55 protein-coding genes and 1 tRNA gene (2 of these 56 running past the window's edge) are annotated in these 56250 nt (G+C 64.7%); 32 read left to right on the top strand and 24 right to left on the bottom strand.

Annotated features, from left to right (window positions below):
* From AB3X96_RS29450 to lpxC, 5 genes are all read left to right on the top strand, one after another.
* A protein-coding gene (locus tag AB3X96_RS29450; protein ID WP_368592459.1) for a cell division protein FtsQ/DivIB crosses the window boundary here: on the top strand, positions 1-622 show its 3' portion. The gene continues 131 nt to the left of window position 1, outside the view; the window shows 622 of its 753 coding nt (coding positions 132-753); the start codon falls outside the window, past its left edge; it ends in the stop codon at positions 620-622.
* A gap of 27 nt (positions 623-649) precedes the next feature.
* A complete protein-coding gene (gene ftsA / locus AB3X96_RS29445; RefSeq protein WP_008921172.1) occupies positions 650-1882 on the top strand; it encodes a cell division protein FtsA in 1233 nt (410 codons plus the stop codon).
* Positions 1883-1998: 116 nt separating this feature from the next.
* Positions 1999-3201, top strand: a complete 1203-nt coding sequence (ftsZ, locus tag AB3X96_RS29440) for a cell division protein FtsZ (protein ID WP_013090606.1) — start codon at positions 1999-2001, stop codon at positions 3199-3201.
* 264 nt (positions 3202-3465) lie between these two features.
* The gene (locus tag AB3X96_RS29435; protein WP_013090605.1) at positions 3466-3969 is read left to right on the top strand and encodes a peroxiredoxin; all 504 of its coding nucleotides are present in this window, start codon (positions 3466-3468) and stop codon (positions 3967-3969) included.
* Between the two features lie 287 nt (positions 3970-4256).
* On the top strand, positions 4257-5174 hold the full coding sequence (gene lpxC / locus AB3X96_RS29430; protein WP_368592458.1) for a UDP-3-O-acyl-N-acetylglucosamine deacetylase: 918 nt from the start codon (positions 4257-4259) through the stop codon (positions 5172-5174).
* A gap of 63 nt (positions 5175-5237) precedes the next feature.
* Here lpxC and AB3X96_RS29425 read toward each other — a convergent pair whose 3' ends face one another.
* On the bottom strand, positions 5238-5720 hold the full coding sequence (locus tag AB3X96_RS29425; RefSeq protein WP_176104989.1) for a DciA family protein: 483 nt from the start codon (positions 5718-5720) through the stop codon (positions 5238-5240).
* A 284-nt stretch (positions 5721-6004) separates the two neighbouring features.
* Here AB3X96_RS29425 and secA point away from each other — a divergent pair, with 284 nt between their 5' ends.
* The 4 genes from secA (at position 6005) to AB3X96_RS29405 (ending at position 11567) form a co-directional block, all read left to right on the top strand.
* Positions 6005-8821 (top strand): preprotein translocase subunit SecA, encoded by a 2817-nt coding sequence (secA, locus tag AB3X96_RS29420; RefSeq protein WP_368592457.1) that lies wholly within the window; start codon positions 6005-6007, stop codon positions 8819-8821.
* A 154-nt stretch (positions 8822-8975) separates the two neighbouring features.
* Positions 8976-10217, top strand: a complete 1242-nt coding sequence (argJ, locus tag AB3X96_RS29415) for a bifunctional glutamate N-acetyltransferase/amino-acid acetyltransferase ArgJ (protein WP_368592456.1) — start codon at positions 8976-8978, stop codon at positions 10215-10217.
* Between the two features lie 37 nt (positions 10218-10254).
* Positions 10255-11124: an ATP-binding protein gene (locus AB3X96_RS29410; protein WP_368592455.1), complete on the top strand. Its 870-nt coding sequence runs from the start codon at positions 10255-10257 to the stop codon at positions 11122-11124.
* Positions 11121-11567, top strand: coding sequence for an NUDIX domain-containing protein (locus AB3X96_RS29405; RefSeq protein WP_368592454.1), 447 nt, complete (start codon positions 11121-11123; stop codon positions 11565-11567). Before AB3X96_RS29410 ends, AB3X96_RS29405 begins: the two co-directional genes overlap by 4 nt.
* A gap of 90 nt (positions 11568-11657) precedes the next feature.
* Here the strand turns inward: AB3X96_RS29405 and yacG are convergent, their stop codons facing one another.
* The 7 genes from yacG to AB3X96_RS29370 all read right to left on the bottom strand — a co-directional run bounded on the left by yacG (position 11658) and on the right by AB3X96_RS29370 (position 18516).
* On the bottom strand, positions 11658-11861 hold the full coding sequence (yacG, locus tag AB3X96_RS29400) for a DNA gyrase inhibitor YacG (protein WP_008921181.1): 204 nt from the start codon (positions 11859-11861) through the stop codon (positions 11658-11660).
* Between the two features lie 122 nt (positions 11862-11983).
* Positions 11984-12739: a cell division protein ZapD gene (gene zapD, locus AB3X96_RS29395; RefSeq protein ID WP_008921182.1), complete on the bottom strand. Its 756-nt coding sequence runs from the start codon at positions 12737-12739 to the stop codon at positions 11984-11986.
* 258 nt (positions 12740-12997) lie between these two features.
* Positions 12998-13612 (bottom strand): dephospho-CoA kinase, encoded by a 615-nt coding sequence (coaE, locus tag AB3X96_RS29390; RefSeq protein ID WP_184226497.1) that lies wholly within the window; start codon positions 13610-13612, stop codon positions 12998-13000.
* A 3-nt stretch (positions 13613-13615) separates the two neighbouring features.
* Entirely contained in the window at positions 13616-14557 is a 942-nt protein-coding gene (locus AB3X96_RS29385; RefSeq protein WP_368592472.1) for an A24 family peptidase, read from the bottom strand.
* Between the two features lie 21 nt (positions 14558-14578).
* Entirely contained in the window at positions 14579-15817 is a 1239-nt protein-coding gene (locus AB3X96_RS29380) for a type II secretion system F family protein (protein ID WP_368592453.1), read from the bottom strand.
* A complete protein-coding gene (locus AB3X96_RS29375) occupies positions 15814-17070 on the bottom strand; it encodes a GspE/PulE family protein (RefSeq protein WP_368592452.1) in 1257 nt (418 codons plus the stop codon). Before AB3X96_RS29375 ends, AB3X96_RS29380 begins: the two co-directional genes overlap by 4 nt.
* 147 nt (positions 17071-17217) lie before the next feature.
* Positions 17218-18516 carry an HlyC/CorC family transporter gene (locus AB3X96_RS29370; protein WP_176104997.1) on the bottom strand — a complete coding sequence of 433 codons (1299 nt, stop codon included), beginning with the start codon at positions 18514-18516 and terminating at the stop codon, positions 17218-17220.
* 62 nt (positions 18517-18578) lie between these two features.
* Between AB3X96_RS29370 and AB3X96_RS29365 the strand changes: the two genes are divergently transcribed.
* On the top strand, positions 18579-18734 hold the full coding sequence (locus AB3X96_RS29365) for a hypothetical protein (protein WP_368592451.1): 156 nt from the start codon (positions 18579-18581) through the stop codon (positions 18732-18734).
* A 24-nt stretch (positions 18735-18758) separates the two neighbouring features.
* Here the strand turns inward: AB3X96_RS29365 and AB3X96_RS29360 are convergent.
* A tRNA-Pro gene (locus tag AB3X96_RS29360) sits at positions 18759-18835 on the bottom strand.
* 49 nt (positions 18836-18884) lie between these two features.
* Positions 18885-19877: a polyprenyl synthetase family protein gene (locus AB3X96_RS29355; RefSeq protein ID WP_026229109.1), complete on the bottom strand. Its 993-nt coding sequence runs from the start codon at positions 19875-19877 to the stop codon at positions 18885-18887.
* Positions 19878-20152: 275 nt separating this feature from the next.
* On the opposite strand from AB3X96_RS29355, the gene rplU reads away from it, so the two are divergent.
* From rplU to proB, 4 genes are all read left to right on the top strand, one after another.
* Entirely contained in the window at positions 20153-20464 is a 312-nt protein-coding gene (gene rplU / locus AB3X96_RS29350) for a 50S ribosomal protein L21 (RefSeq protein WP_007180329.1), read from the top strand.
* 25 nt (positions 20465-20489) lie between these two features.
* Positions 20490-20750, top strand: a complete 261-nt coding sequence (gene rpmA, locus AB3X96_RS29345; protein ID WP_008923994.1) for a 50S ribosomal protein L27 — start codon at positions 20490-20492, stop codon at positions 20748-20750.
* Positions 20751-20985: 235 nt separating this feature from the next.
* A complete protein-coding gene (gene cgtA / locus AB3X96_RS29340; protein ID WP_176104998.1) occupies positions 20986-22107 on the top strand; it encodes an Obg family GTPase CgtA in 1122 nt (373 codons plus the stop codon).
* 69 nt (positions 22108-22176) lie between these two features.
* Positions 22177-23295 carry a glutamate 5-kinase gene (proB, locus tag AB3X96_RS29335; protein ID WP_368592450.1) on the top strand — a complete coding sequence of 373 codons (1119 nt, stop codon included), beginning with the start codon at positions 22177-22179 and terminating at the stop codon, positions 23293-23295.
* 120 nt (positions 23296-23415) lie between these two features.
* On the opposite strand, the gene AB3X96_RS29330 is transcribed toward proB, so the two are convergent.
* Both AB3X96_RS29330 and AB3X96_RS29325 read right to left on the bottom strand, forming a co-directional pair.
* Entirely contained in the window at positions 23416-23973 is a 558-nt protein-coding gene (locus AB3X96_RS29330; RefSeq protein WP_176105000.1) for a CNP1-like family protein, read from the bottom strand.
* 77 nt (positions 23974-24050) lie between these two features.
* Positions 24051-24800, bottom strand: coding sequence for an RNA pyrophosphohydrolase (locus tag AB3X96_RS29325; protein WP_176121900.1), 750 nt, complete (start codon positions 24798-24800; stop codon positions 24051-24053).
* A 300-nt stretch (positions 24801-25100) separates the two neighbouring features.
* Here AB3X96_RS29325 and AB3X96_RS29320 point away from each other — a divergent pair, with 300 nt between their 5' ends.
* Positions 25101-26837, top strand: a complete 1737-nt coding sequence (locus AB3X96_RS29320) for a proline--tRNA ligase (protein WP_176105002.1) — start codon at positions 25101-25103, stop codon at positions 26835-26837.
* 12 nt (positions 26838-26849) lie between these two features.
* Entirely contained in the window at positions 26850-27449 is a 600-nt protein-coding gene (locus AB3X96_RS29315) for a MarC family protein (protein ID WP_176105003.1), read from the top strand.
* Positions 27450-27543: 94 nt separating this feature from the next.
* Here AB3X96_RS29315 and AB3X96_RS29310 read toward each other — a convergent pair whose 3' ends face one another.
* Together AB3X96_RS29310 and ffh are read right to left on the bottom strand one after the other, a co-directional pair.
* Complete coding sequence (locus AB3X96_RS29310; RefSeq protein ID WP_018437636.1) at positions 27544-28095, bottom strand: hypoxanthine-guanine phosphoribosyltransferase; 552 nt, start codon at positions 28093-28095, stop codon at positions 27544-27546.
* 158 nt (positions 28096-28253) lie between these two features.
* Positions 28254-29621: a signal recognition particle protein gene (gene ffh, locus AB3X96_RS29305; RefSeq protein ID WP_176105005.1), complete on the bottom strand. Its 1368-nt coding sequence runs from the start codon at positions 29619-29621 to the stop codon at positions 28254-28256.
* An 81-nt stretch (positions 29622-29702) separates the two neighbouring features.
* Here ffh and AB3X96_RS29300 point away from each other — a divergent pair, with 81 nt between their 5' ends.
* From AB3X96_RS29300 to AB3X96_RS29270, 7 genes are all read left to right on the top strand, one after another.
* A complete protein-coding gene (locus AB3X96_RS29300) occupies positions 29703-30626 on the top strand; it encodes an inner membrane protein YpjD (RefSeq protein ID WP_176121895.1) in 924 nt (307 codons plus the stop codon).
* An 8-nt stretch (positions 30627-30634) separates the two neighbouring features.
* On the top strand, positions 30635-30937 hold the full coding sequence (locus tag AB3X96_RS29295) for a PP0621 family protein (protein ID WP_176121894.1): 303 nt from the start codon (positions 30635-30637) through the stop codon (positions 30935-30937).
* Positions 30934-31530: a 1,6-anhydro-N-acetylmuramyl-L-alanine amidase AmpD gene (ampD, locus tag AB3X96_RS29290; protein ID WP_176105008.1), complete on the top strand. Its 597-nt coding sequence runs from the start codon at positions 30934-30936 to the stop codon at positions 31528-31530. The genes AB3X96_RS29295 and ampD overlap by 4 nt, the downstream gene beginning before the upstream one ends.
* Before the next feature lie 533 nt (positions 31531-32063).
* Positions 32064-35075, top strand: a complete 3012-nt coding sequence (locus AB3X96_RS29285; RefSeq protein ID WP_368592449.1) for a ribonucleoside-diphosphate reductase subunit alpha — start codon at positions 32064-32066, stop codon at positions 35073-35075.
* A gap of 585 nt (positions 35076-35660) precedes the next feature.
* Positions 35661-36884 carry a ribonucleotide-diphosphate reductase subunit beta gene (locus tag AB3X96_RS29280; protein ID WP_368592448.1) on the top strand — a complete coding sequence of 408 codons (1224 nt, stop codon included), beginning with the start codon at positions 35661-35663 and terminating at the stop codon, positions 36882-36884.
* Positions 36885-36971: 87 nt separating this feature from the next.
* A complete protein-coding gene (locus AB3X96_RS29275) occupies positions 36972-37289 on the top strand; it encodes a hypothetical protein (RefSeq protein ID WP_176380933.1) in 318 nt (105 codons plus the stop codon).
* 29 nt (positions 37290-37318) lie between these two features.
* Positions 37319-37948, top strand: a complete 630-nt coding sequence (locus AB3X96_RS29270) for a histone H1-like DNA-binding protein (protein WP_176121887.1) — start codon at positions 37319-37321, stop codon at positions 37946-37948.
* Between the two features lie 233 nt (positions 37949-38181).
* Here the strand turns inward: AB3X96_RS29270 and AB3X96_RS29265 are convergent, their stop codons facing one another.
* From AB3X96_RS29265 to AB3X96_RS29220, 10 genes are all read right to left on the bottom strand, one after another.
* Positions 38182-38658, bottom strand: a complete 477-nt coding sequence (locus AB3X96_RS29265) for a glycine zipper 2TM domain-containing protein (protein WP_176105013.1) — start codon at positions 38656-38658, stop codon at positions 38182-38184.
* A 25-nt stretch (positions 38659-38683) separates the two neighbouring features.
* On the bottom strand, positions 38684-39622 hold the full coding sequence (locus AB3X96_RS29260) for a carbohydrate kinase family protein (RefSeq protein ID WP_368592447.1): 939 nt from the start codon (positions 39620-39622) through the stop codon (positions 38684-38686).
* Between the two features lie 100 nt (positions 39623-39722).
* The gene (tpx, locus tag AB3X96_RS29255) at positions 39723-40223 is read right to left on the bottom strand and encodes a thiol peroxidase (protein WP_176121884.1); all 501 of its coding nucleotides are present in this window, start codon (positions 40221-40223) and stop codon (positions 39723-39725) included.
* A gap of 72 nt (positions 40224-40295) precedes the next feature.
* Positions 40296-41693: a zinc-ribbon and DUF3426 domain-containing protein gene (locus AB3X96_RS29250; RefSeq protein ID WP_368592446.1), complete on the bottom strand. Its 1398-nt coding sequence runs from the start codon at positions 41691-41693 to the stop codon at positions 40296-40298.
* A 47-nt stretch (positions 41694-41740) separates the two neighbouring features.
* Positions 41741-42643: a 50S ribosomal protein L11 methyltransferase gene (gene prmA / locus AB3X96_RS29245; protein WP_368592445.1), complete on the bottom strand. Its 903-nt coding sequence runs from the start codon at positions 42641-42643 to the stop codon at positions 41741-41743.
* 3 nt (positions 42644-42646) lie between these two features.
* The gene (gene accC / locus AB3X96_RS29240; RefSeq protein ID WP_013090569.1) at positions 42647-44011 is read right to left on the bottom strand and encodes an acetyl-CoA carboxylase biotin carboxylase subunit; all 1365 of its coding nucleotides are present in this window, start codon (positions 44009-44011) and stop codon (positions 42647-42649) included.
* A gap of 116 nt (positions 44012-44127) precedes the next feature.
* Positions 44128-44595: an acetyl-CoA carboxylase biotin carboxyl carrier protein gene (accB, locus tag AB3X96_RS29235; RefSeq protein WP_176121879.1), complete on the bottom strand. Its 468-nt coding sequence runs from the start codon at positions 44593-44595 to the stop codon at positions 44128-44130.
* Between the two features lie 78 nt (positions 44596-44673).
* Positions 44674-45129, bottom strand: coding sequence for a type II 3-dehydroquinate dehydratase (gene aroQ / locus AB3X96_RS29230; RefSeq protein ID WP_368592444.1), 456 nt, complete (start codon positions 45127-45129; stop codon positions 44674-44676).
* 208 nt (positions 45130-45337) lie between these two features.
* Entirely contained in the window at positions 45338-45898 is a 561-nt protein-coding gene (locus AB3X96_RS29225; RefSeq protein WP_176105020.1) for a TlpA disulfide reductase family protein, read from the bottom strand.
* A 19-nt stretch (positions 45899-45917) separates the two neighbouring features.
* Positions 45918-46568: a UDP-N-acetylmuramate--alanine ligase gene (locus tag AB3X96_RS29220; protein WP_176365579.1), complete on the bottom strand. Its 651-nt coding sequence runs from the start codon at positions 46566-46568 to the stop codon at positions 45918-45920.
* A 187-nt stretch (positions 46569-46755) separates the two neighbouring features.
* Between AB3X96_RS29220 and mpl the strand changes: the two genes are divergently transcribed.
* The 9 genes from mpl to AB3X96_RS29175 all read left to right on the top strand — a co-directional run.
* A complete protein-coding gene (gene mpl / locus AB3X96_RS29215) occupies positions 46756-48150 on the top strand; it encodes a UDP-N-acetylmuramate:L-alanyl-gamma-D-glutamyl-meso-diaminopimelate ligase (protein WP_176105023.1) in 1395 nt (464 codons plus the stop codon).
* Positions 48147-48761 carry a YqiA/YcfP family alpha/beta fold hydrolase gene (locus tag AB3X96_RS29210; protein ID WP_368592443.1) on the top strand — a complete coding sequence of 205 codons (615 nt, stop codon included), beginning with the start codon at positions 48147-48149 and terminating at the stop codon, positions 48759-48761. Before mpl ends, AB3X96_RS29210 begins: the two co-directional genes overlap by 4 nt.
* 215 nt (positions 48762-48976) lie before the next feature.
* Positions 48977-51121 (top strand): ribonuclease catalytic domain-containing protein, encoded by a 2145-nt coding sequence (locus AB3X96_RS29205; RefSeq protein ID WP_368592442.1) that lies wholly within the window; start codon positions 48977-48979, stop codon positions 51119-51121.
* Positions 51118-51981, top strand: coding sequence for a shikimate dehydrogenase (gene aroE / locus AB3X96_RS29200; protein WP_368592441.1), 864 nt, complete (start codon positions 51118-51120; stop codon positions 51979-51981). The genes AB3X96_RS29205 and aroE overlap by 4 nt, the downstream gene beginning before the upstream one ends.
* A gap of 25 nt (positions 51982-52006) precedes the next feature.
* A complete protein-coding gene (gene mtgA / locus AB3X96_RS29195) occupies positions 52007-52741 on the top strand; it encodes a monofunctional biosynthetic peptidoglycan transglycosylase (RefSeq protein ID WP_368592440.1) in 735 nt (244 codons plus the stop codon).
* A 363-nt stretch (positions 52742-53104) separates the two neighbouring features.
* On the top strand, positions 53105-54121 hold the full coding sequence (locus tag AB3X96_RS29190) for an IclR family transcriptional regulator (RefSeq protein ID WP_368592439.1): 1017 nt from the start codon (positions 53105-53107) through the stop codon (positions 54119-54121).
* Entirely contained in the window at positions 54118-55233 is a 1116-nt protein-coding gene (locus AB3X96_RS29185; RefSeq protein WP_368592438.1) for a 2-dehydro-3-deoxygalactonokinase, read from the top strand. Before AB3X96_RS29190 ends, AB3X96_RS29185 begins: the two co-directional genes overlap by 4 nt.
* Positions 55234-55278: 45 nt before the next feature.
* A complete protein-coding gene (locus AB3X96_RS29180) occupies positions 55279-55959 on the top strand; it encodes a 2-dehydro-3-deoxy-6-phosphogalactonate aldolase (protein WP_368592437.1) in 681 nt (226 codons plus the stop codon).
* A protein-coding gene (locus AB3X96_RS29175; protein ID WP_368592436.1) for an SDR family oxidoreductase crosses the window boundary here: on the top strand, positions 55956-56250 show its 5' portion. It continues 488 nt past the right edge of the window; the window shows 295 of its 783 coding nt (coding positions 1-295); the start codon lies at positions 55956-55958; its stop codon lies off the right edge, out of view. Before AB3X96_RS29180 ends, AB3X96_RS29175 begins: the two co-directional genes overlap by 4 nt.

The following is a 56250-nucleotide window of genomic DNA, read 5'->3' as shown; positions in this document are numbered from 1 at the left end:
CGACGGCGACACCGAGCACATCAATTCGCCGACGGTGCGCGCCGGCGTGGTGGGGCGCCTGAAGGGCAACTACTTCACGGTCGATCTCGACGCCGCGCGGCAGGCGTTCGAACAGATGCCGTGGGTGCGTCACGCGAGCGTGCGGCGCGTGTGGCCGAATGCACTGGCTGTCACGCTCGAGGAGTACAAGCCGCTAGGGACGTGGGGCAGCGATCAGCTGGTGAGCGCGGACGGCGAGCTGTTCACCGCGAACCAGGGCGAGCTCGACGAAGAACTGCCCGCGTTCGACGGCCCGGACGGTACGGCGAAGGAAGTCGTCGCGCGGTATCACGACTTTCAGAAGTGGTTCGCGGCGATCAACGCGACGCCCGAGGAAGTGACGCTGTCGCCGCGCTATGCGTGGACGGTGAAGCTGTCGAACGGCACGCGGGTGGAGCTGGGCCGCGAACGCAATCAGGACACGCTGGCCGATCGCAGCAAACGCCTGACCGCGGCATGGGGCGCGGTGACGCAACGTTGGGGAAAGGATATCGAGAATGCGGACTTGCGCTATCCGAACGGTTTCGCGATTCGTGCCGCTGGCATGCGCTTCATCAGCGAACCCGACAAGGGCAAGAAGTAAACGGACATCACACGCACTGAGCACGCTATGAGTAAAGACTATAAGGATCTGCTGGTCGCCCTCGACATCGGGACGTCGAAGGTAGTGGCCATCGTCGCCGAGTTGAAGGGCGAGGGTCACTACGAGGTGATCGGTCTCGGCCAGAGCGAATCGAAGGGGCTCAAGAAGGGCGTGGTGGTGAATATCGAAGCCACCGTGCAGTCGATTCAGCGCGCGCTCGAGGAAGCCGAGCTGATGGCCGACTGCAAGATCACGAACGTGTTCACCGGGATCGCCGGCAGCCATATCCGCAGCTTCAATTCGAGCGGCATGGTCGCGATCAAGGAGAAGGAAGTCACGCAGGCCGACGTCGCGCGCGTGATCGAAACGGCCAAGGCAATCAACATCCCGACCGATCAGCAGGTGCTGCATATCCTCACGCAGGAATTCATCATCGACGGTCAGGAAGATGTGCGCGAGCCGATCGGCATGAGCGGCATCCGCCTCGAAGTGAAGGTGCATATCGTCACCGGCGCGGTCAGCGCGGCGCAGAACATCGTCAAGTGCGTACGCCGCTGCGGCCTCGAAGTGAACGACCTGATCCTGCAGCCGCTCGCGTCGTCGCTCGCGGTGCTGACGGAAGACGAGAAGGAACTGGGCGTGGTGCTGGTCGACATCGGCGGCGGCACGACGGACATCGCGATCTTCAGCGAAGGCGCGATTCGCCACACCGCCGTGATTCCAATCGCCGGCGACCAGATCACCAGCGACATCGCGATGGCGCTGCGCACGCCGACGCCGGACGCCGAAGACATCAAGGTCGATTACGGCATCGCCAAGCAGGCGCTCGCCGATCCGGACGAGATGATCGAAGTGCCGGGTCTCGGCGAGCGCGGTCCGCGCACGCTGTCGCGCCAGGCGCTGGCGGCCGTGATCGAGCCGCGCGTCGAAGAACTGTTTTCGCTCGTGCAGCAGGTGGTGCGCGAGTCGGGTTACGAAGAACTGCTGAGCTCCGGCGTCGTGCTGACGGGCGGCGCGTCGATGATGATCGGCATGGTCGAGCTCGGTGAGGACATTTTCCTGAAGCCGGTGCGCATTGGCGTGCCGGAGTACGCGGGCGGTCTCGCCGACGTCGTGCGCAATCCGCGCTATTCGACGGCGATGGGCCTGCTCGTCGAAGGGCGCTCGCAGCGTATGCGCGGGCGCAAGGTTGCGGTGCAGTCGGGGTCGATGGGACAGGTGTTCTCGCGCATGAAGGACTGGTTCCTCGGCAACTTCTGACCAGGGGTTTCGAGAAATTCGCGCTGGTGCCGGCGGCCGGTGCGCGACAGGAGGTTGCCCGATCTCCTGCCGGATAACGCCGAGTGGCAGTAACTTTTTATCTTGACGGAGGCAACATGGAATTCCAGATGCTGGAAACCGAAACGAGCGGCACCATCATCAAGGTCGTCGGAGTCGGTGGCGCTGGCGGCAATGCCGTTCAGCACATGATCAACAAAGGCGTGCAAGGCGTCGACTTCATCGTGATGAACACGGACGCGCAGGCTCTGTCGCGCTCGCGCGCCACCGCGGTGATCCAGCTCGGCAACACGGGGCTGGGCGCAGGAGCCAAGCCGGAAATGGGCCGCGCCGCCGCTGAAGAAGCACGCGAGCGTATCGCCGACGCACTGCGCGGCGCGCACATGGTGTTCATCACCGCCGGCATGGGTGGCGGCACGGGCACGGGCGCGGCACCGGTCGTGGCGCAGATCGCAAAGGAAATGGGTATTCTGACCGTTGGCGTCGTCAGCAAGCCGTTCGAATTCGAAGGCGGCAAGCGCATGCGCGTGGCGGAGGCCGGTTCGCAACAACTGGAGGATCACGTCGACTCGCTGATCGTCGTGCTGAACGACAAGCTGTTCGAGGTGATGGGCGACGACGCCGAGATGGACAAGTGCTTCCAGTGCGCTGACGACGTTCTGAACAACGCGGTCGCGGGTATTGCGGAAATCATCAACGTCGACGGTCTCGTGAACGTCGACTTCGAAGACGTGAAGACCGTGATGGGCGAGCAAGGCAAGGCGATGATGGGCACGGCGACGGTGGCCGGTGTCGATCGCGCGCGTCTCGCGGCCGAGCAGGCCGTCGCGAGCCCGCTGCTGGAAGGCGTCGATCTGTCGGGCGCGCGTGGCGTGCTGGTCAACATCACCTCGAGCCGTTCGCTGCGTCTGTCGGAAACGCGCGAAGTGATGAACACGATCAAGAGCTATGCCGCGGAAGATGCAACCGTGATCTTCGGCGCGGTGTACGACGATGCGATGGGCGACGCGTTGCGCGTGACGGTCGTGGCAACGGGTCTCGGCCGTGCGGCGAAGAAGCAGCAATCGGCACCGATGACGCTGCTGCGCACCGGCACCGACAACCAGCCGGTCGGCGCGATGGCGCACGCAGCGTATGCACCGGCGGCAGGCCATGCCAGCACGGCCGACTACGGCGCGCTCGACACGCCGGCGGTGTGGCGCACGTCGCGCGACACGGCGGCCTCGCACGTGCAGGCGCTGCAGGAAAAGGGCGTCGATACGTACGACATTCCGGCATTCCTGCGCAAGCAGGCGGACTGAGCGCACGGGCAGGCTTCGTTGCCGCGCTGCGAGTCTCATCGCAGGTGCAGCGCTGGCGGCCGAATGCACGAGCGTGGCGGGTGAACGGCAAGCAGGTCGCGTATCGTCTGGTTCGCGGCGGGGGCAACTGCCCTCTGCGGATTCGCGAAGCGGACGGAGTGACTGTCGCCGCACGGTGTGGCTTATAGTTGAAAGGGCCGAACCGATATTCACTGCGACACGATGACGTGCGAGCGTGCTTCGCATCGATGCAAAGGACTGAGCATGATCAAGGAAGGTGAAAAGCTGCCCGACGCGACGCTCTTCGAGTATGTCGAAGACGACCGGGCGGGCTGCACGATCGGACCGAACAGTTTCGACGTGCGCGAGCAGACGGCGGGCAAACGCGTGGTGATCTTCGGATTGCCCGGCGCGTTCACGCCGACCTGTTCGGCCAAACATGTACCGGGCTATGTCGAGCATGCCGAGCAGTTGCGCGCTGCCGGCATCGACGAAATCTGGTGCGTGTCCGTCAACGACGCGTTCGTGATGGGCGCGTGGGGACGCGATCAGCACACCTCGGGCAAGGTGCGCATGATGGCGGACGGTAGTGCGGCTTTTACACGGGCGCTTGGTCTGGAGCAGGATCTGTCGGCGCGCGGCATGGGGATTCGTTCCCTGCGCTACGCGATGGTGGTCGACGACGGCGTGGTCAAGACGCTGAACGTCGAGGCTGCCGGCAAATTCGAAGTCAGCGATGCAGCGAGTATTCTCGCCACGTTGAGCTAGTTGCTGACGTCGCACCTTCGCCGCGGCCCGCGTGCTCATGTCGCGTGGCGCGACGGCAACGGTGATTACGACGCTTTTGTGACAGGCCGTTACGCGGGCCGATGACCGGAAACGCCTCCGTTCCGGGGCATCGGCCCGTCACGCTTTCCGTCGCTAAGCCCAATGGGTAATGCAGCGAAACAGATTGTCACGTTCCCCGCAAAGACGCTGGTCTGGGGATTGGAGTATAATTGCGGCTATGGAATAAAAAATCCTGATTAGGATTTCCAATCGAACAGAAGACCACCATGTTGAAGCAGCGCACAATTAAATCGATCGTCAAGACTGTCGGCATCGGGTTGCACTCCGGCCGTAAAGTCAATCTGACGCTCCGTCCGGCGGGGCCGGACACTGGCATCGTGTTTTCGCGCGTGGATTTGCCCACGCCGGTTGACATTCCTGCGTCGGCGATGGCGATTGGCGATACGCGTCTGGCTTCCGTGTTGCAGAAAGACGGCGCGCGCGTGTCGACCATCGAGCATCTGATGTCCGCCTGCGCCGGTCTTGGCATCGACAACCTTTACGTCGACGTCACCGCCGAAGAAATCCCGATCATGGACGGCAGCGCGGGTTCGTTCGTGTTCCTGATCCAGTCGGCGGGTATCGAAGAGCAGAACGCGCCGAAGAAATTCATCAAGGTCACGAAGCCGGTCGAAATCCGCGACGGCGACAAGTTCGCGCGCCTCGATCCGTATTTCGGCTTCAAGCTCAAGTTCACGATCGACTTCCGTCACCCCGCCGTCGACAAAACCGGTCAGGCGCTGGAAGTGGATTTCGCCAACACGTCGTACGTGCGCGAAATTGCGCGCGCCCGCACATTCGGCTTCGCGCATGAAGTGGAAATGATGCGTGAGCTCGGCCTCGCGCGCGGCGGCAGCATGGACAACGCGATCGTGCTCGACGAGTACCGCATTCTGAACAACGACGGTCTGCGTTACGACGACGAGTTCGTCAAGCACAAGATGCTCGACGCGATCGGCGACCTGTACGTGGTCGGTCACCCGCTGCTCGCGTCGTACACCGCGTACAAGTCGGGCCACGGCCTGAACAACGCGCTGCTGCGTGAGCTGCTCGCGCACGAAGACTCGTACGAAATCGTTACTTTCGACGACACGCAAAAGGCCCCGCGCGGCTTCGCGTACGAAACGCAGACGGCGTTCGCATAAAGCCAGCGTGACAGGTAGGCAAATGAAAAACGGCCCTTCGGGGCCGTTTTTTTCGTTCAGCGTTCAGCGATTGCGCCGATGCCGCGCGGCCATGCGCGCAAGCGCTTCCTGCAACGGCGACGGCTCGAGCGATTCGCTCAACGCCTGCAGCGCGGCGGCGCCGGCCGGCGTCATGCGCGCCTGCTTGACGGGCGGCGGTTCTTTCAGCGGCTGCGGCCGCACGCGAATTTTCAGCGACTGCACGGGCCAGCCACGCTGCTGCAGATCCACCAGCAGCCGCGGCTCCAGATGCCGCAGACGCGCCGCAAGCGCGTTGTGCGCGGCGAATAGCGCCAGCACGCCTTCCTTGATGAAGCCGGGCTCGACACTCGTCGCCAGATAATCGGGCAAAAGCTCGCGCAGGTCCTTCTCGAGCGCGGCGATCTGCTCGACGCCCGCGCGCAGCGCCGCGAACGCGTCCGTGCGGCCGAGAACCTCGGCGAGCGGTTGCGGGCGGCGCAGATCGAACTGCTTCGGCGGCCTTGAAAAGGACGAAAAACGGCTCATGTTTGGCATTGACACGTGAGCTCGCCCCATGCGCGCTCACGCCGCGATTGTACCGCGCGGGCAGCTTGCGATGCCGGTCCGCGCCGCGCCGAAGGTTGCCCGGCGGGGCCGGCCAGAGCCAGCGCCGCCACGGCTCCGACACGAGCGCAGCCGGAGGCGCGTGCTAAAATGCCCGATTCGAATTCACTCTTGGACTAAGCCGCCGAGGACTTTCCGACCCAGGCGCGGTGTGCATGTAGCGCACACCGCGAGCCAGCCGAAGCCGCGACGCAGACACCGATCCGATGACCACCGGTTTTCTACAGAAGATTTTTGGCAGCCGTAATCAGCGGCTTGTCAAGCAATATCAAAAGACCGTCGCGGCGATCAATGCGCTCGAGCCGCAGATCGAGCAATTGACGGATGACCAACTGCGCGCCAAAACGGGTGAATTCCGCCAGCGCGTCGCGAGCGGCGAATCGCTCGACAAGATCCTGCCGGAGGCGTTCGCGGTCTGCCGCGAGGCCAGCAAGCGGGTGCTGAAGATGCGCCACTTCGACGTGCAGCTGATCGGCGGTATGGCGCTGCACTACGGCAAGATCAGCGAAATGCGCACCGGCGAAGGCAAGACGCTCGTCGCGACGCTGCCGGTCTACCTGAACGCGCTGTCGGGCCGCGGCGTCCACGTGGTCACGGTCAACGACTACCTCGCGCAGCGCGACGCCGAATGGATGGCGCGTCTCTATAACTTCCTCGGTCTGTCGGTCGGTATCAACCTGTCGCAGATGGAGCACACGGCGAAGCAGCAAGCGTACGCCGCCGACATCACCTACGGCACCAACAACGAATTCGGCTTCGACTATCTGCGCGACAACATGGTGTACGAGACCGACGCGCGCGTGCAGCGTAGCCTGAACTTCGCGGTCGTCGACGAGGTGGACTCGATTCTGATCGACGAAGCGCGTACTCCGCTGATCATCTCCGGCCAGGCCGAAGATCACACCGAACTCTACGTGCGCATGAACGCGCTGCCGCCGCTGCTCGAGCGCCAGATCGGCGAAGAGAAGGCGGACGGCACCGGCGTCGAGAAGCCGGGCGACTACACGCTGGACGAAAAAGGCCGTCAGGTGTTCCTGACCGAGTCGGGTCACGAAAAGGCCGAGCGCCTGCTCTCCGAGTGGGGCCTGATCGGCGAGGGCGAAAGCCTGTACGCGCCGCAGAACATCACGCTGATGCACCACGTGTACGCGGCGCTGCGCGCGCACACGCTGTTCTTCAAGGATCAGCACTACGTCGTGCAGAACGGCGAAGTGATCATCGTCGACGAATTCACCGGCCGTCTGATGGCCGGCCGCCGCTGGTCTGACGGTCTGCACCAGGCGGTCGAGGCGAAGGAGCACGTGAAGATCCAGAGCGAGAACCAGACGCTCGCGTCGATCACGTTCCAGAACTACTTCCGCATGTACGCGAAGCTGGCCGGCATGACCGGCACGGCCGACACCGAAGCGTACGAATTCAACGAGATCTACGGTCTCGAAACGGTCGTGATCCCGACCAACCGTCCGCCCAAGCGGATCGACAAGCAGGATCAGATCTACAAGACCGCGAAGGAACGCTACGACGCGGTGATCCGCGACATCCGCGAGTGCTACGAACGCGGTCAGCCGGTGCTGGTCGGCACGACGTCGATCGAGAACTCGGAGCTGCTGTCGCATCTGCTGAAGCAGGCCAGCTTGCCGCACGAAGTGCTGAACGCGAAGCAGCACGCGCGCGAAGCGGCGATCGTCGCCGAAGCGGGCCGTCCGCAACGCATCACGATCGCAACCAACATGGCCGGCCGTGGCACGGACATCGTGCTCGGCGGCAACGCGGAAAAGCAGGCGTCGTTCATCGAGCAGGACGAAACGCTCTCCGACGACGAAAAGCAACGCCGCATCCAGAAGCTGCATGACGAATGGCAGACGCTGCACGATCAGGTGAAGGCCGCGGGCGGTCTGCACATCATCGGCACGGAGCGTCATGAGTCGCGCCGGATCGACAACCAGCTGCGCGGCCGTGCTGGCCGTCAGGGTGACCCGGGTTCGTCGCGCTTCTATCTGTCGCTGGAAGATCCGCTGCTGCGCATTTTCGCGGGCGACCGCGTGCGCGCGATCATGGACCGTCTGAAGATGCCGGAAGGCGAGGCGATCGAAGCAGGCATCGTCTCGCGTTCGATCGAATCGGCGCAACGCAAGGTCGAGGCGCGCAACTTCGATATTCGTAAGCAATTGCTCGAATACGACGACGTGTCGAACGACCAGCGCAAGGTGATCTACCAGCAGCGCAACGAATTGCTCGAAGCGAACGACATCACCGAAACCATCACCGCGATGCGTCACGGTGTGATCAGCGACATCGTGCATCAGTTCGTGCCGGTGGGCAGCATCGAAGAACAGTGGGACGTGCCCGAGCTCGAAGAAGTGCTGCGCAACGAATGGCAGCTCGACCTCGCGATCCAGGAAATGATCAACGAGTCGAACTCGATCAGCCCGGACGAGATTCTCGAAGCGGTTGAAGCCGCCGCGGACGAGGGGTACGAGGCGAAGGTCCAGCTGGTCGGCCGCGAATCGTTCAGCGCGTTCGAGCGCTCGATCATGCTGCAGACGCTCGACCGCGCGTGGCGCGAGCATCTGGCCGCGCTCGATCATCTGCGTCAGGGCATCCATCTGCGCGGCTATGCGCAGAAGAACCCGAAGCAGGAATACAAGCGCGAGGCGTTCGAACTGTTCGCCGCGATGCTCGACGCGGTGAAGCTCGAAGTTACGCGCATCGTGATGAACGTGCAGATCCAGTCGCCGGAGCAGCTCGAAGCGGCCGCGGAGCAAATGGAAGAGCAGGGCGGTCATCTGGAGAATGTCGAGTTCCGTCATGCGGAGTTCGCGGAAGCCGGCGCCGCCGCGCCGGTTGCAGCCGAAGCGGCCACCGCCGCGATGATCGGCGACGCGATGAGCCATGGCCACGGCGCAGCGCCGCAGGCGGCCGTGCATATGCATACCGATAACGTGCCGAAGGTCGGCCGCAACGACCCGTGCCCGTGCGGTAGCGGCAAGAAGTACAAGCAGTGCCACGGCAAGATCGCATAATTGCCGACGCGGCGCGCTTCAGGGCGCGCCGCGTCGTTTTTGAGTGCCGCTTGGCCGTTTTGATTTCGCGGATGACCCGGCAACACGCCCGGGTCATCAGTTCCGTTTCCCCGATGCCGGCGTCCGCCGGCATTTTCTTCGACAGGTCGCGACCATGGCTGTCAACTTTCCATCGATCGATCCCGCTCAACTCCACCCCGTCGCCGGCGTCACGCTAGGCTGGGCGGAAGCGCATATCCGCAAGCCGAACCGCAAGGACGTGCTCGTCATTTCCGTCGACGAAGGCGCGACGGTAGGCGGCGTGTTCACGCAGAATCGCTTCTGCGCGGCGCCCGTCACGGTCTGCCGGGAGAACCTGCAGCGCGTGCGCGCGGGCGGCAAGCCGATTCGCGCGCTGGTGATCAACACCGGCAACGCGAACGCGGGCACCGGTGAGCAGGGCCTCGCGGCGACGCGCGAAACCTGCGCGGAACTCGCGCGTCTCGCCGACATCGGGCCCGAGCAGGTGCTGCCGTTCTCGACGGGCGTGATTCTCGAACCGCTGCCGGTCGATCGTCTGAAGGCCGGTTTGCCGGCCGCGCTCGCGAACCGCAAGGAAGCGAACTGGTACGACGCGGCCCAGTCGATCATGACGACCGACACGCTGCCGAAGGCGAGCTCGCGCCAAGTCACGATCGACGGCCACACGGTCACACTGACCGGCATCAGCAAGGGCGCCGGCATGATCAAGCCGAATATGGCGACCATGCTCGGCTTCCTCGCGTTCGACGCGGCTGTCGCGCAGCCCGTGCTCGACGAGCTCGTGAAGCACGTCGCGGACCGCTCGTTCAACTGCATTACGATCGATGGCGATACGTCGACCAACGATTCGTTCATCCTGATCGCGTCGGGCAAATCGAGCCTGCCCGCGATCACGTCCACCGATTCGCCCGCTTATGCAGCGCTGCGCGACGCGGTGACCGAGGTCGCGCAGAGCCTCGCGCAACTGATCGTGCGCGATGGTGAAGGCGCGACCAAGTTCATGACCGTGCATGTCGAGGGCGGCTCGAGCGTCGGCGAATGCCGCCAGATCGCCTACGCGATCGGCCACTCGCCGCTCGTGAAGACGGCCTTCTACGCATCGGACCCGAACCTCGGCCGCATTCTCGCGGCCATCGGCTATGCCGGCGTGGACGATCTCGACGTCGGCAAGATCGATCTGTATCTAGACGACGTGCTGGTCGCGACTGCCGGCGGCCGCAACCCGGCCTACCGCGAAGAAGACGGCCAGCGCGTGATGAAAAAGAGCGAGATCGGCATTCGCGTCGTGCTCGGACGCGGCAATGCGCAAGCCACGATCTGGACCTGCGATCTGTCGCACGACTACGTGAGCATCAACGCCGACTACCGCTCGTAATCAGGTTCAAAGCGCGGCCGCTGGCCGCCCACTTACCATGGACAAACTCGAACAGTTTCTGACCCGGGCCGAAGCCGTGCTCGGCCGCCTGGAAGCGATGCTTCCGCCCGCCACGCCGGACATCGACTGGTCGGCCGCGGTCGCTTTTCGCTGGCGCAAGCGCCAGGGGCGCGGCTACCTGCAGCCGGTGCCCGCCATTTCGTCGATCACGCTCGACGACCTGCAGAACATCGATCGCCAGAAAGGGCTGATCGAACAGAACACGCGCCAGTTCGTGCGCAGCCAGCCGGCCAACAACGTGCTGCTGACGGGCGCGCGGGGCACCGGCAAGTCGTCGCTGATCAAGGCGTGTCTGAACGCGTACGCGAAAGACGGCCTGCGTCTGATCGAAGTGGACAAGGACGATCTGCACGACCTCGGCGACATCGTCGATCTGATCGCGAAGCGCCCGGAGCGCTTCATCGTGTTCTGCGACGACCTGTCGTTCGAAGAAGGCGAGTCGGGCTACAAGGCGCTGAAGGTCGCGCTCGATGGCTCGGTCGCCGCGCAGTCCGACAACGTGGTGATCTACGCGACGTCGAACCGCCGCCATCTGCTGCCCGAGTACATGAGCGACAACGAGACTTACAAGCACACGTCGGACGGCGAGATTCATCCGGGTGAATTGGTCGAAGAGAAGATTTCGCTGTCGGAGCGTTTCGGGCTGTGGGTCAGCTTCTATCCGTTCAAGCAGGACGACTATCTGACGATCATCGCGCACTGGCTGCGTCATTTCGGTTGCGACGACGCCGAGATCGAATCGGCGCGCGGCGATGCGCTCGTGTGGGCGCTCGAACGCGGTTCGCGCTCGGGGCGGGTCGCGTGGCAGTTTGCGCGCGACTGGTCCGGCCGTAAGACGCCGGCATGAGTGACGCTACCAAAAACGTGGGCGATAGTGCCGGGACCAACGGCGCCGGCCGTCCCGTCACCGAAGTCGCGGTCGGCGTGCTGGTGCAGCCGGATGGCCGCTATCTGCTCGCGCAGCGTCCGGCGGGCAAGCCGTACGAGGGCTACTGGGAGTTTCCGGGGGGCAAGCTGGAAGCGGGCGAATCGATCGAGGCCGCGCTTGCGCGCGAGCTGCACGAGGAGCTGGGAATCGAGGTCGAGGCGAGCCATTTGTGGCATACGCTCGAACACGATTATCCCCACGCCTATGTGCGCCTCTTCTTCTGCAAGGTGACGCAATGGTCGGGCGAGCCGCACGGGCGTGAAGGCCAGGCCTTCGTGTGGCAGAGCTTGCCTGCGGACGTCTCGCCATTGCTGCCGGCCACAATCCCGGTGCTGGAGTGGCTCGCGGCCGAGAACAGGTGATTGGTTGAAACAGAGCGACTGAAAAAGCCACGCGATAGCGGGCGCTGTCTCGGCAGCGTCGCGGTTCGCGTGGCTTTTTTACTGGCGCGCTCAGTGCGGGTTGTAGTCGCCGCGCGGCGGTTCCTCTTCGGACGAAGACCCTTCCTGTTCATTGCCGCCGATCTTGTATTTTTCGGCGGCCCATGCGCCGAGATCGATCTGCTTGCAGCGCTCGGAGCAGAAAGGACGGAAACGGCTCTCAGGGGTCCAGCGGACATCTTTACCGCAGGTAGGACATTTGACGACGGTAGGCATACGGTCGGGCGGTCAATCGCAAACGGAACAAGTAACGAATATAGGGCTATTTCGCGCCTCTTCAAAGGCGCGTTCGGTCAAATCCGGTGTGCGCTGCTCGGTGCGCGGCGATTGTCAGGCGGTTACAGGCTGCAGAGCGTGAGCTGGAACGGCACGTCGACGTCGACCGCGCGCGGCCGCAGATCGCCGTCCTGCACCGTGAAGCGCACCCACAGCATGTACTTGTTGGCGCTCGCTTCGGGAATCACGCGCAATTCGGGCGCGACACGAACCTGCATCAATTGATACGAGCGGCCCGACAGCATTTGCTGATAGCTGCCTTGCATCGCCATCACCTTCGACGCCTGGCCCGACTCGCGCGCGAGCCGCAGTACGATCGTGGCCGCGTCGCGCAGCGGCAAAAGCGGCGTGACCCACTTGGCGATGTCCTGGCGACGCTGATCGGGATGCAACTGTTGCCACGCGTAATACGAGGGCAGGTCGAATTTGCAGGTGCCGCCGGGGATGATCGCGCGGCTGCGAATGCTTGCGAGCCATTCGTTGTCTGCAAGATGCTGGCCGGTTTTGCCTTGCATCTGCGTGAGCCCCGCAAGCGTCTGCTCGATCTCGCCGAGTACCGCTTCGAGCGCGTTCTGCTCGATGCCCGGATTGCCGCGAAACGGCGCGAGCGTTTGCCGCTGGCGTTCGAGTTCTTTCATCAGATCCGACTTCAGATCCGCGCGGCCAGCTACTTCGGAGATTTCGAACAACGTTGTCAGTGCGACGTGATGTTCCCGCGCGTCTTCCTGAGTCAGAAAGAACGTGAAGCGCTCGAACAGATCTTCGAGCCGCAACAGCGTCCGGATTCGCTCATTGAAGGGGTACTCGTAAAGGATCAAGCGGGCTCGCCTCGGGCGTGGTCGGTGACAGGAATGCAAAACATTCTAATGCCGTGGGACTACCCAGGCAATCACGCACGCTTTCCGCGTGCTTTCGCAACTTTTTTGTCAGTTCCCGGTGTTATGAGCGCTTCGGCTCTCGCATGCGCGCAAAGTTCAATTGTGTCGGTGACGACGCGTGCCGAAGATGCGTATCTGCCTTCACAGGGCATCGTGCGCTTGATGCTTGCAGCGAGGCGGACCTGAGGCCTCCGCGCGCTACGACTCGGCCTCACCCTTCGCGAGCGACAGATACGCTTGATGGTGAGCGTCCACCTGCGCTTCGAGCTCCAGGGGCGGCGCGTTGTCATTGACGATCACGTCGTCGGCGGCGGCGAGGCGCGCTTCGCGCGTGGCCTGGCGCGCGATGATCGCGAGCACCTGCTCACGGCTGAAGCCGTTGCGGCTCATCACCCGCGCGACTTGCGTGTCGATGCTGCAATCGACGGTGAGCACGCGATTCACACGGTTCTTCCAGGTCCCGGACTCGACCAGCAACGGCACTACGACGATCACGTACGGCCCTTTCGCTTCGCGCTCTTCGCGCTCGGTTTCCGCGCGAATCAGCGGATGCGTGATGCCTTCGAGACGTTTGCGCGCGGTGTCGTCGCTGAACACGAGCGTGCGCATGCGCGCACGATCGAGCGAGCCGTCGGCGGCGACGAACTCCGCGCCGAATTCGGCGGCGATGTGCGGCATCGCCAGGCCATGCGGCGCGGTGATGCGATGCGCGATCACGTCGGTATCGACGAGCGGAACGCCGCGCGCGGCGAACAGATTGGCAACCGTCGACTTGCCGCTACCGATGCCGCCGGTGAGTCCCACAACGAACATGCTTCAGCCTCCCAAAGCAAGGTAAAGCGGCGTGCCGGCAAATAGCGTGAGCGCACCGCCCGCCGCAAGAAATGGCCCGAACGGCAGCGGCTCCTCGAAGCGCATACGGCCGCGCCACGTCGCCGCGAGGCCGATCACGGCACCGGCCACCGCGGCGACCAGCACGATTTGCGGCAGCGCTGGCCAGCCGAGCCACGCGCCGAGCGCCGCGAGCAGTTTGAAGTCGCCATAGCCCATGCCTTCGATACCGCGCACGAGCCTGAACGCCCAATGCACGGCCCATAACACCAGATATCCGAAGATAGCCCCGAGCACCGCATCATGCAGGTTCGTGAACATGCCGTTGAAATTGACGATCAGGCCGGCCCACAACAGCGGCAGGGTCAAGGAATCGGGCAGCAGATGCGTGTCGATATCGATCGCGCTCATCGCAAGCAACGTCGCGCACAGGCCGAACGCGGCGAGTGCCATCAGCGTCGGGCCGAAGGCCATCAGTGCGCCCGCGGCGAAAGCTGCGCTCGCGGTTTCGAGCAGCGGATAGCGTGCGCTGATGTGCGTGCCGCATGCGGAACAGCGGCCGCGTAATAGCAGGTAGCTCAGCACCGGCAAGTTTTCCCACGCGCTCAGCACGTGCCCGCAATGCGGGCACGCGCTACGCGGCACCCACAGGTTGTAGCGCTCGGGCAGTCCGTCGCTGGGCTGCGGCGCGTCGGTGGCCTCGCTGATTTCGGCGCGCCACGCACGCTCGAGCATGATCGGCAGCCGATGCACGACCACGTTCAGGAAGCTGCCAATCACGAGGCCGAGCACGATCGCGAACGCGATCTGCACCCCGGAGGGCAGACTCGCGAGCGCGAGGCCGATATCGCCTGCAAAGCGGCCTGGCAGTAAGCCCGCGAGCAGGCTGGAGGAAGTTTGTGGCACGAGCGGTGGAGGAGCCTGGATGAATTGGATTCGGCTGCGATGCTACACCACGTTGCCGAGTTGAATAATGGGAAGATACATCGCGATTACGAGGCCGCCGACCAGCGTGCCGAGCACGACGATCACGAGCGGTTCGCACAGGCTCGATAGCGTGCCGATCCTGTCGTCGACCTGGCGATCCGCAAGTGACGCGACATCGAGCAGCATGCTGTCGAGCGCGCCGGATTCCTCGGCGACCGCAACGGGCTGCACGACCTCGGCAGGAAAGCAGCGGGCCGCGCGCATCGCCGCGGCGAGCCTTTCGCCGCGCCGCAGTCTGATGGCGATGCTCGCGGTCGCGCGATCGAAGAAGGCATTGCCGGTTGCCTGCGTCAGCGAATCGAACGCGTCGGCGAGCGGTGTGCCGGCGGACAGCAGGGTGCCGAGCGCGCGACTCCACCGCGCTGCGCACAGCGTGCGCAGCAGCGGGCCGGCCACTGGCAGGTTGAGCGACAGGCGAGCGAAGCGGATGCGCGCGCTTATTGATCGACGCAGCACGAATGTGATGGCCGAGCTCATTGCGAGCATCAGCACGAACAGCGGCACACTCCAGCGCGCGGCACCCGCCGAGAGCGCCAGCACGAACTGCGTCGGCGCGGGCAGCTTGGCGCCGAAGCCATCGAAGATCTGCTTGAACGTCGGCACGACCCACACCAGCAACGCGGCGGTTATCGCGATCGCGAGTAGCAGGATCGCGACTGGATAGGTGAGAGCCGCGCGCACCTTTGCACGCTGTGCGGCGGCGCGTTCGCGATCGTCGGCGAGGCGGGCGAGCACGGTGACGAGCGCGCCCGCCGCTTCGCCCACCTCGACGAGTTGGCAATACAGCGCATTGAACTGCGCCGGGTGCCGCTCCAAGGCCGCCGAAAACCGCAGGCCGGCGGTGATGTCGCGCGCGACCGTGCCGACGATGCGCGGCATGCCTTGCCGCTGCCCCGACGTCGGCGTCTGTGCGAGCAGTTCGAGCGCGGGCGCGAGCGGCAAGCCGGCACGCAGGAGACTGGAAAGTTGCCGCGTGAACAGCGTGACATCGGCCGCGCTGCTCTTCGGGCGTGGCGCCGGGCCTTGCGTTGCGAGTTCGACGATAAAGAGGCTGTCGCGTTTGAGCAGCGTGCGGGCGGCGCTCGCGTCGGGCGCGATCAGCGTGCCGCTATGGCGCTTGCCGTCCGCGTCGACGCCGCGCCATCTGAAGCGCAGGTCGGCTGAGACGGGCCGTGTCGGTGACTGCGCGGCGGTACTCATGCGACCTCCGTGGCGGCGAGCGCTTCGGCGAGACTGGTGGTGCCGTCGCGTACGCGCGCTAGCGCCGCGTCGCGTAATGTCGCGACCTGTTCGGTCTGCGCGAGGCGGGCCAGCTCGTGCGCACCCGCGCTTGCGACGATCAGCTCGCGCATCGCGTCGGAAACGGGCATCACCTGATGGATGCCGACGCGCCCCCGATAGCCGATGCCATGGCAAGCCGCACAGCCGGTCGCCGCATACGGTTGCCAGCCGTCGAGCTCTTGTTCGCCGAAGCCAGCGGCGTGGAGCGCCGTCGCCGAATGCGGCGCGGGTGCGCGGCACGCGACGCATAGTCGCCGCACCAGCCGCTGCGCGGTCACCATCCGCAGCGCGGCTGCAAGGTTGTACGGCTCGACACCGATATCGATGAGCCGCGCGATGGCCGCGGGCGCGTCGTTCGTATGCAGCGTGGACAGCACGAGGTGGCCGGTTTGCGCGGCCTTCACGGCGACGTCGGCGGTTTCGTTGTCGCGGATTTCGCCGACCATGATCACGTCCGGGTCCTGACGCAGGAACGCGCGCAGTGCGACCGCGAACGTTAGCCCGGCTTTTTCGCGCACGCTGACCTGGTTGATACCGGCCAGCTGGATCTCGGCCGGATCTTCCACTGAGCAGAGGTTGCGTGCCTCGCCGTTCAGCAGATTCAGTAAGCAGTACAGCGACAGCGTCTTGCCACTGCCCGTTGGTCCGGTGACGAGCATCAGACCGTGCGGCGCGCGGATCGCGGCATCGACGGCTTCGCGCTGCCGCGGATCGAGGCCGAGCGAATCGAGCGAAAGATCAGCGGGCAGCGCGTCGAGCCGTCGTAGCACGAGCTTTTCGCCGAACAGCGTCGGCAGTGAATTGACGCGGTAATCCTCGAGTCGCCCGGGCGACGTCGCGAGGCGTAGCCGGCCGTCCTGCGGCACGCGTCGCTCGGCGATGTCCATGCGCGCGAGCACCTTCACCCGCGTGACGAAGGCATCGCGTAGATGCGCGGGCGGCCGCGGGATTTCATGCAGTACGCCGTCGATGCGCAGCCGCACATGCCAGCCGTGCTCGGCCGGCTCGATGTGGATATCGGACGCATTGCGCCGCGTCGCTTCGTGCAACGTGTCGGTCAACAGACGCACGGCCGGGGCGTTGTCCGGATCGTTCAGATTGGTTGCGCTGGATTCGCCGTCGGCAGCGAGTGGGCGCGGCAATGCCGCAGCGGTGGCAAAGGGTGTTTGCATGAGAGACCGGTGATGAGCCGCCTGTAGAACATGACGGCTTCATCTTCCGGATGCGGGCGTCCGAATGCCATTCGGCCATTCGGCTAATGGCGCGCGTCGTGAGCCTGTGCAATGCTGACCATGAATTAGCGAGCGACGGCCCGGGTTTCAGCCTGATCTTGCTTTTCCGGCCTTGGTGCGCGACGGCGGTTTGAACAGCTTGACGGTGCGGATTGCCTGATCGTCGCTGCGCATTACTTCGAGCTTGGTGTCGCCGATGCGTACGCAGACGTCGCCGTCGGGAATGTCTTCGAGAATTTCGAGAATCAGGCCGTTGAGCGTTTTGGGGCCATCGGTGGGCAGCGCGAGTTGCAGCCAGCGGTTCAGCTCGCGCAACGGCATGCTGCCCGCGACGATGCATTCGCCCGCTTCGTTCCAGCCGCCGCGCGAACTGGCGCCACGCGGAATCGACGTGGTGAATTCACCGATCAGCTCCTCGATGATGTCTTCCGGCGTGACGAGGCCTTGCAGTTCACCGTATTCGTTGACGACGAGCGCGATGCGGTGCCGGCTCTCCTGGAAGTATTGCAACTGCTGGAACACCGGCGTGCCGCTTGGCACGAAGTACGGCTCGGCGAGCAGCTCGCGCAAGGTATCCCGTTCGAGCTCCTGGTTGTGCAGCGCTGAAAGGGTCTTGCGCACGTGCAGCACACCGAGCACTCGGTCGATGTCGCCCTGGTAGACGATCAGCTTGTTGTGATAGCAGGTCTCCAGTTGATGCAGGATCTGTTCGAACGGTGCATCGAAGTCGAGCGCTTCGATGCGGCGACGCGGGATCATCACGTCATCGACCGAGATGTTTTCGAGGTCGAACAGATTCAGCAGGATGCTGCGGTGTTTGGTCGGCATGAAGCTGCCCGACTCGAGCACGATGGTGCGCAGTTCCTCGGTGGACAGTCGCTGATCGCGCGCGCCCTTCGTATTAATGTGCAGCACGCGCAGGATGCCGGTGGCGAACAGGTTGACGAACCAGATCACCGGTTTCCCGATGCGCATCAATGGCGCGATCAGCAGGCTCGCGGGCAGCGCGATTTTCTCGGGAAAGGTTGCGCCGACGATCTTCGGCGTGATTTCTGCGAACACGATGATTAGGAAGGCGACGATACCGGTCGCGATCGACAGCACGAGGCTATTGCGGCCGAATGTATGCAACGCGAGCGATGTAGTCAGTACCGGAATGATCGTGTTGAACAGGTTGTTGCCGATCAGGATCACGCTCAGCAACTGATCGGTTTTCGCTAGCAGTCCCTGGGTAGTTTTCGCGCCGAGGGTGTTTTTGCTGGCGAGATGTTTGAGCCGATGACGGTTCAGCGCCATCATCGCTGTCTCGGAAATGGAAAAGAAGGCGGAGCAGACAAGCAGCAGAAGGACGGCGCCGATCTGCGCCCATAAGGGAAGTTGTTCCACGCGTCGTGAAAAATAAGGGAAAGGATGGAGAGAATATAGCAGAGGGGGCCACGCGCTCCGCCGTGAACGGCGGCTGGCGCCGCTCGAACGACAACGTCGCGACGTGCGCGCTGTGCTACCTTGGCGGAGGAAAAAATGCAGCGAAAGGCAGCACGACAGCAGCAAAAAGGTATCGCGCAAAACAAAAAACCGCCGAGCAATGCTGCGGCGGTTTTTGAACCTTGAGCTAACAAGGGAGAATCTGGTCGGGGTGAGAGGATTCGAACCTCCGGCCTCTACGTCCCGAACGTAGCGCTCTACCAGGCTAAGCTACACCCCGATTGGGTACTGCTGACTCGATTCGGACTAATTCGGCGTTTCAGTCTCGTTCAAGACTGTCTTGCCGTCGAGTAAGAACATAATTCTAGCAGGCTCTCTTTGAAAATGGAATGGGGAAATGAGGAAATTGCTGCCGCGGCTGCTTGCGCTTCCTGTTTTGCGCACTCGAGCGTGTGGTCGAGCGCGCCCGATCGCGTGATCGCGTCGAAAATCGTATCGAAACGGTCGGTGCCACCTTGCTCGATGGCTTCGCGCGCGAGCGCCGATTGCTCGGGCGTGCCGCGTTCGATCAGATAGATGAGCGGCAGCGTCGGTTTGCCTTCGCGCAGATCGTCGCCGGCGTTCTTGCCCATCGACTCGGCCGTGCCCGTGTAGTCGAGCCAGTCGTCCATGATCTGGAACGCGGTGCCGATGCGGCGGCCATATTCGGCGGCGGCGGCTTCGGTTTTCGCGTCCGCGCCGGCGAGCACCGCGCCGAGTTGGGCGGCCGCCTCGAACAACTTTGCGGTTTTGTAGCGGATCACCTGCATGTAGCGGGCTTCGTCGACGTCGGCATCGTGCATGTTCAACAACTGCAGCACTTCGCCTTCGGAGATGATGTTGGTCGCCTCCGACAGAATTTCCATCACGCGCATCTTGCCCACGCCGACCATCATCTGGAACGAGCGCGAATACAGGAAATCACCGACCAGCACGCTCGCGGCGTTGCCGAACAGCGCGTTGGCGGTCTGGCGGCCGCGCCGCAGGTCGGACTCGTCGACCACGTCGTCATGCAGCAGCGTGGCCGTGTGAATGAATTCGACGACCGCGGCAAGCTCGTGCCGGTGTCCCGTCGTGTCGCCCAGCGCGCCCGCCACCAGCAACAGCAGCGCGGGCCGCAGCCGCTTGCCGCCGGCGCTGATGATGTACTCGGAAATCTGGTTGATCAGCATCACGTCCGACGCAAGACGTTGCCGGATGACGCGATTGACCTGCTGCATGTCTTCGGCGATCGGAGCAAGCAGGCTGGCGACGTTGGGGGAGGTGGTGGCAGTCGACGACATGATGGCTGAATTGGGTAGTGCCGCGAATTATAAGGCGATCGGGGCGCTTCCGGGTCGTCGGCTGCGGTGCGGATGCTTTCCGCATGGCGTGAGGGCCGCTCGCCAAGGGCGTCTGCGGGCCGCCGCGCGTCGCTGGTTTAGTCTCTGCGAGAGAGGGTGAGCCCGAACGGTAGGCGGTTTGGTAAGCAGGTTTTGACCGAGCAGCTAACTCTATGTATAATTGAGAGTTTCCGCGCGCGGTGCGTGGGAAAAATGAATACAGAGTGAGGTTTTCAATGTACGCGGTCATAAAAACCGGTGGCAAGCAGTACAAAGTTGCCGTCGGCGAAAAACTTAAAGTAGAACAGATACCGGCAGACATTGACGCTGAAATCACGCTCGACCAGGTTCTCGCAGTGGGCGAAGGCGAATCGATTAAGTTCGGTACGCCGCTGGTCAGTGGGGCTTCCGTCAAGGCTACCGTCGTGTCGCAAGGGCGTCACGCCAAAGTGACGATCTTCAAGATGCGTCGCCGGAAGCACTACCAGAAGCATGGCGGCCACCGCCAGAACTATACCGAACTGCGCATCGACGCGATCAACGCGTAAGCGCACCGGTTAAGGAGCAAATCAAATGGCACACAAAAAGGCAGGCGGATCGTCCCGGAACGGCCGCGACTCCGAATCGAAGCGCCTCGGCGTTAAGGTTTACGGCGGCCAGGCTATCAACGCTGGTGGCATCATCGTGCGTCAGCGTGGTACGCGCATGCACGCTGGCGAGAACGTCGGCATGGGCAAGGATCACACCCTGTTCGCGCTGAAGGACGGCCACGTCCAGTTCTCGACGAAGGGCGCGGCGAAGAAGCACACCGTTTCCGTCGTCCCGGCAGCCTGAGTTTAATCAGGCACGGGCTTCAGGACCGGAAAAGGCCCCGCGAAGTTCGCGGGGCCTTTTTTATTGCGGCGTCTCTTTCGTGTGGCGCCGAAGCCGCGCAGGCGGCAGTTCATCACCGGCGACTATGCCGTTCGGTCGATTGATCAACGCGCGGCGCGCGCGGCAAAATAGCAAGTATCCAATCAGTAACGCCCCTGCATCGAATCGGGCAGTACACCACGGGACGGAGTAACGCATGAAGTTCATTGACGAAGCGAGGATTGAAGTCATCGCCGGCGACGGAGGGGATGGCAGCGCGTCGATGCGCCGCGAGAAGTTCGTTCCGTTCGGCGGTCCGGATGGCGGTGATGGTGGCCGGGGCGGCAGTGTGATCGCGGTTGCTGACCGCAACATCAACACGCTGATCGACTACCGCTACGCGAAAAAACATCTGGCGCGCAACGGCGAAAACGGCCGCGGTTCAGATTGCTACGGCAAGGGCGGCGACGACATCACGCTGCGCATGCCGGTTGGCACGACCATCACGGACATGGAAACCGGCGAGCTGATCGCCGATCTGACCGAGCACAACCAGAGCGTGCAAATCGCGCAAGGCGGCGCCGGCGGTCTCGGCAACCTCCATTTCAAGTCCAGCACGAACCGCGCGCCGCGTCAAAAGACCGACGGCAAGCCGGGCGAGCGCCGCATGGTCCGCCTCGAACTGAAAGTGTTGGCCGACGTCGGGCTGCTCGGCATGCCCAATGCAGGCAAGTCGACGTTCATCTCGTCGGTGTCGAACGCGAAGCCAAAAATTGCCGATTACCCGTTCACCACGCTCGCGCCGAACCTCGGCGTCGTGCGCGTCGGGCCGAGCCGCAGCTTTGTGATTGCGGACATTCCGGGGCTGATCGAAGGCGCGGCGGAAGGCGCCGGCCTCGGCCATCAATTCTTGCGTCACCTGCAACGTACCGGGCTGCTGCTGCATATCGTCGACATCGCACCGTTCGATGAATCGATCGATCCGGTCGCGGAAGCGAAGGCGATCGTCAACGAACTGCGCAAGTACGACGAAGAGCTCTATCAGAAGCCGCGCTGGCTTGTGCTGAACAAGCTTGACATGGTGCCTGAGGACGATCGCGAAGCGCGCGTGGCGGCTTTCCTCGAAGGTTTCGGCTGGGACGGTCCGGTGTTCGAGATCTCGGCGCTGACCGGCCAGGGCTGTGAAAATCTTTGCTATGCGGTGTTCGACTACCTCGCCGAGCACTCGGACGCGCAACGCGCGGCCGAAGCCGAAGACCTCGCCTCCGACGTGCGTTTCCGAGAGGGGACGCAAGTACCGGCCGCGACCCGCGAAGCCGGCACCGATCCGCAGGAATAACAACTCGAGCGCCGGCGCCTGCGGCGGGCGTCGGCATGCATCACGCGTCATCTTGGGAGACAGCGCACAATGCGTTCCGTCATCGCAGATTCACGGCGATTGGTCGTCAAAGTCGGTTCGAGCCTCGTCACGAACGACGGGCGCGGCCTCGATCATGCGGCCATCGGCCGCTGGGCCGCGCAAATTGCCGCACTGCGCGCGCAGGGCAAGGAAGTCGTGCTGGTCAGTTCGGGCGCGATCGCCGAGGGCATGCAGCGGCTCGGCTGGACCAAGCGGCCGCGTGAAATCGATGAATTGCAGGCGGCCGCGGCGGTCGGCCAGATGGGCCTCGCGCAAGTGTACGAAAGCCGCTTTGCCGAGCATTCCATCCGGACTGCGCAGATCCTGCTCACTCACGCCGACCTCGCCGACCGCGAGCGCTATCTGAATGCGCGCTCCACGCTGCTCACGCTGCTGCGGCTCGGTGTTGTACCGATCATCAACGAGAACGACACGGTCGTCACCGACGAAATCAAGTTCGGCGACAATGACACGCTCGGCGCGCTGGTCGCCAATCTGATCGAGGGCGACGCGCTGATCATTCTGACGGACCAGCAAGGCCTCTTCACCGCCGATCCGCGCAAGAACCCGAACGCGACGCTCGTCCAGCAAGCCGACGCCGGCGCGCCCGATCTCGAGGCGATGGCGGGCGGCGCGGGCTCAAGCCTCGGCCGCGGCGGCATGCTGACCAAAATTCTTGCCGCGAAGCGCGCAGCCCATAGCGGCGCCAATACGGTGATCGCGAGTGGGCGCGAAGCGGACGTGCTGCTGAGACTGGCGGCCGGCGAGGCGATCGGCACGCAGCTGATCGCGCGCACCGCGCGCATGGCGGCGCGCAAGCAATGGATGGCCGATCACCTGCAGGTGCGCGGCCACGTCGTGATCGATGACGGCGCGGTCGAAAAATTGACCGCCGGCGGCAAGAGCCTGCTGCCGATCGGCATCGTCGGCGTGCAGGGCGCTTTCGCGCGCGGCGAGGTGATCGCGTGTCTGAGCGCGTCGGGCCGTGAAGTCGCACGTGGTTTGACGAACTACAGCAGCGCGGAAACCAAGCTGATCCAGCGGCGTCCGAGCGGCGAAATCGAGTCGGTGCTGGGCTATATGTTGGAGCCCGAGCTGATTCACCGCGACAATCTCGTGCTGATTTGATCTTTAGGATGCGAGCGCACAAAGCGCCGACAAAAAAGCCGTTCCAGCGCAGGCTGGAACGGCTTTTTGTCGTCATGTGTAAGCAACGGCGCCTGAATCAGGTGTGCCGCACAAACGGCCTCAATGAATCTGCGACGTCTGCGTGCGCTTGTAACGAATGTTCTCGACGATGCGCTGCGCGTTGCCGGTCGGAATCTTGTTCGCGCACATATAGTCCTGATACAGCGCGGCCTGGTACGCGTTCAGCGCACCGTTTTCGATGCGCGAAAACTGGTTCGCGACCGTCGTGTCCCAGCCGTCGTGATCGGCGTTGAGGCCCGCGTACTGACGCCATTCATACGTATCGCAGCGGATGCCCTCGTAATTGACGTTGCGCGCGCCGCCCGGGCTCGTGACGACCACCGTGTAACGCACGACACCGTCGTCGCCGACGCTGACCGATTTCGGGTCGATCGCGAATTGCAGCGGCGTATTGCCGGAGACCTCGAACGGCAGCAGGTTCGTGTCGGTGGGCAGCGGCGGCAACGTGTCGACCTTGTTTTCAACCCAGTTGCTCTTACGATCCAGCAGATAGACGAACTCGCTGTCGTCTTTATTGGTCGGTTTGCCGGCGCTCGAACAGCCTGCCAGCAGGGCGCCGGTGGCGACGCATGCCACGGCGAGTGCAAATGCTTTCAATCTGATTCCCTCGAAAGACGGACGCGGCCCGAAGGCCGCGCCAGAGAGAGGCGGCGTGAGCCGCCGCCTTGGAATGGTTAATCGCGCACCCCTCGTCGGACTGACGGGGCGCCGACCTCGTCGGCTTCGGCCGTTTCCTGCTCATGCTCCGGTGCAATGTTTGCATCCGGTGAGCCGGGGCCGCAATCCGGCACGACCAGCACGCGCGTCGAAGTTTCGACACTGACCGAACTTACGGTAGTGACGGTGGTGACCACCGTGCTTACCGCGGAATCCGGCGGGCTTTGCATCGACGACGCTATCCGAGGATAACGCGACCCATGATGCCCGCCAGGTTTTTCCGCACGCGGCGCAGGCCGGCGCATGAAACGGGACAACTCCGTCAGCGCCAACTGATACACATCCCGCTTGAACTCGATCACACAGTCGAGCGGTACCCAATACTCGTTCCAACGCCACGCATCGAACTCTGGGTGGTCGGTGGCGCGCAGACAGATGTCGCAGTCGCGTCCTACCATCCGGAGCAAAAACCAGATTTGTTTCTGGCCGCGGTAATGACCGCGTACTTCGCGCTTGATGAACTTGTCAGGCACCTCATAACGCAACCAGTCGCGCGTGCGACCGATCACCTTGACGTGCTCAGGAAGCAGTCCGGTCTCTTCGTGTAACTCCCGATACATCGCTTGCACGGGGGTCTCGCCATATTTGATGCCCCCTTGCGGAAACTGCCAGGAATGTTCACGGAGCCGTTTGCCCCAAAACACCTCGTTGTGCGCGTTCAAGAGGATGATGCCGACGTTCGGGCGAAAGCCTTCACGATCCAGCATACAACCACCTTCGAATCCTTTAAAATTGCTTTGATTATAAACAGATAACGGACCCTACGCACCGAATCGCATGAGATTGCCGCGATTCGCCGCAACAGCCCGTGTTTGCGGTAGCCTGTCGGTTTTGCGTGCCCGATCCCTTGCGAGAGGCTTTGCGCGGCGGTTTCGGCGCCGCACGGGGGCAGGGTGCCGCCAGTCGGGCGAACCCCGCTGGCTTCGCCGCTGATCTGTGTCGATTTTCCCCATGTTTTCACCTTTTCTGGCGGTCCCACCGGAAGCCGCCGCTTTTGGACACCTTGAATGAAAGCTTCCCGTTTCTTTATCGGCACCCTCAAAGAAGCGCCCGCCGACGCCGAAATCATCAGCCACAAGCTCATGGTGCGCGCGGGCATGATCCGCCGCGTCGCGGGCGGGATCTACAACTACCTGCCGGTCGGCCTGCGTTCGATCCGCAAGGTGGAAGCGATCGTGCGCGAGGAAATGAACCGGGCAGGCGCCATCGAGTTGTTGATGCCGGCCGTGCAGCCGGCCGAACTGTGGCAGGAATCGGGCCGCTGGGAGAAGTATGGTCCCGAGCTGTTGCGATTCAAGGACCGCAAGCAGGCCGATTTCGTGATGGGCCCGACGCACGAGGAAGTCGTGACCGACATCGCGCGCAACCAGATCAAGAGCTATCGCCAGTTGCCGGTCAACTTCTATCAGATCCAGACGAAGTTCCGCGATGAGATCCGTCCGCGTTTCGGCGTGATGCGCGGCCGCGAATTCATCATGAAAGACGCGTACTCGTTCGACAAGGACGCGGAAGGTCTGCGCGAGTCGTATCGCAAGATGTACGACGCGTACGTGCGCATCTTCACGCGCCTCGGCCTCGAGTTCCGCGCGGTCGCGGCGGACAACGGCTCAATCGGCGGCAGCGGCTCGCATGAGTTCCACGTGATCGCCGACACCGGCGAAGACGCGATCGCCTATTGCCCGAGTTCCGATTTCGCCGCGAACGTCGAGGCCGCCGACGCGCTGCCGCTGATCGCGCAACGCGCCGCGCCGGCCGAGGACATGAAAAAGACCGCGACGCCCGGCAAGGCGAAATGCGAGGCGGTCGCCGAACTGCTGAACATTCCGCTCGAGCGCACGATCAAGTCGGTCATCCTCGCCACCGAAAACGAAGGCGCCGAGCCGACCATCTGGCTGCTGATGCTGCGCGGCGACCACGACCTGAACGAGATCAAGGTCGGCAAGCTGCCCGGCCTCGCCGACTTCCGCATGGCCACCGAAGCCGAGATCATCGAGACGTTCGGCACGCCGCCGGGTTACCTCGGTCCGATCAACACGAAGAAGCCGGTCAAGGTGATCGCGGACAGCACGGTTGCGAACATGAGCGACTTCGTGGTCGGCTCGAACGAGGTCGACTATCACACCACCGGCGTGAACTGGGGCCGCGACCTGCCGGAGCCGGTCGTCGCCGACATCCGCAACGTGAAGAAGGGCGATCCGTCGCCGGACGGCAAGGGCGTGCTCGACATCTGCCGCGGCATCGAAGTGGGCCACGTGTTCCAGCTCGGCACGAAGTACTCCGAAGCGATGAACGCGACCTGCCTCGACGAAACCGGCAAGCCGCGGCCGATGGAAATGGGCTGCTACGGCATCGGCGTCACGCGTATTCTCGGCGCCGCGATCGAACAGAATTTCGACGACAAAGGCATCATCTGGCCGGAGTCGATCGCGCCGTTCGAAGTCGTGCTGTGCCCGATGGGCTACGACCGCAGCGACGCGGTACGTGAGCAGGCCGACAAGCTGTACGCGGAACTCGTCGCGGCCGGCATCGACGTGATCCTCGACGATCGCGGCGAGCGTCCGGGCGTGATGTTCGCCGACTGGGAGCTGATCGGCGTGCCGCATCGGCTGGTGATCGGCGACCGCGGGCTGAAGGACGGCAAGATCGAGTATCAGGGCCGTCGCGACGCCGAAGCGACGCTGCTGCCGGTCGCGGACGCCGCGCAGACCGTGATCGACAAAGTGCGCGCGGCGCTCGCGAACTAAGCGGGGCGGGCAGTGGAGTACACCTTCCTGTCCGCGACGGTGCTGCTGATCCTGATCACCGATCCGCTCGGCAACATCCCGATCTTCATTAGCTGTCTGCGTGGGGTGTCGCCGGAGCGCCGCACGGTGGTGATCCTGCGCGAGGTCGCGATCGCGTTTGCGATCCTGCTGGTGTTCATGGTGCTCGGGCAGAGCTTTCTGCGCATGATGAGCCTGAGTGACCAGTCGCTGCGGATCGGCGGCGGCATCGTGCTGTTTCTGATCGCGCTGCGCATGGTGTTTCCGCATCCGGACGGTCCATTCGGCGGCGACGCGCGCGGCGGCGAGCCGCTGATCGTGCCGCTCGCGATTCCGGCGCTCGCAGGTCCGTCGGCGTTGGCGACCGTCATGCTGCTGACCTCGCAGGCGCCGGGCAAGACGTTCGAGTGGGTCGGCGCGCTGACCGTCACGATGATCATCTGCGCGATCGTGCTGATGCTCGCCGAGCGCATTCAGGCGTGGCTCGGTGAACGGGTGATGGCGGCGTTCGAGCGGCTGATGGGGCTGGTGCTCGTCGCGATTTCAGTCGAGATGATGCTCGGCGGGATCCGCTCTTTCGTGCACAAGCTGTAAAGCGGGAGCCGGTGCGCGAGCCGCCAACGTCGCAGCCATAAAAAAAAGCAGCCGGGCAGGCTGCTTTTTTTTCGCCGGTACACGGATGCGCCGCTCACGCCCCCTCGGTCAACGCCCGAATGGTCGGCAGATTCCGCCAGTAGCCCTTCGCATCCATCCCGCAGCCGAACACGTACCGGTCCGGCACTTCGAAGCCGCAGTAATCGGGGCGCAGCGGCTTCGCCTTCGGAATGATCTTCTCGCACAGCACCGCGGACAGGAAGCGCTTCGCGCCCATCGCGAGAATGCGGTCGCGGATCGCGGCCATCGTCTCGCCTTCGTCGAGGATGTCGTCGAGCACGAGCACCACGCGATCCTTGACCGACTCGGCCGGCGCGACGCGCCATTGCATCTCGTTGCTGCCCTTCGTCGTATTGCGGTAGCGCGTCAGATGGATGTAGTCGAACTCGAGCGGGAAATCGAGGTGCGGCAGCAGCATGCCGGTGAACACCGCGGCGCCGCCCATCACCGACAGCACGAGCGGAAAGTCCTCGCTCATCTCGTCGCGGATGGCGGCCGCCATGCGGGCGATCGACGCAGTGACGTCCGAGGCCGAAACGATCTCTTCGGAATGTTGAAAAATCTGCAGGGCTTCTTCGCGGTTCATGACGTCTGACGGCCGATAACTGTATACATAGTGTGAGTGGCAACATCCCGAGGGACGTTCCCGCGAGGGACGACGCGATGCGCTACAGAATAAACCCGCACGATGCCGAAGTCAGCCACGCCGCGCATCGGCGCGAGCGCGCGCCGGTCCCATCAAGCTTAGCGCATGCCGGGCATCATGCCCTTCATGCCGCGCATCATCTTCTGCAGGTTGCCGCCCTTGAGCTTCTTCATCATCGTGCGCATCTGTTCGTACTGGTTCAGCATGCGGTTGACTTCCTGCACCTGCACGCCCGCGCCCGCGGCGATGCGGCGCTTGCGGGTCGCCTTGATCAGTTCGGGTTTGGCGCGCTCGGCCGGCGTCATCGAGTTGATGATGCCTTCCATGCGGCGCATCTGCTTCTCGGCCTGGCTCATGTCGGCGCCGGCGGCGGCCTGCTGGAACTGCGCGGGCAGCTTATCCATCAGCGAGGACAAGCCGCCCATGCCCTTCATTTGCGAGAGCTGCGCGCGGAAATCGTTGAGGTCGAAGTCGCCGCCTTTCTTGACCTTGTCGGCGAGCTTCTGCGCGGCCTGCACGTCGACGCCGCGCTGCGCTTCCTCGACGAGCGCGAGAATATCGCCCATGCCGAGAATCCGGCTCGCCATGCGGTCGGGGTGGAATACTTCGAGGCCGTCGAGCTTTTCGGCGACGCCCACGAACTTGACCGGCTTGCCCGTCACGTGACGCACCGACAGCGCCGCGCCGCCGCGCGAATCACCGTCGAGCTTGGTGAGCACGACGCCGGTGAGCGGCAGCGCGTCGCTGAACGCCTTCGCGGTGTTGACCGCGTCCTGACCGAGCATCGCGTCGACGACGAACAGCGTTTCCGCCGGCTTCAGCTCGGCGTGCAGCGCGGCGATTTCCTGCATCATCGCTTCGTCGATACCGAGACGTCCGGCCGTGTCGACGAGAAGCACGTCGTGATAGTGGCGCTTGGCCCAGTCGACCGCGGCGCGCGCGATGTCGACCGGCTTCTGGTTCGGCTCCGACGGGAAGAAGTCCGCGCCGACCTGCTCGGTCACCGTTTTCAGCTGCGCGATAGCGGCGGGACGATAGACGTCGCACGAAACCGTCAGCACCTTCTTCTTGTACTTCTCGCGCAGCAGCTTCGCGAGCTTGCCAACCGTGGTCGTTTTACCGGCACCCTGCAGACCCGCCATCAGGATGATCGCAGGCGGCGTGACGGCGAGATTGAGTTCGGAGGCCTTGCCTTCGTAATCGCCGCCGATCACCGCGGTCAGCTCGCGCTGCACCACGCCGACGAGCGCCTGACCCGGCGACAGGCTGGCGATCACTTCCTCGCCGAGCGCCTTCTCCTTGACCTTCGCGATGAACTCGCGCACGACGGGCAGCGCCACGTCGGCCTCGAGCAGTGCGAGACGCACCTCGCGCAGCATTTCCTGGGTGTTCGCCTCGGTGAGCCGGGCTTCGCCGCGCAGCGTCTTGACGACGCGCGCCATCCGTTGAGTCAGATTGTCGAGCATGGGGAGCGATGAACGGTGGGGCCCGCGCAGCGCGCGAAGCAGAAGGCGTCGCGGGGAAGGGCCCTAGTGTAAACTTCGAATATGGATATTGTACTGTATGCCCTCACCGCGCTTCTCTACGGCGGTCTTGCCGTGGCCGGCTGGCGCTCGCACCGGCACGCGGCCGTGCGTCCGCTGCTCGAGAGCGTGCCGCCGCTGCCCGATCAAGCCGTCCACGCGGGCGCGCTGGTGGCCTCCGGCATGAGCGCGCCCGGGCGCGCGCTGTTATTCGTCGCGCTGCTCGCTCACGGCGTACTGCTGCATACCACGATCTTCCCGCAGAACGCGATGGTGTTCGGCTTCGCGTTCGCGCTGTCGGCGATGTTCTGGCTCGGCGCCGGCATCTACTGGATCGAAAGCTTCTTCTTCCCGCTCGACGGACTGCGCCTGCTGGTGTTGCCGCTCGCGTGCGTCGCATCGCTGCTGCCGCTTGCGTTCGGCGGCGCGCGCGTGCTGCCGTATGCGGCCGCGCCGATGTTCAAGCTGCACTTCCTGATCGCGAACATCGCGTACGGTCTGTTCGCGATCGCCGCGCTGCACGCGGTGCTGATGCTGGCGGTCGAGCGGCGTTTGCATTCGATGCGCGGCGCTCTCGCGCAGCGACACGCGGCGTCGGGCAACGGCTGGTGGTCGAGCTGGCTCGACACGCTGCCGCCGCTGCTCACACTCGAGAAGCTGCTGTTCCGTCTGATCGGCGCCGGCTTCGTGCTGCTTACGCTGACGCTGCTGTCGGGCATCCTGTTCAGCGAGCAACTGCTCGACCGCGCGTTGCGGCTCGATCACAAAACTGTGTTCGCGATTCTTTCGTGGGTGATGTTCGGCGCGCTGCTGACGGCGCGCAAGGTGTCCGGCTGGCGCGGCCGTGCGGCATTGCGCTGGGTGCTGGCCTCGTTCGTCGCGCTGTTGCTCGCGTACGTCGGCAGCCGTTTCGTTTTAGAGGTGCTGTTGCACCGGCCTGTAGTGTGAGCGTCCCCATGCGACAAATCTTTTTGCTGATTCTGCTGTTCATCGTCGGACAGTGGCTCGTGAAGGCACTGCGCCGCCACGACGCGCAACGCACCGGCGCGCGCGGCGCCAACGGTGCCGGCGCCGCGAATGGCGGCGCGCGTTCTTCGAATGGACAACAGCCGCAGCTTGCCGAACCGATGATTCGCTGCGTCGAGTGCGGCGTGCACGCACCGAAGAGCGACTCAGTCAGCGTCGCGGGGCAGGCGTTCTGTTGCGCCGCGCACGCGCAGCGTCACGGCGCGCGTCCGAGCGGCCGCGACGCCCGATGAGCGACGTCTTCACCGTCGATGCCGACGGCTGGGTTCCCGCCGCACGCAAGCTCCCCTCGCCGAACTTCGAAGCGCGGCCGCAAGGCGCGGTGCCGACGCTGATCGTCGTTCACAACATCAGCCTGCCGCCGAACGAGTTCGGCGGCACCGCGATTGCCGAGCTGTTCCAGAACACGCTCGACTGCGACGCTCACCCGTACTACGACTCGCATCTGCGCGGCGTGCGTGTGTCCGCGCATTTCGTGATTCATCGCGACGGCGCGCTCGAGCAGTTCGTGTCGTGCAATGAGCGCGCGTGGCACGCGGGACCGTCGAATTTTTTCGGCCGCGAGCGCTGCAATGATTTCTCGATCGGCATCGAGCTCGAAGGCAGCGACACCACCGCCTTCGAAGCGGCGCAATACCGCACGCTCGCCGCGCTGGTGAGCGCACTGAAGGCGCGCTATCCGATCGACGCGCTTGCTGGACACTCCGACATCGCACCCGGTCGCAAGACCGATCCCGGTCCACATTTCGAGTGGCCGCGGCTGCAACGCGACACGTTGCTCGACGGTCGGTATTTCCCCTATCTCAAGTTTTCCGAAACGCGGTAATCCGCCTTCGCACGATCTTGCGTGATCCGCAGAGAACGAGGCGCAGCCTGCTTCTCGGGGGAGCTTATGCGCGTCGCGCGACGCAAAAGTCAAGACTTCGAACGCAAATAAAACGGTTTGACCTGTCTCGAAACTCCACTATACTTGGTGCCGACAACTGAGTTTCGCACTATATCTTGTGTTGTGCTGTGAATAACCATGTGCATAACCGAGTGAATAAGAGTGGATAAGTCTGCGGCGCCCCGCTCCCCGAGCACGGCGCCGCAAGCATTCCAGACAGCGAAAAAAATTCCTGGGGCGCAGCCGTTGGGGGATCTCCGGCCGCATCCAGAAGCATTCAGGAAAGGACCAGCCAGTGATCGCGACCGACCCGATGAAGACCGTCATCAAATCGAACCAGGCTTCCTCGCAGTTGCATCCCGCCAACCGGCGTAGCCGGCCTCCCTGCACCTCATCGCTCGCGCACGCGACGACGCGGCGTTCGATTTAATCCGCGGCACCCGCCGCCATTTCCAAGACCAGGAGCTTTGCACATGCAAACCACCGACAACGTGACGACCCGGTACGAGGGCTCACCGACTGGCCAGGCTTTCGGCCAGACTCAAGGCGCACAGTCGCTCGCGCCGCAAGCGAGCTACGCCGACTACAAGGTGATCCGCCGCAACGGCACCGTGGTGTCGTTCGAGCCGTCGAAAATCGCGATCGCCGTGACGAAGGCGTTCCTCGCCGTCAACGGTGGTCAGGGCGCGGCGTCGGCACGGGTGCGCGAACTGGTCGAGCAACTCACGCAGAACGTGGTGCGCGCGCTTCTGCGCAGCCGTCCGAACGGCGGCACATTCCATATCGAAGACATTCAGGATCAGGTCGAACTCGCGCTGATGCGCGGCGGTGAACACAACGTCGCGCGTGCTTACGTGCTGTATCGCGAGAAGCGCAACCAGGCGCGCGCGCATGACGACCATGCCGATGCCGCGAGCACGCCGGGCCTGAACGTGACCGACAACGGCATCACGCGTCCGCTGGACATGGCCGCGCTGCGCGGCATCATCGAGTCCGCATGCGCGAACCTCGGCGACGCGGTGAGCGCCGAGCCGATCGTCGCGGAAACGGTGAAGAACCTGTACGACGGCGTGCCGATGAGCCAGGTGTACGACTCGGCCATCCTCGCTGCCCGCACGATGATCGAAAAGGACCCGGCTTACAGCCAGGTCACCGCGCGCATCCTGCTGCACACGATCCGCCGCGAGATCCTCGAAGAAGAAGTCACGCAAGCCGAAATGGGCGAGCGCTACGCCGAGTACTTCCCGCAGTTCATCAAGCGCGGCGTGCAAGCCGAACTGCTCGACGACAAGCTGCTGCAGTTCGACCTGAAGCGTCTGGGCGCCGCGCTCGACGCGAACCGCGACCTGCAGTTCGGCTACCTCGGTCTGCAGACGCTTTACGACCGCTACTTCCTGCATCACGACAACGTGCGCATCGAGATGCCGCAGGCATTCTTTATGCGTGTCGCGATGGGGCTGTCGCTCAACGAGATCGACCGAGAAGCGCGCGCGATCGAGTTCTACAACGTGCTGTCGAGCTTCGACTTCATGAGCTCGACGCCGACGCTGTTCAACTCGGGCACGCGCCGCTCGCAGCTGTCGTCGTGCTACCTGACCACGGTCGACGACGACCTCGACGGCATCTACGAAGCGCTCAAGGAAAACGCGCTGCTGTCGAAGTTCGCCGGCGGTCTCGGCAACGACTGGACGCGTGTGCGCGCGCTCGGCTCGCACATCAAGGGCACCAACGGCAAGTCGCAGGGCGTGGTGCCGTTCCTGAAGGTCGTCAACGACACTGCGGTCGCGGTGAACCAGGGCGGCAAGCGCAAGGGCGCGGTGTGCGCGTATCTCGAGTCGTGGCACCTCGACATCGAGGAGTTCCTCGAGCTGCGCAAGAACACCGGCGACGACCGTCGTCGCACGCACGACATGAACACCGCGAACTGGATTCCCGACCTGTTCATGAAGCGCGTGATGGAAGGCGGCGACTGGACGCTGTTCTCGCCGTCCACCTGCCCGGATCTGCACGACAAGTTCGGCGCCGAATTCGAAACGGCTTACACGGCTTACGAAGACAAGGTCGCGCGCGGCGAGATCAAGCTGTTCAAGAAGATCCCGGCGGCGCAACTGTGGCGCAAGATGCTCGGCATGCTGTTCGAAACCGGCCATCCGTGGATCACGTTCAAGGACCCGTGCAACGTGCGCTCGCCGCAGCAGCACGTCGGCGTCGTCCACTCGTCGAACCTGTGCACGGAAATCACGCTGAACACCAGCGACGCCGAAATCGCCGTCTGTAACCTCGGCTCGGTGAACCTCGTCGCGCACCTGAAGGAGCAGGCCGACGGCACGGTGGCGCTCGACCACGACAAGCTCAAGCGCACGGTCAGCGTCGCGATGCGCATGCTCGACAACGTGATCGACATCAACTACTACGCGGTCGCCAAGGCGCGTAACTCGAACCTGAAGCACCGTCCGGTCGGCCTCGGCATCATGGGCTTCCAGGACTGCCTGCACGTGCTGCGCACGCCGTACGCGTCGCAGGAAGCGGTCGAGTTCGCCGATCGCTCGATGGAAGCGGTTTGCTACTACGCGTACTACGCGTCGACCGAGCTCGCCGAAGAGCGCGGCCGCTACTCGAGCTACCGCGGCTCGCTGTGGGATCGCGGCATCCTCCCGCAGGATTCGGTGGCGCTGCTCGAGCAAGCGCGCGGCGGTTATGTCGAGGTCGATTCGAGCGAGTCGATGGACTGGCCGGCGCTGCGCTCGCGCATCGCGACCTACGGCATGCGCAACTCGAACTGCGTGGCGATCGCGCCGACCGCGACGATCTCGAACATCATCGGCGTGTCGGCGTGCATCGAGCCGACCTATCAGAACCTGTACGTGAAGTCGAACCTGTCGGGCGAGTTCACGGTGGTCAACGACTACCTGGTGCGCGACCTGAAGGCGCGCGGTCTGTGGGACGAAGTGATGGTCGCCGACCTGAAGTACTTCGACGGCACGCTGTCGCGCATCGACCGCATCCCGGCCGACCTGCGCGCGATCTACGCGACCGCGTTCGAAGTCGATCCGGTGTGGCTCGTCGAGTCGGCCTCGCGTCGTCAGAAGTGGATCGACCAGGCGCAGTCGCTGAACATTTACATGGCGGGCGCATCGGGCAAGAAGCTCGACGAGATCTACAAGCTCGCATGGCTGCGCGGTCTGAAGACCACCTACTATCTGCGCACGATGGCGGCGACGCACGTCGAGAAGTCGACGGTCGCGCACGGCGCGCTGAACGCGGTGAGCTCGGGTCATGACGGCTCGGGTGGCGCAGGCGGCGCGGCAGGCGGCTTCGGCGTGGGCGGCGCGACGGGTGGTGTGGCGGGTGGCGTGAACGGCGGCTTCCAGGCAGCGGCAGCCACTGCCGCGGTCGCAGTCGAAGCGGCACCCGAAGCGGATGGTCCGGTCTGCATGATGCGTCCGGGCGATCCCGGCTTCGACGAGTGCGAGGCTTGCCAGTAACTAGAGGCAAGCAGCGGGAGCGATGCTTGCTAACTGCACACGAGGGTCGTAGGTGATGACCCGCAGGCGGCGAGCGACGCGCCCCGTTGATGAAGTAGAAGCAGGTCGATGAGCGGTGAGCAGTATCGAAGTCTCACCGCTCGTCGATGCAGCGAAGCAACACAGCAGTTGGCAACACCAGACGATCGCGCGACATGGCATCGCACCTCAACCGCCAACGCTGACGCAACACGCTCGACGCGGCTCACCGCCGACTCTCGCGACGAGCGATTCGCGCGGCATCGACCGGTCCATCGATCGGTCGGCGGATGCCGCGAACACGCTGCGCAATACATATAGATAGAGCAACGAAACGTCGTGTCGAAACGTTGCTCTTCGAGCTCGCGAAGGACCTCGGCAACACATGTTCAACACGCGATCATCACGCGTCACTCGATGCGTGACTGCATGAGTCACACGCAGCATGTCGAACAAAGTGTTGTATGAACGTAGCAACGCGAATCGAAAACAGGAATTTTCGCGAGTGAGCTCTTTTATCGCTCGTGAAAAGATGGTACAAACCGTTCTAAATTGATGGTGACATTTATGCTCAACTGGGATGACGAGATCACTGCCGTAACTCCCTCGAGCGCGACGCAACCGAACGTGTTGCGCAACGCTGCGGGGTCGGTTGTGGGTTCGCAAATCGGAACGCGTTCCGCTCCTCATGCTCCCTCCGCTCAAGAAGTCTTCGCGAACGACATCGCTGTCGCTCCCGTCGCTCATGCTGTCAACGCGGCGGCCGCTTCCGAAGCGCGCGTCAATGTCGCCGACAAGCGCATCATCAACGGCCAGACTGACGTCAATCAGCTGGTGCCGTTCAAGTACAAGTGGGCCTGGGAAAAGTATCTGGCGGGTTGCGCCAACCACTGGATGCCGCAGGAAGTGAACATGTCGCGCGACATCGCCCTGTGGAAAGACCCGAACGGGCTGACCGAAGACGAGCGCCGCATCGTCAAGCGCAACCTGGGCTTCTTCGTGACGGCCGACTCGCTCGCCGCCAACAATATCGTGCTGGGCACCTACCGCCACATCACGGCGCCCGAATGCCGCCAGTTCCTGCTGCGCCAGGCGTTCGAAGAGGCGATCCACACGCACGCTTACCAGTACATCGTCGAGTCGCTCGGTCTCGACGAGGGCGAAATTTTCAACGCGTATCACGAGGTCCCGTCGATCCGCGCGAAAGACGAATTCCTGATTCCGTACATCCACGTGCTGACCGACCCGGCCTTCAAGACCGGTACGCTCGAAGCAGACCAGACGCTGCTGCGCTCGCTGATCGTGTTCGCCTGTGTGATGGAAGGCCTGTTCTTCTACGTCGGCTTTACGCAAATCCTGGCGCTCGGCCGCCAGAACAAGATGACCGGCGCGGCGGAGCAGTACCAGTACATCCTGCGCGACGAGTCGATGCACTGCAACTTCGGCATCGACCTGATCAACCAGATCAAACTCGAAAACCCGCACCTGTGGACGGCTGAGTTCCGCGCCGAAATTCGCGCGATCTTCCAGCAGGCGGTCGAGCTCGAATACCGCTACGCCGAAGACACGATGCCGCGCGGCGTGCTCGGCCTCAACGCGTCGATGTTCAAGAGCTATCTGCGCTTCATCTGCAACCGCCGTTGCCAGCAGATCGGTCTCGATCCGCTGTACCCGAACGAGGAAAACCCGTTCCCGTGGATGAGCGAGATGATCGACCTGAAGAAAGAACGCAATTTCTTCGAGACGCGAGTGATCGAATATCAGACTGGCGGTGCGCTGTCCTGGGAGTGAGCCGGGATTCGCATCGCGGATGGTTTCATTGATGGGGATGCCGCCGCCTGTGGCCGCGGCGCCCCGGGTTAGGAGCAGAACGGCCTGATGCAAAGCGTGCCCGGTGCCTTGACGGCCCACAAACATGACAGGCACTTTGCGGACCCTTCAGTGGGATGGGCAAACTTCCCCCCGGAAAAAGCCGCTGGCGTCGTTGCCGGCGGCCCGATCAAGCAATTGCCGGCGTCGCCTCGCGACGCCGACCAGATTTGGCGCGCGGTGCCTTGGGGCACGGCGCGCCTTACCGCATTCATTAGCGTAAGCGCGTTGCACCTGCGTACGCCGATGAATAGCCCGCTTCGTAGCGCGCGCCCTGAGAAGCGTCCGCGGGAAGCGGGTTTTGACGAAGGGTGTAGTTTGAACTGACCTCATCTGAAAACCTGAAGGAGAAAATGATGGCAACTGCAAAGAAAGCCGCGGCCAAGAAGACCGCAGCAAAGAAGACCGCAGCTAAGAAGGCTGCTCCGGCTAAGAAGGCTGCTCCGGCCAAGAAGGTCGCCGCGAAGAAGGTCGCAGTGAAGAAGGTCGCAGCGAAGAAGGTTGCAGCGAAGAAGGTCGCGGCAAAGAAGGCAGCACCGGCGAAGAAAGCCGCAGTGAAGAAGGTCGCGGCGAAGAAGGTCGCAGCCAAGAAGGTCGCGGCGAAGAAGGCAGCACCGGCGAAGAAAGCCGCGGTGAAGAAGGTCGCAGCCAAGAAGGTCGCAGCGAAGAAGGCAGCACCGGCGAAGAAGGCCGCAGCGAAGAAGGCAGCGCCGGCGAAGAAGGCCGCGGCGAAGAAGACCGCTGCCAAGAAGGCCGCGCCTGCGAAAAAGGCTGCAGCCAAGAAAGCTGCACCTGCCAAGAAGGCTGCCGCGAAGAAGGCCGCTGCGCCTGCGAAGAAGGCTGCCCCTGCGAAGAAGGCTGTCGCCAAGAAGGCCGCGCCTGCTCCCGCTGCTGCGCCTGCTGTCTCGAGCGCACCGGCGGCGACGGTGAAGACCGCGCTGAACCCGGCAGCGGCATGGCCGTTCCCGACGGGCAGCCGTCCGTAAGCAGTAGCTGTAGCAGTGCGTCGACACATCGCACGATGTGTCGGATGACCGGGTCGTGCTCGAGCTGTTGCGAGCGCCACCCGGTCAATGTCCCGTTACCGGTGTGCCGGTGGCGGGTTTTTTTTTGCCGTCACCGAAAGAAAAACACGCATGGACCCGTGAGGGCGCATGCGTGTGATGTCGTCGTCGCGGCGCTGAACTACGCGCGGCCGCGCGGGCGGGGGGAACTGCGCTTAGTGCGTGACGCGCGTGACGCCGCCGCTCGACAGCAGCCTCACGCGATCGCCGGCGCGGAAGATTTCGCCGGTGGCAGTTTGGGTGATGGCGCGCATGTCGCCGTTGTCGAGCCGCACGGTGATTTCAATGCCGTCGCGCATCGCCACACGGTTTTCGATCGCATTGCCGGCGACCGCACCGCCGATGCCGCCCACGATACCCGTCGCGACCTGGCCACGTCCGCCGCCGAACGCAGTGCCGGCGAGCGCGCCGAGCGCAGCGCCGCCGAGTGCGCCGATGCCGATCGGTTGACCTTCGTTCGTGCTGATGCGCACCGCGCGTACGCTCTCCACCGTGGCCATGCGAACCGTCTGTTCGCGCTGCGCCTGCGAAGCGGTGAAAACGTCGGGAGAGCTGCTGTTGACCGCACATCCCGACATGGCCAGCGAACCGGCGATCACGGTGGCGACGATCAGGCGACTCGAGGTTCTCATTCCCAAACTCCCATAGCACGCGATATCAGTGCAGGTCGTATCCGAAGGCCTGCTTGAACCGCTCGTTGATTTCCGCCCGGCTGGGCGCGTAGTTTTGCGGGCCTTGATGCTCGATCTTCAGTGCGCCCATCAGGCTGGCGAGACGGCCGGTGGTGGCCCAACCGAGGCCCTTCTCGATACCGTAGAGCAAGCCGCCGCGAAACGCGTCGCCGCAACCGGTGGGATCGAGTACCCGCCTGGCCGTGACCGCCGGGATCTCTTCGATATCGCCGCCGTGATGGATCTGAGCACCCTTCTCGCCGAGCGTGACGATCAGCGCATCGACCTTGCTGGCGATCTGCTCGATCGACCAGCCGGTCTTGTTGCTCACCAGCGCGGCTTCGTAATCGTTGACCGCGACATAGGTAGCAAGTTCAATGACGCGCCGCAGCGTCTCGCCGTCGAACAGCGGCAAGCCCTGGCCCGGATCGAAGATGAACGGCACGCCTGCGGCGGCCAGCTGCTCGGAGTGTTGAACCATGCCGTCATAGCCGTCCGGCGCAACGATGCCGAGCGTCAGGCCCTTCACCTCGTCGGCGCGGTTCTGATGCGACTGCATCATCGCGCCCGGATGAAACGCGGTGATCTGGTTGTTCTCGAGGTCGGTCGTGATCATCGCCTGCGCCGAGTAGGTGTCGGGCACGACGAGCACGTTTTCCGTCGACAGGCCGAGCTCTGCGAGCCGGTCCAGATAGAGCTGCGCGTCGACGGCGCCGATCGCGCCCATGATGCGCGCGTCGCCGCCGAGCAGATTCAGCGCGTACGCAATGTTGCCCGCGCAGCCGCCGAACTCGCGACGCATGGTCGGCACGAGAAAGCTTACATTCAGGATGTGGACCTGCTCCGGCAGGATGTGCTCCCGAAAGCGGCCTTCGAAGGTCATGATGTTGTCGTACGCGAGCGAGCCGCAGATGAGCGTAGCCAAGGCGAGCGTTCCTGTATGAAAACGGTGGGATGGGAAGACAGACGCGCCGCGCCGACGGCGCCGCGCGAGGCGCGGCGCCGTCGTTCGCGCGCGAGAGGACTTACTTCAGCGCGGCGAGCGCTGCGTCGTAATTCGGCTCGTTCTTGATCTCGCCGACCAGCTCGGCGTGCACGACCTTGTCGTTCTCGTCGAGCACGACGACCGCGCGCGCTGTCAGGCCGGTCAGCGGACCACTCGTCACGTCGACGCCGTACGCCTGCGCGAACTCGTGGCCGCGGAATGTCGACGCGGTCACCACGTTCTCGATGCCCTCGGTCGTGCAGAAGCGCGACGCCGCGAACGGCAGGTCGCCCGACACCACGATCACGGCCGTGTTGCTGAGCTTCGCGGCGGCTTCGTTGAATTTGCGCGTCGACGTCGCGCAGGTCGGCGTGTCGAGACTCGGGACGATGTTGAGCACCTTGCGCTTGCCGGCGAAGTCGGCGAGCGTCAGCGGCTTCAGGTCGCGGCCGACCAGCGAGAACGGGGCGGCCTGCTGGCCGACCGACGGGAACGTGCCGCTTACTTCGATCGGGTTGCCACCCAGCGTGACTTGACTCATGTGTTGTGCTCCGAAAAGGGCGTCAGTGACGACAATGATGCGCCCGCTCGGGAGCGGGCGCGCGAGGGTGCGTTACGGATAAAAAATCTGTACGCGAAAATTGGAGGCGATCGCGGTGCCGGTGTCGAGGTGCACGATCATCGTCTGCGTCGCGTGCGCGGGGAGGCCGGCCGCGATCACGGTGCCGGGTGGCACGTAATCCTGCGGCCATAGCACGCGCCGCACGGCGACGTTGTTCTGATCGTCGAGCAGCGTGAGTTCGATCGCGGGATAGGCGAGCGCGATGTTCAGGCGGTTGTGCAGCGGCATCTTCAGCTCGAGCTTGTGCGGGCCGTCGATCTGCCGCAGATCGGAGGGCTCGACCAGCAAGCCTTCGATGTCGTGAGGCGGCGTCAGCTGGCAGCCGAGATGCGCGCAGGCCTGCGCATACAGGATCTGCGAGCGCGGCACGTTGACCATGATGGTCTCGCGTTGCCACCACGCGAGTTGCGCGAGCAGCGCAATGACGAGCAGCGCGGCGAGCACCACGCCGGCGACGATCCAGCCGACGCGCCCGGCGTCCACCGGGCGGGTTTCGCGCATGACCGGGAACGGATCGTCGCCACCGCTGATCGGCGGATTGACCGAGAACGGCTCGCCGCTCGATGGAGTGGGCGCCGGACCTCCCGGCGGGCGCGGGCCGCCGGGCCCGCCGGCGCCGGAAGCGCCCGCGGCCGCGCCGAAACCGGCCGCACCTAAGCCGGCCGCACCTAAGCCGGCCGCACCTAAGCCGGCCGCACCGAAATGCGGTTCGTTGTCGCGCATGTCATGCAGGCCTGCTGGCTCGCGCCGTGCGGGTTCGTCGAGCGTGGACGGTTCGGGGCGTTCGACCTTGCGCCAGACGCGCGGCGCTTCGTCTTCGACTCGCGGTGGGGCAGCAGGCGCGGAGGGCGGGGCGACAGGCGGTTCATCGACCGTGTCGTCGGCGGGATAGGCGAACGGTTCGAGCGGCGCGTCGGCCAGCGTCGGCTCATCGTCCGCGGGTAGCGGCGCCGAGAAAGCGCCAGCGCGCAGTTCAGGTTCGGTGGCCTGGCGCGGCGTGCCCGACTTGACGGTTGCGTGCCCGGTGCCGCCAAGCGGCAGCGGCGCGAGCGGCACGCTGCTCGCGTGGTCGCGCAAACGGGAGTCGAGCGTGCTGCGTGAAATGCTGGTGGAGTCCTGTTCCGGAGCCGGTGCTCCCGGGGCCCATGCGTCACCACTAAAGTCCGGGCCTGGCTGCCGCACTTCCGACAGCGCTTCGATCGCCGCCGCGGCGGCAACCGGTTTGGCCGTGGAAAAATCGCCGCCTTCCGAGACGTCGAACAGACTGCTCGACGCGTCGAAGACTTCCTGACAATGCCCGCACCGCACGAGGCCGCGGCGCTGAGCAAGCTGCGCCGGTTGCAGACGGAAAACAGTTTCGCAGAAGGGGCAACGCGTCGCCAGGTGCATATCGAGCCGTTGAGCCTGAGGCCGTTAGGTTGACAATACGCCTTATTCTAATTGCTTTCGCGGCGCGTTCCGGCGAGGCACACCCAACCTTCATGTTCGCGCCACACGCTGATATCGATCCAGCGCGCGTAGACCTGCGCGACTTCGTCGGCCTGGCGCGCAAGGATGCCCGACAGCGCGATGCGACCGCCCGGCTTCACTTTCGACGACAGCATCGACGCCATCAGCTTCAGCGGATTCGACAGAATGTTCGCGACCACCACGTCGAATTCGCCGGCCGGGCAGGCATCGGGCAGGCCATAGGTGACTTCGGCGTGATTGCGCTCGCTATTGTGACGCGCCGATTCGACCGCCTGCGGATCGATGTCGATGCCGATCACCGGATCGGCGCCGCACTTCTTCGCGAGAATCGCGAGAATGCCGGAGCCGCAGCCGTAGTCGAGCACGGACTGGCCGGGCTTGATCGACTGCTCGATCCACTCCATGCACAGACGCGTGGTGGGGTGGCTGCCGGTGCCGAACGCGAGGCCCGGATCGAGTTCGAGCACGAGCGCGTCGGGGTCCGGCGCATCGTGCCACGACGGCACGACCCAGATGCGCTCGCCGATCTGGATCGGATCGAACTGCGACTGCGTGAGCCGCACCCAGTCCTGCTCCTCGACCTCGCGCACGGTATAGGCCGGCGCGGAATCGAGTCCGATTTCGTTGGCCGCGGCGGTCAGAAGCACGGCCGGATCGTGCTCCGGCGCGAGCAGCGCGATCACGCGCGAATGCTGCCACGCCGTGCGATCCGGCGTGAGACCGGGCTCGCCGAACAGCGGCTGCTCGTCGGGCGTGTCGGCGTCGGCATCTTCGACCGACACGGACAGCGCGCCCAGCTCGAGCAGCGCGTCGGACAACTCCTCCGCGTGCTCGCGCGCCAGTTCGGCGACCAGTTCCCGATAACTCATGACTTACGCTTCTTCCGCGACCTGCTGACGCGCGGCCAGCCGGTTTTCGAGGTAGTGGATGCTGGTGCCGCCTTCGACGAACTTCGCGTCGAGCATCAGCTCGCGGTGCAGCGGGATGTTGGTCTGAATGCCTTCGACCACCATTTCCGACAACGCGATGCGCATCCGGCTGATCGCCTGTTCGCGCGTGGCGCCGTAAGCGATCAGCTTGCCGATCATCGAATCATAGTTCGGCGGCACGAAATAACCATTGTAGGCGTGCGAATCGACGCGGATGCCGGGACCGCCCGGCATATGCCACGACGTCAGGCGTCCTGGCGACGGCGTGAACTTGAACGGATCTTCGGCGTTGATCCGGCATTCGATCGCATGGCCGCGGAACTGGATGTCGCGCTGACGGAACGCGAGCTTCTCGCCGGCCGCGATGCGGATCTGTTCCTGCACGATGTCGACACCCGTGATCAGTTCGGTCACCGGATGCTCGACCTGCACGCGCGTGTTCATCTCGATGAAGTAGAACTCGCCGTTTTCATACAGGAACTCGAAGGTGCCAGCGCCGAGATAACCCATCTTCTTGCACGCATCCGCGCAACGATCGCCGATGCGGTCGATCAGACGGCGCGCGATGCCCGGCGCCGGCGCTTCCTCGATCACTTTCTGGTGACGGCGTTGCATCGAGCAGTCGCGCTCGCCGAGCCACACGGCGTTCTTGAACGAGTCGGCCAGCACCTGGATTTCGATATGCCGCGGGTTCTCGAGGAATTTCTCCATGTAGACCTGCGGGTTGCCGAACGCGCGGCCGGCCTCCTCGCGGGTCATGTTGACCGCGTTGACGAGCGCCGCTTCCGTGTGGACCACGCGCATGCCGCGGCCGCCGCCGCCGCCCGCCGCCTTGATGATGACCGGGTAGCCGATCTGGCGGGCAATCTTCACGATCTCCTTCGGATCGTCCGGCAGCGCGCCTTCCGAACCCGGCACGCAAGGCACGCCGGTCTTGATCATGGTCTGCTTGGCGGTGACCTTGTCGCCCATCATGCGGATCGTTTCCGGACGCGGACCGATGAAGGTGAAGCCGGACTGCTCGACGCGCTCGGCGAAGTCGGCGTTCTCCGACAGGAAGCCGTAGCCGGGGTGGATCGCTTCGGCGTCGGTGACTTCGGCCGCGCTGATCAGCGCGGGCATGTTCAGATAGCTCAGATTCGACGGGGCCGGGCCGATGCAGACCGCCTCGTCGGCGAGCTTCACGTACTTGGCTTCCTTGTCGGCTTCCGAGTAGACGACGACCGTCTTGACGCCGAGCTCGCGGCAGGCGCGCTGGATACGAAGCGCGATCTCGCCACGATTGGCAATGAGGATTTTTTCAAACATAGCGGGTTTTCGACTCATCAATGGGCGCCGGGTCGGTCAAGACGCCGGCTGCCGCAGAGGATCGGTCGCGCGCCACGGGATGAGCGGCGCGCGGGCGGCGAATGGTGCGTGCCGCGTTAGCCGACCACGAACAGCGGTTGGCCGTACTCGACCGCCTGGCCGTTTTCGACGAGGATTTCCTTGACCACGCCCGACTTGTCCGCCTCGATCTCGTTGAGCAGCTTCATCGCTTCGATGATGCAGATGGTCTGGCCTTCCTTGACCGTGTCGCCGACTTGCACGAACGGATCGGCGCCCGGCGACGGCGCGCGGTAGAAGGTGCCGACCATCGGCGAAGTGACGACGTGACCCTGCGGCGCGGCGGCCGCCGGCGTAGCGGGAGCGTTCGCGGCGGCCGGCGCTTCGACTGCTGCCGGCGCGGCTTGCGGGAATTGCGGTGCAGCGTACGAGGCGGACGGTTGGACGTAAACCGGCGGCGCATTCTTGACGATGCGGACCTTGCCTTCGCCCTCGGTCACTTCGAGTTCGGAAATACCGGACTCCGAGACGAGGTCGATCAGAGTTTTGAGTTTACGTAGATCCATCAGGGTGCCCCTTTCAATGCGTAGTGTGCCGGCGCGTGCAAACGTGCAGTAGCCGGCTCAAATTGGACGTGTTTGGATTCAGCCGCGCGACGTGCCGGCGGCGAGCCGGTCGAGCGCGAATTCGAGCGCGTACAGATACCCCTTCCAGCCGAGGCCGCAAATTACGCCCTCTGCCTGGTCGGAGAAATACGAGTGATGCCTGAACGGTTCCCGGCGATGCACGTTCGACAGATGAATCTCGACGAACGGGATGCCAACCCCCGCTAGTGCGTCCCGAATGGCCACGCTGGTGTGCGTGTACGCGGCGGGATTGATCAGGATGAAATCGGTTTGCTCGGTGCGGGCCGCCTGAATGCGGTCGACCAGCGCGCCTTCGTGATTGCTCTGGAACGACGCAAGGTCGACGCCTGCATCGGCTGCACGGTCCGCTAGCGCCTGATCGATCTGCGGCAGGGTCACGCGACCGTAGACCTCGGGTTCCCGGGTACCGAGAAGGTTGAGGTTGGGTCCGTGCAGTACCAGCAGGCGCGTCATGGTCGCTTCTTTTTCCGTGGAATTGCGCGCACTTTAGCGCTGATTAGAGAAACTTGTCTAGTTTCGTGCGCGTACGCGGCGACGGCCGGGGCGGCCCGCCGCACAGCCGTGAGCCGAACTTCACTCAAATTCGGGGATTATCCGCCTATTTCCGCTCGTTCTGCACGCAAGCGGGTGCCAAAAGCGCAGCGTCAGAAATCGGGGAAATTTACAGCGTGTCGAGCGTCTGGCGCAGGGCCGTAGGGTCGATCTGGCCCAATTTTGTCGAGCGGATGTTGCCTTTTGCGTCGATCACGACGGTAAACGGCAAACCTCCCGCATTGTTGCCGAACGCGCGCGCGAGGTCGGCGCCACCGAAGCCGGTCACGTAGATCGGGTACGCGACCTTGACCTTCTGCAGGAAGGTTTGGATGTTCTTTTCCGAGTCGACGCCGAGACCGACGAACTGGATGCCTTTCTTCGCGTATTCGCGCTGGATCTGCGACAGCTCAGGCATTTCCTGGACGCACGGGCCACACCACGACGCCCAGAAGTTGACGACGATCGGGTGGCCCTTGAGCATGCTCAGCGACTGCGGCTTGCCGTCGACATTCGTGACCGGCGCGCTCCACAGCTGCTGGACGGGGCTCGCATGGGTGTCAGGCTGTGACCCGCCCTGCGCCGCGTACGCGACGTCGGTACCGCGATTGAGCCAGTGATTGGCCAGCACGCCGCCGCCCGCGGCGACCAGCGCGACGGCCGCGCCCGCCAGCATACGTCTTGTGTTCATCGTGCTCCGTTCTGTCTGGTCAATTGGTGAAGGACGGCACCTGGTCGCCGTCGAGCAGCGCCTGCACCGCCGGCAAATTCGCCCGCGCCGTGCGGCCGCGCGCGTCGGCGCGCACCGCGCCGCGCAGGTCGTCGGTTTCATACAGCGCGACGTGGATGCCGACCGGCTCGGCGTTGCGATGGTCTGCCGGGCGCCACAGAAAGCTCAGCGTCTCCACGTAGCCGCGTCCCGCGAAATGGCGCGTTTCCGACACGTCGTACTGGATGTTCGCGTTCAGCATGTAGATCGCGACTTCCTTCGGGTTGTCGCAAAACACCTGCAGATGGACGTCCGAATGCTCGCCGGCCGTGCCGCCGAGCACCGCGCCCGTCAGATACGGATTGAACGGCGCGAGCCGCTCCATCCATTCGACCGCGGTCACACGCAGCCGCCGCAAAAGCGCCGGCTGGCTGTCACCCTGGAACAGCGACTGATATTCGCGGATTTCTTCTTCGATCTGGTCGTTGTCCGGCAGCCATTCGCCGGCGACACGGGTCTCGCCGACGACCTGCCGGGCCGCCTTGCGCTTCGCGCTGGCGTAGTCCAGACCGTCTTCGGCAATCAGGCGCGCAGCCGCGATCGCGATTTCCTCGCGCACGCGTTGCGGATCGAAATGTGATTTGCGGACCATCCCTGCATCATACTAGATCGGGCCTGGCGACGCGGTCGGGCGGCCCGGACGGGGCGGCGCCGGGCGTGGCCCGCAGGGGCGGCGCGCGCCGTGTCGGTTACAATAGGCGTCCTTTGCAGACGGTCGTTCCGGCCGTCCTGCGGCCTCCCATCCCTCGCAAAAAACGCCCCCACGGCACGACAGGCTTATGCATATCCACATCCTCGGCATCTGCGGCACCTTCATGGGCGGACTCGCGGTGCTCGCGCGCAATGCGGGCCACACGGTGACCGGCTGCGACGCCGGCGTCTACCCGCCGATGAGCACGCAGCTCGAGGCGCAAGGCATCCGCCTGATCGAGGGTTACGACGCGGAACAGCTGAACGGCCTGAACGCTGATCTATTCGTGATCGGCAACGTGGTCACGCGCGGCAACCCGCTGATGGAAGCGATTCTGGACCGCGGCCTGCCGTACGTGTCTGGTCCGCAGTGGCTCGGCGAGCACGTGCTGAACGGCAAATGGGTGCTGGCCGTGGCCGGCACGCACGGCAAGACCACCACGAGCTCGATGCTGACCTGGCTGCTCGAAGACGCGGGCCTGAATCCGGGCTTTCTGATCGGCGGTGTGCCGCTGAATTTCGGCGTGTCGGCGCGGCTCACCGATTCGAGCTTCTTCGTGATCGAAGCCGACGAATACGACACCGCATTCTTCGATAAACGTTCGAAGTTCGTCCATTACCGCCCGAAAACGGCGGTGCTGAACAATCTCGAATTCGATCACGCCGACATCTTCCCCGATCTCGCCGCGATCGAAACGCAGTTCCATCATCTGATCCGCACGGTACCGCGCCTCGGCCGGGTCGTCACGAACGGCCGCGAGGACGCGCTCGAGCGCGTGCTGACGCGCGGCTGCTGGAGCGAGGTCGAGCGCTTTGGCGTACAGGGTGGCTGGGAGATCCAGCCGGCGGAGCAGGGCGTGCCCGTTGACGAACGCTTTGCCGTCTATCACAACGGCGAGCGCGTCGGCGTGGTCGACTGGCAGGTGCAGGGCGAACATAACCGCATGAACGCGCTCGCCGCGATTGCCGCCGCCCGCCACGTCGGCGTGCCGCCCGCGCAGGCCGCGAAATCGCTGTCGAGCTTCCGCAACGTCAAGCGCCGCATGGAAGTGCGGGGCAGCGTCGACGGCGTGACCGTATACGACGACTTCGCGCATCACCCCACCGCGATCGAGACGACGGTGGCCGGGCTGCGTGCGCGCGTCGGTCGCGACAACACGCGAATTCTCGCGGTGCTCGAACCGCGCTCGAACACGATGAAGCTCGGCGTGATGAAAGCGCAACTGCCGGCAAGCCTCGCCGACGCCGACCTCGTGTTCGGCTACGGTGCGCCGAGCGGGCGCGACGCGCTCGGCTGGAACCTCGGCGAAGCGCTCGCGCCGCTCGACGGCAAGGCCCAGGCGTTCGACAACCTCGACGCGCTCGTGAAAGCGGTGGTCCACGCGGCGCGCCCCGGCGATCAGATTCTGGTGATGAGCAATGGCGGCTTCGGCGGCGTGCATCAGAAGCTGCTCGACGGTCTTTCGACGCGAGGCGCGTCGTGATTCTCTATCTGCACGGTTTCCGTTCGTCGCCGAATTCGTTCAAGGCGCGTCTGCTCGCGGCGCGTCTCGCCGAACTGGACCGCGCCGACGAGTGGTGCTGCCCGATGCTGCCGGTGTCGCCGTTCGAAACCGTGGTGCTCGCCGAATCGCTGGTCGCCGACGCACGCGCGAAGGGCGATGCACGGCAGGTGACCGTGATCGGCAGTTCGCTGGGCGGCTACTTCGCCACGCACCTGGCCGAGAAGCACGGCTGGCCGGCCGTGCTGCTGAACCCGGCGGTCGTGCCGCAGCGCGACCTGAGCGCGTATCTCGGCGAGCAGCCGCTGTGGCATGGCGGCGGCAGCATCGTCGTCGAGCCGCATCATCTGGATGAATTGCGCGCGCTCGGCGTCGCGTCGATCACGCGGCCCGAACGCTATTATTTGATGGCAGCCACCGGCGACGAAGTGCTCGACTACCGCGAAATGCTCGCGCACTATCCGGGCGCGCGCACCACGCTGATCGAGGGCAGTGACCATGCGATCAGCGAGTTCGCGCAGTACCTCGACGACGTGCTGGCCTTCTGCGACGGCGAAGACGTCGAGCCGCCGGCGCCGCGCGCGGCGGCCTGACGGCGTGCCAGGGCGGTGGCACCGATCCCTGCAAGGACATCAGCCGGAAAGACACACCGACCGCCACCGCTGGTCGCAAGATTCAACCCGCTGGCACGCGCAGTGCGCGCCGCGGATTCACTATCACGAACAGGTTGCCGTGCCGCGCATGCAGTAATCGATCGCCACCGGGCGTCGGGCGCGCCGGCAGATGCAAGTCAGAACGAGAGTATTGAGTGAACGTTTTCTTCGAGGAATCGGGCAGTTTCAAGGCCGGCAGCGTGCTGTCGCGTCAGGGTGACGCGTTTCAGGTCGAGTTGCCGGGCGGGCGGCGCGCGAAGGTGCGCGCGAAGGATGTGCTGATCGAGTTCGAGAAACCCACTGCGGCCGAACTGATGCAGCAGGCCGACACGTTGGCGCAGGAGATCGATCTGGACTTCCTGTGGGAATGCGCGCCGGACGATGAATTCCCGTTCGCGACGCTGGGCGCCGAGTACTTCGGCGCGAGCTTCGGCGCGGTCGAGCGCGCGGCGCTGGTGCTGCGCATGCACGGCTCGCCGGTGTACTTCCGGCGCAAGGGCCGCGGCATGTACCAGCGCGCGCCGCAAGAGCAGCTGAAGATGGCGCTCGCGGGTCTCGAGCGCAAGCGCCAGCAGGCGCTCGTGCAGGCGCAGTACGAAGAAGAGCTGAAGGCAGGCCGTCTACCGGAAGCGTTCGCGGGCGGCAAGGGCCTCGCGCTCCTGACGAAGCCCGACAAGAACACGATCGAGTACAAAGCGCTCGAAAACGCCGCGGCCGCGCGCGGCATCTCGCAGGCGCGGCTGATGCTCGAATGCGGCGCGATCGCGTCGCCGCGCGCGCTGCACGAAGCGAAATTCCTGTCCGAGTACTTCCCGCATGGCACCGGCTTCCCGTCCGTTGCGGCCGCGAACGTGCCCGACGATCTGCCGCAGGCCGACGTCGAAGCGTTCTCGATCGACGACATCACCACGACGGAAATCGACGACGCATTCTCGGTCGAACATCTGGCCGACGGCCGGGTGCGGATCGGCGTGCACATCGCCGCGCCGGCGCTCGGCATCCAGCGCGGCGACGACGTCGATGCGATCGCGCGTGCGCGTTTGTCGACGGTCTACATGCCCGGCGACAAGATCACGATGCTGCCCGACAGCGTCGTCGACACCTTCACGCTCGGCGAGGGCGACTATCGGCCAGCGCTATCGCTGTACGTGATCGTCAATCGCGAGACGCAGGAGATCGTCGCGAGCGAAACGCGCGCCGAGCGCGTGTTCGTCAAGAGCAACCTGCGCCACAACACGCTCGACGAAGTCGTCACCGAGGAGGCGCTCGCCGAGGGCACCGGCGAGTATCCGCACAAGGACGATATCGCCGTGCTGTGGCCGTTCGCGCAGGCGCTGTTCGAAAAGCGCCAGACCGCGCGCGCCGGCTACGGCCTGCGTCGCGAAGTGCAGCGCAATACCGATTTCAATTTCTACGTCGACGGCGAGCACATCACGATCACGCCGCGCCGGCGCGGCTCGCCGCTCGACACGATCGTCGCCGAGCTGGCGATTCTCGCGAACTCGTCGTGGGGCGCGTTCCTGCACGATCACGGCGTGCCGGGCATCTATCGCACGCAGCGCGCGTTCGGCGCGCCAAGCGGCCCGAAGCGCACGCGCATGCAGACCAACGCGGCGCCGCATGAAGGGCTCGGCGTCTCGCAATACGCGTGGAGCACGTCGCCGCTGCGCCGCTACGTCGACCTCGTGAACCAGTGGCAGCTGATCGCGTGCGTGCAGCATGGCGTGACTGCCAAGCTCGCCGCGCCGTTCAAGCCGAAGGACGCCGATCTGTTCGCGGTCGTGCAGGGCTTCGACGACACCTACACCGCATATGCCGACTACCAGCGCCGCATGGAGTACTTCTGGTGTCTGCGCTGGCTCACGCAGGAAAACCGCAAGCAGGTAGTCGCATCGGTTGTGAAGGGCGATCTCGTGCGTCTCGAGGAGATTCCGCTGCTGCTGCACGTGCCGGGTCTCGGCGTGCATGCGCGCGGCACGCGTTTGCAGCTGGAAGTGATGTCGATCGACGAACTGACGATCGAAGCGTCTGTGCGTCTGTTGCACGTGCTCGATGCGCCGACCGTGACGAGCGGCGCCGAAGCCGAAGAAGGCGAGGACGAGGGCGACGAAGAGTTGCTCGACGCAGCGGACGACAGCGCCGAAAGCGAAGCGGAGGCGCAAGCGGAAGCCGACGGCGGTAATCCGAACGACAACCCCGGCGCCGACGAATCCGCGGCAAGCGGCAACGGCAACGGCAGCGGCAACGACGCATCGAACACCGCCGACAACGACCAACACATCACGGAGCCGGGACGATGAACGGCAACCCAGCGCGCGATCGCTACGCGGTCATCGGCAACCCGGTCGGGCATAGCAAGTCGCCGTTCATCCACGGCCGCTTCGCCGCGCAAACCGGCGAGCCGATCGAGTACAGTCATCTGCTCGCGCCGGTCGACGCGTTCGTGCCGCACGTGCGCGCGTTCATCGAAGCGGGCGGGCGCGGCCTGAACGTGACGGTGCCGTTCAAGCTCGACGCGCATGTGTTCGCGAACACGCTGTCGCCGCGCGCGGCGGCGGCCGGCGCGGTGAACACGCTGAGGGTCGACGCCGACGGCATCTACGGCGACAACACGGACGGCTTCGGCCTCGTGCGCGACATCGAGGTGAATCTCGGGGTGTCGCTGAAAGGGGCGCGCATCCTGCTGCTCGGCGCGGGCGGGGCCGCGCGCGGTGTCGTGCTGCCGATGCTCGACCGCGCGCCGCATACGCTGACGATCGTCAACCGCACGGCGCAGAAGGCCGAGGCGCTGGTCGATCAGTTCGCGCAGGCAGCCGGCGACGCGCGCTGCCGGCTGAGCGGCGGCAGCGCCCGCGCGATCGAAGCGGGCCAGTACGACGTGATCGTCAACGCGACCGCGGGCAGCCTCGATGCCTCGCTGCCCGAGTGCGACGACCGCGCGTTCGGCAACGGCACGCTCGCTTACGACATGATGTACAGCGCGCATCCAACTGTCTTCATGCAGCACGCGGCGAAGCTAGGCGCGCGCGGCGCCGACGGTCTCGGCATGCTGGTCGAGCAGGCGGCCGAATCGTTCTATGTGTGGCGCGGTGTGCGCCCCGATGGCGCGCCGGTGCTCGCCGAATTGCGGGCGCTGCTGACGGCGCCGTCGCGCGCATAACGTCAGCGCGCGGACAGCACGCACCATGACAGCGACGCGGCGCGCCAGCGGTTCGCGCGGCCAGGCCGGCCCGCTGCGCTGGCTCGCCTGGCTGATCGCGGTCGTGGCCATCGCCTGGCTCGCGACGCAGGCGTACTACTTCGCGCAGATCGCGATCTGGAACGTCGTCAATCCGCGCTCGACCGCGTTCATGCGCTCGGACGCGTGGCGTCTGTCGCAGGACCGGCCGGATCTGTCGGTGCAGCGCACGTGGGTGCCGTACGAGCAGATTTCCCGCAACCTGAAGCGCGCGATCATCGCGTCCGAGGACGCGAACTTCGTCAACAACAAGGGCTACGAAACCGACGCGATGTTGCAGGCATGGGAGCGCAACAAGGCGCAAGCCCGGATCGTGCGCGGCGGCTCGACGATCTCGCAGCAGCTCGCGCGCAATCTGTTCCTGTCGCGCGAGAAGAGCTATATCCGCAAGGGCCAGGAGCTGATCATCACGTGGATGCTCGAAACGCTGATGGACAAGCAGCGCATCTTCGAGATCTATCTGAACTCGGTCGAATGGGGCAACGGCGTGTACGGCGCCGAGGCGGCCGCGCAGTACTACTTCAAGACCTCGGCGAGCAAACTCACGGCCGCGCAGTCCGCGCGGCTCGCGGTGATGCTGCCGCGCCCCAGATATTTCGATGAACACAGGAATTCGGCGTATCTCGCACAACGCGCGCGAGTCATCGCGCGGCGAATGGGCGCGGCCGAATTGCCGGATTGAAAAGCGCTGTCGATCTCCCTGGTTTTCGGTTCCGAAGCCCGCCTCGCGCGGGTTTTTTTGTGTCTTTTCGCCGGGGCATGGCGTCCCGCTAAACAGTTGATCGCCCACTAAAATCTCATTATCTGGGCTCAACATTCACATATTGGTGATTCTCAAAAGTCGCCCTACAATCCAAGCCAACATGCATCGCAAGTAGGCGCTCCAGCGCGCCGAAACAGCGAACCGCGACAGAAAAACCGGAGACGAGGCCAACATGTCTGGCAGCCAACCACAGCAGCCGCGCGAGCGCGGCGCCGCACGCATTCCCGCCCTGTGCTCCGGCCCCGCGCGCTAAGCGCAGAAACCATCGGAAAGCGAATCGCCATGAACAAAGCGATGCCTACTCACGGCGCTAGCCCGGCCGAGGCGGCGCCGGGGTCGAACGGCGGGCCGGACAGTGCCGCGAATCCCGCGCCGCGCGAGGCTTCAGCCGTCACCGCCAATGTCGCCGCCAGTGCGTCCGCTACCGCGAGGGCGTCGCGCCCGGTGCAGCGCGCGGCAACCGTCGACGGACTCGGGCTGCCCGTCACGCTGCTGGAAATCACGCCGCAGCAGGCCGGCACACAGACACTGTTGCGCGGCCTCGCGATTCTCGAGGCGGCGGCGGCCGGCGTGCGCGATCTGCGCAGCTTCGGCGCCGCGCTCGGCACCACCCGCAGCACCACGCATCGACTCGTCAGCAGCCTCGTGCAGGCGCGCTATCTGCGTCAGGTGCAGGGCGGCTATCTGCTCGGGCCGAAGCTGATCGAGCTCGGCACGATCGCGCTCGAACAGATGCCGCTGACGGCCGTCGCGCGTCCGCATCTGCAGTCGCTGGCCGAGCACACGCTCGACACGATCCACCTCGGCGTGCGCGATGGCGACGACGTGCTGTACATCGACAAGATCCCTGGCACGCGCGGCCTCGAAATGCGCTCGCGCGTCGGCCATCGGATGCCGCTCGCGTCGACCGGCATCGGCAAGGCGATGATGCTCGACCTCGCGCCGGACGCATGGCAGTCGCTGTTCGACGCGTCGCGCCGCGCGCTCGCGGGGGTCAGCTTCAAGCCCGACAACCGCCCCGACGCGGCGACCTTCCTGCAGCGCATGACGAACTACGCGGCCGGCGGCTACACGTTCGATCTCGAAGAGAACGAAGCGTCGATCCGTTGCGTCGCGGCGCCGGTGCGCGATGCGTCGGGCGCGATCGTCGCGGCGTTGTCGGTGGCGAGCACGATTCCGTATATGCCGCTCGAACGGATGGACGAACTGATTCCGGTCGTGCAGCGCGAGGCGCGCGCGATTTCGGAAGAACTTGGTTGGCGCGCACCGCAACCGGCCACGCGCAGGATCAAGCGATGAAACAAGCGGGCACCGCCACGCTGGCGAACCACCAGGCGCCCGCCGCGCCCACCTCGGGCGTGGAGCCGGACGCGACCGATGGCACAGATACCGCCGCCGTCGATTTCACGCATGCCGAGCTGATCGCGCTCGACTGGGGCACGACGTCGCTGCGCGCCTATCTGTTCGACGCGCACGGTCGCGTGCTGGCGACGCGCGCATCGACGGCCGGCATCATGAATCTGCCGCGCAGCGCGGCCGAGAGCGGCTTCGACGCGGCGTTCGACGACGCCTGCGGCGCGTGGCTCGAGCACGCGCGCGGCGTGCCGGTGATCGCAGCGGGGATGGTGGGCAGCGCGCAAGGCTGGCTCGAAGCGCCGTATGTCGAGACGCCCGCCAACGCCGATGCGCTCGTGGCCGGCATCGTCCGCGTGCCGACCGCGCGCGGCGCGACGCTGCACATCGTGCCGGGCGTGCTGCAACGCGGCGAGTTGCCGAACGTGATGCGCGGTGAGGAGACGCAGATTTTCGGCGCGCTCAGCGCGGACGCGAACGGCGTGCAAGACGCGAGCGCCGTCGACAGCAATGCCCGTTCACTGATCGGCCTGCCCGGCACGCACGCGAAATGGGCGGTCGTGCAGGCGGAGCGCATCGAGCGTTTTCATACTTTCATGACCGGCGAGGTATTCGCCGCGCTGCGCGAGCACACCATTCTCGGCCGCACGATGGTCACGCCCGATCGGCCGGATACCGAAGCATTTTTGCGCGGCGTGAACATCGCGCGCGAGAAAGGTCAGGCGGGCGTGCTCGCGACCGTGTTCAGCACGCGCACGCTCGGCTTGACCGGCGCGCTGTCGAGCGAGGCACAGCCCGACTATCTGTCGGGCCTGCTGATCGGACACGAACTCGCCGGCCTCGAAGCGGTACTCGCGCAGCAAGGCAGCTCGCTCGCGCAGCAGAGTCTGCGGCTGATCGGCAACGACGCGCTGTGCGAGCGCTACCGCCTCGCGCTCGCGCAATTCGGCTGTCTGCGCGCGGAGCCGGTCAGGCACGCGACCGAACGCGGCCTGTGGCGCGTTGCCGTGGCAGCGGGGCTCGTGCAGCCGTCCGCGCAGGCGGCGCGCGCGGGCTGACCGGCGGCAGAGCCCTTTACGACGCTCACGAAACAAGGAACCGACATGCAACCACATATCAATCTGCCCGGACCGTACATGCCGCACGCGGGTCTGATCGCCGCGTTCGAAGTCTGTCCGCTGATCGCGATCATGCGCGGCGTCACGCCCGCCGACGCGGCCGATCACGGTCAAGCGCTGTACGAAGCGGGTTTCCGCATCGTCGAAGTACCGCTCAATTCGCCGCAGCCTTTCGACAGCATCTCCGCGATCCGCAAGGTGCTGCCGGCCGACGCGATCGTCGGCGCGGGCACCGTGCTGCATCCGCTCTACGTCGACGAAGTGAAGTCGGCGGGCGGCGAGCTCGTCGTGATGCCGCACAGCGACCCGGAAGTCGTGATCGCCGCGAAGGCGCGCGGCCTTGCCTGCGCGCCCGGCGTCGCGACGCCGACCGAAGCGTTCATCGCGCTGAAGAACGGCGCCGACGTGCTGAAGATGTTCCCCGCCGAGCAGCTCGGCTGCCAGGTCGTCAAGGCGTGGCGCGCGGTGATCGCCGCGCAGGTGCCGCTCGTGCCGGTCGGCGGCATCACGCCGGACAACATGGGCCCGTTCCTGAGCGCCGGCGCCAACGGTTTCGGCCTCGGCTCGGCGCTGTACAAGCCGGGCCAGAGCGCGGCGGTGACCGCGTCGCATGCGAAGGCGTTCATCAACGGTCTGCGGATCGCCCGCGCAGGAGCGAAGAAATGAACCGGCTCGCCGGCAAAGCCGCTCTCGTGACCGGTGCCGGGCGCGGCATCGGCGCGGCGATCGCGCTCGCGTTCGCGCGCGAGGGCGCGGCGGTCGTGCTGGCGGAACTCGATCTCGACACGGCGCAGCGCACGGCCGGGCGGATCGAGGCGGAACTCGGCGCCGGCGCGCGCGCACTCGCGGTGCAGACCGACGTGACCCAACCCGCGTCGCTTCGGCATGCGGTGAGCGTTGGCGAGCGCGCGTTCGGTGCGCTCGACATCCTCGTCAACAACGCGGGCATCAACGTGT

This window comes from Paraburkholderia sp. BR13439, assembly GCF_040948805.1.
Taxonomy (GTDB): domain Bacteria; phylum Pseudomonadota; class Gammaproteobacteria; order Burkholderiales; family Burkholderiaceae; genus Paraburkholderia; species Paraburkholderia youngii.
This window is presented reverse-complemented; position numbering and strand designations above follow the sequence as displayed.

What these genes read in the sequence shown, in the direction of transcription:
- AB3X96_RS29320 (WP_176105002.1), top strand. Translation starts at nt 25,101, where the DNA reads ATGAAAGCTTCCCGTTTCTTTATCGGCACCCTCAAAGAAGCGCCCGCC.
- AB3X96_RS29220 (WP_176365579.1), bottom strand. Translation starts at nt 46,568, where the DNA reads ATGGTCCGCAAATCACATTTCGATCCGCAACGCGTGCGCGAGGAAATC.
- cgtA (WP_176104998.1), top strand. Translation starts at nt 20,986, where the DNA reads ATGAAGTTCATTGACGAAGCGAGGATTGAAGTCATCGCCGGCGACGGA.
- tpx (WP_176121884.1), bottom strand. Translation starts at nt 40,223, where the DNA reads ATGAGTCAAGTCACGCTGGGTGGCAACCCGATCGAAGTAAGCGGCACG.
- prmA (WP_368592445.1), bottom strand. Translation starts at nt 42,643, where the DNA reads ATGAGTTATCGGGAACTGGTCGCCGAACTGGCGCGCGAGCACGCGGAG.
- mpl (WP_176105023.1), top strand. Translation starts at nt 46,756, where the DNA reads ATGCATATCCACATCCTCGGCATCTGCGGCACCTTCATGGGCGGACTC.
- AB3X96_RS29300 (WP_176121895.1), top strand. Translation starts at nt 29,703, where the DNA reads ATGGATATTGTACTGTATGCCCTCACCGCGCTTCTCTACGGCGGTCTT.
- AB3X96_RS29190 (WP_368592439.1), top strand. Translation starts at nt 53,105, where the DNA reads ATGAACAAAGCGATGCCTACTCACGGCGCTAGCCCGGCCGAGGCGGCG.
- AB3X96_RS29410 (WP_368592455.1), top strand. Translation starts at nt 10,255, where the DNA reads ATGGACAAACTCGAACAGTTTCTGACCCGGGCCGAAGCCGTGCTCGGC.
- AB3X96_RS29380 (WP_368592453.1), bottom strand. Translation starts at nt 15,817, where the DNA reads ATGAGTACCGCCGCGCAGTCACCGACACGGCCCGTCTCAGCCGACCTG.
- AB3X96_RS29225 (WP_176105020.1), bottom strand. Translation starts at nt 45,898, where the DNA reads ATGAACACAAGACGTATGCTGGCGGGCGCGGCCGTCGCGCTGGTCGCC.
- AB3X96_RS29375 (WP_368592452.1), bottom strand. Translation starts at nt 17,070, where the DNA reads ATGCAAACACCCTTTGCCACCGCTGCGGCATTGCCGCGCCCACTCGCT.
- AB3X96_RS29250 (WP_368592446.1), bottom strand. Translation starts at nt 41,693, where the DNA reads ATGCACCTGGCGACGCGTTGCCCCTTCTGCGAAACTGTTTTCCGTCTG.
- ffh (WP_176105005.1), bottom strand. Translation starts at nt 29,621, where the DNA reads ATGCTCGACAATCTGACTCAACGGATGGCGCGCGTCGTCAAGACGCTG.
- ftsA (WP_008921172.1), top strand. Translation starts at nt 650, where the DNA reads ATGAGTAAAGACTATAAGGATCTGCTGGTCGCCCTCGACATCGGGACG.
- rplU (WP_007180329.1), top strand. Translation starts at nt 20,153, where the DNA reads ATGTACGCGGTCATAAAAACCGGTGGCAAGCAGTACAAAGTTGCCGTC.
- accC (WP_013090569.1), bottom strand. Translation starts at nt 44,011, where the DNA reads ATGTTTGAAAAAATCCTCATTGCCAATCGTGGCGAGATCGCGCTTCGT.
- rpmA (WP_008923994.1), top strand. Translation starts at nt 20,490, where the DNA reads ATGGCACACAAAAAGGCAGGCGGATCGTCCCGGAACGGCCGCGACTCC.
- AB3X96_RS29325 (WP_176121900.1), bottom strand. Translation starts at nt 24,800, where the DNA reads ATGCTGGATCGTGAAGGCTTTCGCCCGAACGTCGGCATCATCCTCTTG.
- secA (WP_368592457.1), top strand. Translation starts at nt 6,005, where the DNA reads ATGACCACCGGTTTTCTACAGAAGATTTTTGGCAGCCGTAATCAGCGG.
- AB3X96_RS29275 (WP_176380933.1), top strand. Translation starts at nt 36,972, where the DNA reads ATGCAAAGCGTGCCCGGTGCCTTGACGGCCCACAAACATGACAGGCAC.
- ftsZ (WP_013090606.1), top strand. Translation starts at nt 1,999, where the DNA reads ATGGAATTCCAGATGCTGGAAACCGAAACGAGCGGCACCATCATCAAG.
- accB (WP_176121879.1), bottom strand. Translation starts at nt 44,595, where the DNA reads ATGGATCTACGTAAACTCAAAACTCTGATCGACCTCGTCTCGGAGTCC.
- yacG (WP_008921181.1), bottom strand. Translation starts at nt 11,861, where the DNA reads ATGCCTACCGTCGTCAAATGTCCTACCTGCGGTAAAGATGTCCGCTGG.
- AB3X96_RS29295 (WP_176121894.1), top strand. Translation starts at nt 30,635, where the DNA reads ATGCGACAAATCTTTTTGCTGATTCTGCTGTTCATCGTCGGACAGTGG.
- AB3X96_RS29265 (WP_176105013.1), bottom strand. Translation starts at nt 38,658, where the DNA reads ATGAGAACCTCGAGTCGCCTGATCGTCGCCACCGTGATCGCCGGTTCG.
- ampD (WP_176105008.1), top strand. Translation starts at nt 30,934, where the DNA reads ATGAGCGACGTCTTCACCGTCGATGCCGACGGCTGGGTTCCCGCCGCA.
- AB3X96_RS29180 (WP_368592437.1), top strand. Translation starts at nt 55,279, where the DNA reads ATGCAACCACATATCAATCTGCCCGGACCGTACATGCCGCACGCGGGT.
- AB3X96_RS29270 (WP_176121887.1), top strand. Translation starts at nt 37,319, where the DNA reads ATGGCAACTGCAAAGAAAGCCGCGGCCAAGAAGACCGCAGCAAAGAAG.
- coaE (WP_184226497.1), bottom strand. Translation starts at nt 13,612, where the DNA reads ATGTTCGTTGTGGGACTCACCGGCGGCATCGGTAGCGGCAAGTCGACG.
- AB3X96_RS29425 (WP_176104989.1), bottom strand. Translation starts at nt 5,720, where the DNA reads ATGAGCCGTTTTTCGTCCTTTTCAAGGCCGCCGAAGCAGTTCGATCTG.
- AB3X96_RS29310 (WP_018437636.1), bottom strand. Translation starts at nt 28,095, where the DNA reads ATGAACCGCGAAGAAGCCCTGCAGATTTTTCAACATTCCGAAGAGATC.
- aroE (WP_368592441.1), top strand. Translation starts at nt 51,118, where the DNA reads ATGAACGGCAACCCAGCGCGCGATCGCTACGCGGTCATCGGCAACCCG.
- aroQ (WP_368592444.1), bottom strand. Translation starts at nt 45,129, where the DNA reads ATGACGCGCCTGCTGGTACTGCACGGACCCAACCTCAACCTTCTCGGT.
- proB (WP_368592450.1), top strand. Translation starts at nt 22,177, where the DNA reads ATGCGTTCCGTCATCGCAGATTCACGGCGATTGGTCGTCAAAGTCGGT.
- AB3X96_RS29280 (WP_368592448.1), top strand. Translation starts at nt 35,661, where the DNA reads ATGCTCAACTGGGATGACGAGATCACTGCCGTAACTCCCTCGAGCGCG.
- AB3X96_RS29185 (WP_368592438.1), top strand. Translation starts at nt 54,118, where the DNA reads ATGAAACAAGCGGGCACCGCCACGCTGGCGAACCACCAGGCGCCCGCC.
- AB3X96_RS29285 (WP_368592449.1), top strand. Translation starts at nt 32,064, where the DNA reads ATGCAAACCACCGACAACGTGACGACCCGGTACGAGGGCTCACCGACT.
- AB3X96_RS29355 (WP_026229109.1), bottom strand. Translation starts at nt 19,877, where the DNA reads ATGTCGTCGACTGCCACCACCTCCCCCAACGTCGCCAGCCTGCTTGCT.
- lpxC (WP_368592458.1), top strand. Translation starts at nt 4,257, where the DNA reads ATGTTGAAGCAGCGCACAATTAAATCGATCGTCAAGACTGTCGGCATC.
- argJ (WP_368592456.1), top strand. Translation starts at nt 8,976, where the DNA reads ATGGCTGTCAACTTTCCATCGATCGATCCCGCTCAACTCCACCCCGTC.
- mtgA (WP_368592440.1), top strand. Translation starts at nt 52,007, where the DNA reads ATGACAGCGACGCGGCGCGCCAGCGGTTCGCGCGGCCAGGCCGGCCCG.
- AB3X96_RS29405 (WP_368592454.1), top strand. Translation starts at nt 11,121, where the DNA reads ATGAGTGACGCTACCAAAAACGTGGGCGATAGTGCCGGGACCAACGGC.
- AB3X96_RS29435 (WP_013090605.1), top strand. Translation starts at nt 3,466, where the DNA reads ATGATCAAGGAAGGTGAAAAGCTGCCCGACGCGACGCTCTTCGAGTAT.